54 protein-coding genes, 3 tRNA genes and 2 pseudogenes (1 of these 59 running past the window's edge) are annotated in these 57,671 nt (G+C 41.9%); 42 read left to right on the top strand and 17 right to left on the bottom strand.

Annotated elements, in window-relative coordinates; all coding sequences use genetic code 11:
- From OS173_RS04515 to OS173_RS04495, 5 genes and pseudogenes are all read left to right on the top strand, one after another.
- Nucleotides 1–1,409 (top strand): annotated as a pseudogene (locus tag OS173_RS04515) (acetyl/propionyl/methylcrotonyl-CoA carboxylase subunit alpha); its annotated part reaches 412 nt to the left of the window's first position; the annotation flags it as partial.
- Nucleotides 1,410–1,477: 68 nt separating this feature from the next.
- Nucleotides 1,478–2,377 carry a hydroxymethylglutaryl-CoA lyase gene (locus OS173_RS04510; RefSeq protein ID WP_267183196.1) on the top strand — a complete coding sequence of 300 codons (900 nt, stop codon included), beginning with the start codon at nt 1,478–1,480 and terminating at the stop codon, nt 2,375–2,377.
- Nucleotides 2,374–2,712 carry a tRNA-binding protein gene (locus OS173_RS04505; protein WP_267183085.1) on the top strand — a complete coding sequence of 113 codons (339 nt, stop codon included), beginning with the start codon at nt 2,374–2,376 and terminating at the stop codon, nt 2,710–2,712. Before OS173_RS04510 ends, OS173_RS04505 begins: the two co-directional genes overlap by 4 nt.
- Nucleotides 2,713–2,751: 39 nt before the next feature.
- Entirely contained in the window at nt 2,752–3,018 is a 267-nt protein-coding gene (locus OS173_RS04500; protein WP_267183084.1) for a DksA/TraR family C4-type zinc finger protein, read from the top strand.
- Nucleotides 3,019–3,033: 15 nt separating this feature from the next.
- Nucleotides 3,034–3,804, top strand: a complete 771-nt coding sequence (locus OS173_RS04495) for an endonuclease/exonuclease/phosphatase family protein (protein ID WP_267183083.1) — start codon at nt 3,034–3,036, stop codon at nt 3,802–3,804.
- Between the two features lie 221 nt (nt 3,805–4,025).
- On the opposite strand, the gene OS173_RS04490 is transcribed toward OS173_RS04495, so the two are convergent.
- The 4 genes from OS173_RS04490 to OS173_RS04475 all read right to left on the bottom strand — a co-directional run bounded on the left by OS173_RS04490 (nt 4,026) and on the right by OS173_RS04475 (nt 11,103).
- Entirely contained in the window at nt 4,026–6,065 is a 2,040-nt protein-coding gene (locus OS173_RS04490) for a M13 family metallopeptidase (RefSeq protein WP_267183082.1), read from the bottom strand.
- A gap of 96 nt (nt 6,066–6,161) precedes the next feature.
- Complete coding sequence (locus tag OS173_RS04485) at nt 6,162–8,915, bottom strand: DUF349 domain-containing protein (protein ID WP_267183081.1); 2,754 nt, start codon at nt 8,913–8,915, stop codon at nt 6,162–6,164.
- Complete coding sequence (dusB, locus tag OS173_RS04480; RefSeq protein ID WP_267183080.1) at nt 8,915–9,886, bottom strand: tRNA dihydrouridine synthase DusB; 972 nt, start codon at nt 9,884–9,886, stop codon at nt 8,915–8,917. Before dusB ends, OS173_RS04485 begins: the two co-directional genes overlap by 1 nt.
- 8 nt (nt 9,887–9,894) lie before the next feature.
- A complete protein-coding gene (locus OS173_RS04475; protein WP_267183079.1) occupies nt 9,895–11,103 on the bottom strand; it encodes a TraB/GumN family protein in 1,209 nt (402 codons plus the stop codon).
- Nucleotides 11,104–11,257: 154 nt separating this feature from the next.
- On the opposite strand from OS173_RS04475, the gene OS173_RS04470 reads away from it, so the two are divergent.
- The 4 genes from OS173_RS04470 (at nt 11,258) to OS173_RS04455 (ending at nt 16,618) form a co-directional block, all read left to right on the top strand.
- Nucleotides 11,258–13,009, top strand: a complete 1,752-nt coding sequence (locus tag OS173_RS04470; protein ID WP_267183078.1) for a cation:proton antiporter domain-containing protein — start codon at nt 11,258–11,260, stop codon at nt 13,007–13,009.
- A 204-nt stretch (nt 13,010–13,213) separates the two neighbouring features.
- The gene (locus OS173_RS04465; protein ID WP_267183077.1) at nt 13,214–14,410 is read left to right on the top strand and encodes a pyridoxal phosphate-dependent aminotransferase; all 1,197 of its coding nucleotides are present in this window, start codon (nt 13,214–13,216) and stop codon (nt 14,408–14,410) included.
- Nucleotides 14,411–14,412: 2 nt separating this feature from the next.
- Complete coding sequence (gene thiI / locus OS173_RS04460; RefSeq protein ID WP_267183076.1) at nt 14,413–15,684, top strand: tRNA uracil 4-sulfurtransferase ThiI; 1,272 nt, start codon at nt 14,413–14,415, stop codon at nt 15,682–15,684.
- Entirely contained in the window at nt 15,671–16,618 is a 948-nt protein-coding gene (locus OS173_RS04455; protein WP_267183075.1) for an SdiA-regulated domain-containing protein, read from the top strand. The genes thiI and OS173_RS04455 overlap by 14 nt, the downstream gene beginning before the upstream one ends.
- Here OS173_RS04455 and OS173_RS04450 read toward each other — a convergent pair.
- Genes OS173_RS04450 through OS173_RS04440 form a run of 3 tightly spaced genes read right to left on the bottom strand, consistent with a single transcriptional unit; the run spans nt 16,577 to nt 20,390 of the window.
- A complete protein-coding gene (locus OS173_RS04450; RefSeq protein WP_267183074.1) occupies nt 16,577–18,868 on the bottom strand; it encodes a M20/M25/M40 family metallo-hydrolase in 2,292 nt (763 codons plus the stop codon). The two genes, OS173_RS04455 and OS173_RS04450, sit on opposite strands and share 42 nt — an antisense overlap.
- A 26-nt stretch (nt 18,869–18,894) precedes the next feature.
- Entirely contained in the window at nt 18,895–20,151 is a 1,257-nt protein-coding gene (gene murA, locus OS173_RS04445; RefSeq protein ID WP_267183073.1) for a UDP-N-acetylglucosamine 1-carboxyvinyltransferase, read from the bottom strand.
- Nucleotides 20,148–20,390 (bottom strand): BolA family protein, encoded by a 243-nt coding sequence (locus OS173_RS04440; protein ID WP_267183072.1) that lies wholly within the window; start codon nt 20,388–20,390, stop codon nt 20,148–20,150. Before OS173_RS04440 ends, murA begins: the two co-directional genes overlap by 4 nt.
- A gap of 180 nt (nt 20,391–20,570) precedes the next feature.
- Between OS173_RS04440 and OS173_RS04435 the strand changes: the two genes are divergently transcribed.
- The 9 genes from OS173_RS04435 to rapZ all read left to right on the top strand — a co-directional run bounded on the left by OS173_RS04435 (nt 20,571) and on the right by rapZ (nt 27,032).
- The gene (locus OS173_RS04435) at nt 20,571–21,539 is read left to right on the top strand and encodes a calcium/sodium antiporter (protein WP_267183071.1); all 969 of its coding nucleotides are present in this window, start codon (nt 20,571–20,573) and stop codon (nt 21,537–21,539) included.
- A complete protein-coding gene (locus OS173_RS04430) occupies nt 21,536–22,519 on the top strand; it encodes a KpsF/GutQ family sugar-phosphate isomerase (protein WP_267183070.1) in 984 nt (327 codons plus the stop codon). Before OS173_RS04435 ends, OS173_RS04430 begins: the two co-directional genes overlap by 4 nt.
- Nucleotides 22,519–23,061, top strand: coding sequence for a 3-deoxy-manno-octulosonate-8-phosphatase KdsC (gene kdsC / locus OS173_RS04425; RefSeq protein ID WP_267183069.1), 543 nt, complete (start codon nt 22,519–22,521; stop codon nt 23,059–23,061). The genes OS173_RS04430 and kdsC overlap by 1 nt, the downstream gene beginning before the upstream one ends.
- Nucleotides 23,061–23,606 carry an LPS export ABC transporter periplasmic protein LptC gene (gene lptC, locus OS173_RS04420; protein ID WP_267183068.1) on the top strand — a complete coding sequence of 182 codons (546 nt, stop codon included), beginning with the start codon at nt 23,061–23,063 and terminating at the stop codon, nt 23,604–23,606. Before kdsC ends, lptC begins: the two co-directional genes overlap by 1 nt.
- Nucleotides 23,584–24,084: a lipopolysaccharide transport periplasmic protein LptA gene (gene lptA / locus OS173_RS04415; protein WP_267183067.1), complete on the top strand. Its 501-nt coding sequence runs from the start codon at nt 23,584–23,586 to the stop codon at nt 24,082–24,084. The genes lptC and lptA overlap by 23 nt, the downstream gene beginning before the upstream one ends.
- Nucleotides 24,077–24,796 carry an LPS export ABC transporter ATP-binding protein gene (gene lptB, locus OS173_RS04410; RefSeq protein ID WP_267183066.1) on the top strand — a complete coding sequence of 240 codons (720 nt, stop codon included), beginning with the start codon at nt 24,077–24,079 and terminating at the stop codon, nt 24,794–24,796. Before lptA ends, lptB begins: the two co-directional genes overlap by 8 nt.
- A gap of 314 nt (nt 24,797–25,110) precedes the next feature.
- Nucleotides 25,111–25,437: a ribosome hibernation-promoting factor, HPF/YfiA family gene (hpf, locus tag OS173_RS04405; protein ID WP_267183065.1), complete on the top strand. Its 327-nt coding sequence runs from the start codon at nt 25,111–25,113 to the stop codon at nt 25,435–25,437.
- Nucleotides 25,438–25,716: 279 nt separating this feature from the next.
- Nucleotides 25,717–26,178: a PTS sugar transporter subunit IIA gene (locus tag OS173_RS04400; RefSeq protein ID WP_267183064.1), complete on the top strand. Its 462-nt coding sequence runs from the start codon at nt 25,717–25,719 to the stop codon at nt 26,176–26,178.
- Nucleotides 26,166–27,032 (top strand): RNase adapter RapZ, encoded by an 867-nt coding sequence (gene rapZ, locus OS173_RS04395; RefSeq protein ID WP_267183063.1) that lies wholly within the window; start codon nt 26,166–26,168, stop codon nt 27,030–27,032. Before OS173_RS04400 ends, rapZ begins: the two co-directional genes overlap by 13 nt.
- Here the strand turns inward: rapZ and OS173_RS04390 are convergent, their stop codons facing one another.
- From OS173_RS04390 to rpsT, 4 genes are all read right to left on the bottom strand, one after another.
- The gene (locus OS173_RS04390) at nt 27,033–27,509 is read right to left on the bottom strand and encodes a dihydrofolate reductase (protein WP_267183062.1); all 477 of its coding nucleotides are present in this window, start codon (nt 27,507–27,509) and stop codon (nt 27,033–27,035) included. It abuts the gene before it with no gap.
- Nucleotides 27,506–28,300, bottom strand: coding sequence for a thymidylate synthase (locus OS173_RS04385; protein WP_267183061.1), 795 nt, complete (start codon nt 28,298–28,300; stop codon nt 27,506–27,508). The genes OS173_RS04390 and OS173_RS04385 overlap by 4 nt, the downstream gene beginning before the upstream one ends.
- Before the next feature lie 80 nt (nt 28,301–28,380).
- Complete coding sequence (locus OS173_RS04380; RefSeq protein WP_267183060.1) at nt 28,381–29,679, bottom strand: HD-GYP domain-containing protein; 1,299 nt, start codon at nt 29,677–29,679, stop codon at nt 28,381–28,383.
- 262 nt (nt 29,680–29,941) lie between these two features.
- A complete protein-coding gene (gene rpsT / locus OS173_RS04375) occupies nt 29,942–30,205 on the bottom strand; it encodes a 30S ribosomal protein S20 (protein ID WP_267183059.1) in 264 nt (87 codons plus the stop codon).
- Between the two features lie 89 nt (nt 30,206–30,294).
- Here rpsT and murJ point away from each other — a divergent pair, with 89 nt between their 5' ends.
- The 12 genes from murJ to OS173_RS04310 all read left to right on the top strand — a co-directional run bounded on the left by murJ (nt 30,295) and on the right by OS173_RS04310 (nt 44,336).
- Nucleotides 30,295–31,842 (top strand): murein biosynthesis integral membrane protein MurJ, encoded by a 1,548-nt coding sequence (gene murJ / locus OS173_RS04370; protein ID WP_267183058.1) that lies wholly within the window; start codon nt 30,295–30,297, stop codon nt 31,840–31,842.
- Nucleotides 31,839–32,789, top strand: coding sequence for a bifunctional riboflavin kinase/FAD synthetase (locus OS173_RS04365; protein ID WP_267183057.1), 951 nt, complete (start codon nt 31,839–31,841; stop codon nt 32,787–32,789). Before murJ ends, OS173_RS04365 begins: the two co-directional genes overlap by 4 nt.
- A complete protein-coding gene (gene ileS, locus OS173_RS04360; RefSeq protein WP_323373168.1) occupies nt 32,773–35,571 on the top strand; it encodes an isoleucine--tRNA ligase in 2,799 nt (932 codons plus the stop codon). The genes OS173_RS04365 and ileS overlap by 17 nt, the downstream gene beginning before the upstream one ends.
- Nucleotides 35,571–36,077, top strand: coding sequence for a signal peptidase II (gene lspA / locus OS173_RS04355; protein ID WP_267183056.1), 507 nt, complete (start codon nt 35,571–35,573; stop codon nt 36,075–36,077). Before ileS ends, lspA begins: the two co-directional genes overlap by 1 nt.
- The gene (gene ispH / locus OS173_RS04350) at nt 36,058–37,011 is read left to right on the top strand and encodes a 4-hydroxy-3-methylbut-2-enyl diphosphate reductase (RefSeq protein WP_267183055.1); all 954 of its coding nucleotides are present in this window, start codon (nt 36,058–36,060) and stop codon (nt 37,009–37,011) included. Before lspA ends, ispH begins: the two co-directional genes overlap by 20 nt.
- Nucleotides 37,012–37,132: 121 nt before the next feature.
- The gene (locus tag OS173_RS04345; protein ID WP_267183054.1) at nt 37,133–37,597 is read left to right on the top strand and encodes a GspH/FimT family pseudopilin; all 465 of its coding nucleotides are present in this window, start codon (nt 37,133–37,135) and stop codon (nt 37,595–37,597) included.
- Complete coding sequence (gene pilV / locus OS173_RS04340) at nt 37,594–38,118, top strand: type IV pilus modification protein PilV (RefSeq protein WP_267183053.1); 525 nt, start codon at nt 37,594–37,596, stop codon at nt 38,116–38,118. Before OS173_RS04345 ends, pilV begins: the two co-directional genes overlap by 4 nt.
- Nucleotides 38,115–39,446, top strand: coding sequence for a PilW family protein (locus OS173_RS04335; protein ID WP_267183052.1), 1,332 nt, complete (start codon nt 38,115–38,117; stop codon nt 39,444–39,446). Before pilV ends, OS173_RS04335 begins: the two co-directional genes overlap by 4 nt.
- The gene (locus OS173_RS04330) at nt 39,443–40,060 is read left to right on the top strand and encodes a pilus assembly PilX family protein (protein WP_267183051.1); all 618 of its coding nucleotides are present in this window, start codon (nt 39,443–39,445) and stop codon (nt 40,058–40,060) included. Before OS173_RS04335 ends, OS173_RS04330 begins: the two co-directional genes overlap by 4 nt.
- A gap of 15 nt (nt 40,061–40,075) precedes the next feature.
- Nucleotides 40,076–43,594 (top strand): pilus assembly protein, encoded by a 3,519-nt coding sequence (locus OS173_RS04325; protein WP_267183050.1) that lies wholly within the window; start codon nt 40,076–40,078, stop codon nt 43,592–43,594.
- Nucleotides 43,595–43,605: 11 nt separating this feature from the next.
- A complete protein-coding gene (locus tag OS173_RS04320) occupies nt 43,606–43,935 on the top strand; it encodes a hypothetical protein (protein WP_267183049.1) in 330 nt (109 codons plus the stop codon).
- 2 nt (nt 43,936–43,937) lie between these two features.
- On the top strand, nt 43,938–44,336 hold the full coding sequence (locus tag OS173_RS04310; RefSeq protein ID WP_323373167.1) for a type IV pilin protein: 399 nt from the start codon (nt 43,938–43,940) through the stop codon (nt 44,334–44,336).
- A gap of 33 nt (nt 44,337–44,369) precedes the next feature.
- On the opposite strand, the gene smpB is transcribed toward OS173_RS04310, so the two are convergent.
- Nucleotides 44,370–44,843 carry an SsrA-binding protein SmpB gene (gene smpB / locus OS173_RS04305; protein ID WP_267183048.1) on the bottom strand — a complete coding sequence of 158 codons (474 nt, stop codon included), beginning with the start codon at nt 44,841–44,843 and terminating at the stop codon, nt 44,370–44,372.
- Between the two features lie 99 nt (nt 44,844–44,942).
- Between smpB and OS173_RS04300 the strand changes: the two genes are divergently transcribed.
- Entirely contained in the window at nt 44,943–45,383 is a 441-nt protein-coding gene (locus OS173_RS04300) for a type II toxin-antitoxin system RatA family toxin (RefSeq protein WP_267183047.1), read from the top strand.
- The gene (locus tag OS173_RS04295; RefSeq protein ID WP_267183046.1) at nt 45,376–45,666 is read left to right on the top strand and encodes an RnfH family protein; all 291 of its coding nucleotides are present in this window, start codon (nt 45,376–45,378) and stop codon (nt 45,664–45,666) included. The genes OS173_RS04300 and OS173_RS04295 overlap by 8 nt, the downstream gene beginning before the upstream one ends.
- Here the strand turns inward: OS173_RS04295 and OS173_RS04290 are convergent.
- Nucleotides 45,663–45,995 carry an outer membrane protein assembly factor BamE gene (locus OS173_RS04290; protein ID WP_267183045.1) on the bottom strand — a complete coding sequence of 111 codons (333 nt, stop codon included), beginning with the start codon at nt 45,993–45,995 and terminating at the stop codon, nt 45,663–45,665. The genes OS173_RS04295 and OS173_RS04290 overlap by 4 nt on opposite strands.
- A 70-nt stretch (nt 45,996–46,065) precedes the next feature.
- Here OS173_RS04290 and fur point away from each other — a divergent pair, with 70 nt between their 5' ends.
- The 5 genes from fur to OS173_RS04265 all read left to right on the top strand — a co-directional run bounded on the left by fur (nt 46,066) and on the right by OS173_RS04265 (nt 47,224).
- Nucleotides 46,066–46,467, top strand: coding sequence for a ferric iron uptake transcriptional regulator (gene fur / locus OS173_RS04285; protein ID WP_267183044.1), 402 nt, complete (start codon nt 46,066–46,068; stop codon nt 46,465–46,467).
- Entirely contained in the window at nt 46,468–46,824 is a 357-nt protein-coding gene (gene queD / locus OS173_RS04280; protein ID WP_267183043.1) for a 6-carboxytetrahydropterin synthase QueD, read from the top strand.
- Between the two features lie 73 nt (nt 46,825–46,897).
- Nucleotides 46,898–46,973: transfer RNA gene (locus OS173_RS04275), tRNA-Ala, on the top strand.
- 41 nt (nt 46,974–47,014) lie between these two features.
- Nucleotides 47,015–47,090, top strand: a tRNA-Glu gene (locus OS173_RS04270).
- A 58-nt stretch (nt 47,091–47,148) separates the two neighbouring features.
- Nucleotides 47,149–47,224, top strand: a tRNA-Glu gene (locus OS173_RS04265).
- A gap of 947 nt (nt 47,225–48,171) precedes the next feature.
- Here the strand turns inward: OS173_RS04265 and OS173_RS04260 are convergent.
- On the bottom strand, nt 48,172–49,155 hold the full coding sequence (locus OS173_RS04260; protein WP_267183042.1) for a polyprenyl synthetase family protein: 984 nt from the start codon (nt 49,153–49,155) through the stop codon (nt 48,172–48,174).
- Between the two features lie 211 nt (nt 49,156–49,366).
- Here OS173_RS04260 and OS173_RS04255 point away from each other — a divergent pair, with 211 nt between their 5' ends.
- The gene (locus OS173_RS04255; protein ID WP_267183041.1) at nt 49,367–50,545 is read left to right on the top strand and encodes an MFS transporter; all 1,179 of its coding nucleotides are present in this window, start codon (nt 49,367–49,369) and stop codon (nt 50,543–50,545) included.
- Between the two features lies 1 nt (nt 50,546).
- Here the strand turns inward: OS173_RS04255 and OS173_RS04250 are convergent, their stop codons facing one another.
- Together OS173_RS04250 and OS173_RS04245 are read right to left on the bottom strand one after the other, a co-directional pair.
- Nucleotides 50,547–51,818 carry an HlyC/CorC family transporter gene (locus tag OS173_RS04250; protein ID WP_267183040.1) on the bottom strand — a complete coding sequence of 424 codons (1,272 nt, stop codon included), beginning with the start codon at nt 51,816–51,818 and terminating at the stop codon, nt 50,547–50,549.
- Nucleotides 51,818–52,570, bottom strand: a complete 753-nt coding sequence (locus tag OS173_RS04245) for a cytochrome C assembly family protein (RefSeq protein WP_267183039.1) — start codon at nt 52,568–52,570, stop codon at nt 51,818–51,820. Before OS173_RS04245 ends, OS173_RS04250 begins: the two co-directional genes overlap by 1 nt.
- 98 nt (nt 52,571–52,668) lie before the next feature.
- Here OS173_RS04245 and ffh point away from each other — a divergent pair, with 98 nt between their 5' ends.
- Nucleotides 52,669–54,033, top strand: coding sequence for a signal recognition particle protein (ffh, locus tag OS173_RS04240; RefSeq protein ID WP_267183038.1), 1,365 nt, complete (start codon nt 52,669–52,671; stop codon nt 54,031–54,033).
- Between the two features lies 1 nt (nt 54,034).
- Nucleotides 54,035–54,739, top strand: coding sequence for a hypothetical protein (locus OS173_RS04235; protein WP_267183037.1), 705 nt, complete (start codon nt 54,035–54,037; stop codon nt 54,737–54,739).
- Between the two features lie 313 nt (nt 54,740–55,052).
- Here OS173_RS04235 and OS173_RS04230 read toward each other — a convergent pair whose 3' ends face one another.
- Nucleotides 55,053–55,352, bottom strand: a complete 300-nt coding sequence (locus tag OS173_RS04230; protein WP_267183036.1) for a hypothetical protein — start codon at nt 55,350–55,352, stop codon at nt 55,053–55,055.
- Between the two features lie 87 nt (nt 55,353–55,439).
- On the opposite strand from OS173_RS04230, the pseudogene OS173_RS04225 reads away from it, so the two are divergent.
- Together OS173_RS04225 and OS173_RS04220 are read left to right on the top strand one after the other, a co-directional pair.
- Nucleotides 55,440–56,438, top strand: a pseudogene (locus OS173_RS04225) (tryptophan--tRNA ligase); the annotation flags it as partial.
- Nucleotides 56,439–56,507: 69 nt separating this feature from the next.
- Nucleotides 56,508–57,500, top strand: coding sequence for a hypothetical protein (locus OS173_RS04220; protein ID WP_267183034.1), 993 nt, complete (start codon nt 56,508–56,510; stop codon nt 57,498–57,500).
- Nucleotides 57,501–57,671: the final 171 nt, after the last annotated feature.

The following is a 57,671-nucleotide window of genomic DNA, read 5'->3' as shown; positions in this document are numbered from 1 at the left end:
ATAACCAAGATGCTGATTTGTTGTTAAAAGAAGCGATAAACATTGGTTTCCCGGTGCTGATAAAGGCGGTGTCCGGAGGCGGCGGAAAAGGCATGAAAATCGTTGAACATGCTGATGATTTTGAGAAACAACTCAGTTCGGCGCAACGAGAAGCGCGTAACGCCTTTGGCGATGATCGGGTGATTCTAGAAAAGTACATCACGCGACCAAAACACATCGAAGTACAAGTGTTTGCCGATAGCCAGGGACAAGTGGTCCATTTGTACGAGCGAGATTGCTCGACTCAGCGACGCTACCAAAAAATTATTGAAGAAGCACCAGCAGCCGGTTTGGGTGATGAATTACGTCAAGCCATGCAACAAGCTGCGGTGAAGGCCACCCAAGCCATTGACTACCGTGGTGCCGGTACCATTGAGTTTATCTTGGACGATGATCAACATTTTTATTTCATGGAAATGAATACTCGATTACAAGTGGAGCACCGCGTGACTGAAATGGTGACGGGAGTTGATTTGGTGGCTTGGCAAATCGCCGTGGCTGAGGGTAAACCTTTACCGTTGTCACAGGCTGAAATTCATTGTGAAGGACACGCCATTCAAGTCCGTGTTTATGCTGAAGATACAGCCAACGATTATCTGCCATCAACCGGTTTGATTGAGGAATTGCAGCTTTCTACTGATGCATACGGTTTAGTCGATTCCGGAGTACGTTCTCAAGACACAGTGAGTATTCATTATGATCCGATGATTGCTAAATTAGTTGCTTGGGGTGTGGATCGCTCGCAATGTATTGCACGCATGCAATCAATGCTCAATCACAGTGTCGTGTTTGGGGTGACCACTAACTTGGCGTTCTTGTCGGCCATCATTGATAGTGAGGTATTTCGAGAACACCAAATTTATACCAATAGCTTAGACAATAAAGCCATCAATTTACAACAAGCCATTCCACCTGAGGTAATGGCTATATTAGCTGATGATTTATTAAAACAAAATAGTCATGCCAGTATTTGGCAAAAAGCCGCTGGTTGGCGATTACAAGGCACACAATCACTCACCATGACCATGATAACAGCTGATCTGAGTCGCACGTTTCAGGTTGAAAAAAATAACGAGGGTTATTTAGTGAATGGTCAACATCATTATCAGCCCACACAAAATGATTATTGTTATCGACACCGTCATCACGTTCAGGTTATTCATCATAATCAACGCTATACATTTCAGTTACCAAACCATGATGTGCAAGCCGTGGCATCAGATGCCAATGCCATGTATGCACCGATGCCGGGTAAAATTATTGCCATCAAAGTAGCTGAAGGAGAACAAGTCGTCCAGGGCGATACGTTACTTATCATGGAGGCCATGAAAATGGAATTAGCGATAAAGGCAGAACGCGATGGTGAAATTAAATCCCTGGCTGTGGTCGTTGATGAGCAGGTCAAAGCAGATGATGTATTGGTGGAGTTAGTGCCATGATGAGTTTACCGCAAAGTGTAAAAATCGTAGAAGTTTCGCCAAGAGACGGTCTTCAGAATGAACAGCAAGTGATTGCTGTTGAAAACAAAGTCCAGTTAATTAATGATTTACGAGACGCTGGTGTTAAACACATCGAAGTCACCGGTTTTGTTAGCCCCAAATGGGTGCCGCAATTAGCAGATGCCACGCAAGTTGCCACCGCGTTAAGCCACGATGAAACAGTGTCTTATTCAGCGCTAGCACCCAATATGAAAGGCTTTGAAGCCGCCATGGATGCCGGTTTTAAAGAAGTGGCGGTATTTACTGCTGCCTCGGAAACCTTTAACCAAAAAAACATTAATTGTAGTATTGCTGAGTCTTTTGAACGCTTTGCACCTATTCTTGAACAAGCCAAGAAACAAGGTATCAGAGTTCGTGGCTATGTGTCATGTGTTTTGGGTTGCCCTTTTGAAGGTGATATCGAAGCCGAGCAGGTGGCAGAAGTCAGTGAAAAGCTATTTACCATGGGTTGTTACGAAGTTTCCTTGGGCGATACCATTGGCGTTGGCACACCGTTAAAAGCGCAGCGAATGTTCACACAAGTGGCAAAACGAATCCCCACAAATTCTCTGGCTGTTCATTTTCATGACACCTATGGTCAGGCCTTGGCCAACATTTTGGCATGTATTCAAGAGGGTGCCCGTATTGTCGATGCGTCTGTGGCTGGCTTAGGTGGTTGTCCTTATGCGCCCGGTGCCAGCGGCAATGTCAGCACTGAAGACGTGGTTTATATGTTACACGGCATGGGTATAAATACCGGCATTGACTTGGACAAGTTAATTGCCGCCGGCGTTAATATCAGTCAGGTGTTGAATCGCCCCGTTAAAAGTCAGGTGGCTAATGCCTTGCATTCAAAATGAATCGCATTACTTGGTCTGAATTCGAACAAGTTGAACTGCGGGTAGGCACCATCGTGTCTGCAGAAGTTTTTAAAGAAGCCCGACAACCGGCTTATTTATTACAGGTTGATTTTGGTCAGTCCATTGGCCTAAAGAAATCCAGCGCCCAGATAACTGCTTTATACCAGATAGATGATTTAATAGGTAAGCAAGTCATCGCCGTAATTAATTTCCCGCCGAAACAAATTGGTCCAATCATGTCGGAATGTCTGGTGACGGGTTTCTATCAAGATGATGGTTCAGTGGTTTTGGCTGTGCCTGATAAAGCATGTAAAAACGGTGTTAAATTAGCTTAATCAGGCTATGGTATCATTATTTTTTTGACAGGAAAAATTATGGCTGGTGGATGGTATAAAGACGGTGCGGTTCAGGAGCAAATTGATGCGGATGTGGCCGATGCGGTTGCGCAATTAAAACAGCGACAAACGTCAGGCCCTAGTCTGAGTCACTGTGAAGAGTGTGATGCGCCGATTCCGAAAGCAAGGCAAGAAGCCATTAAAGGTGTGCGCTTGTGTGTTGCTTGTCAGGAAGAGCATGACAAAACCATGAATAACCGTGCGGGATTTAATCGTCGCGGTTCAAAAGACAGCCAATTACGGTGAGAGCCATAAATAATAATGATTTTTAAACTAGTTAGTTACAACATCCACCGTGCCATTGGTTTAGATCGTCGTTTCAGCCCACAACGTATAGCCGATATACTTAACACCTTAAATGCTGATATTGTGCTGCTTCAAGAGGTGGATTATGGCGTACCGCGGTCAAATGAGTTGGACTTGGCAGCCACTTTAGCGGATATGTGTGACTACCCATATCAGGCAACCGGCTATAATGTCAGTCTTAAAAAGGGTTATTACGGGAATGCCACATTGAGTCGATTCCCAATCGTGGGTGAATCAAATATTGATTTAACCATTGATAATAAGAAAAAACGTGGTTGTCAGCATACCTTGATTGATTTAGACGAATCTCGGAATGACCGCTTAATGCTGGACGTTTTTAATTTACATCTGGGTTTGTCCGCTAAAGAACGTCAGAAGCAGGCTGGTATTTTGTTTCAATCCAGAGAATTTTCTAATATTAATCCGGATTACCCTTGCATAGTCGGTGGTGATTTTAATGATTGGCGTTCTTTGTTACGCGCTTTGTTTATTATCGGCCGTGATTTTCAATGTGCCACTGACCGGACCACCATTCGTGGAAATGAAAAAGCCATTAAAACCTATCCCTCCTTTTCACCACGCGGCGGCTTAGATCGCATTTATTATCGCGGCGGTTTAAAAGTGTTGAATGCACATCGCTCGAAAATTAAAACAGCTAAAATTGCCAGTGATCATTTGCCGATAGTGGTGACCTTTGAATTATTAAAAAACAACGAGAAACACTAATCATCAGTCAAGTGACTGGTCCTCTCAATGTTTTAAAAAAGCGGCATATTAGCTTCTGTGGTGGTTTTTTAAACACAAAGAAATAAAGGTCGCAAAGTGTTTCAATGTATTGTTTTGTACTTTGTGGATAAAGATATTACCCAAATCCGAGGTATACAAGAATTATTGACAATAAAAAAGGCGGCTTGATGGCCGCCCTTATGTGTCTCACAATTATGTGATTACCAGATTTTAACGCGATCTTCCGGTGCTAAATACATACCGTCGCCAGGTTTTACGTCGAAGGCCTGGTAGAATTCCGGCATGTTTCTTAATATGCCATTGGTGCGAAACTCAGAAGGAGAGTGAGGATCTGTTTCAATGCGCTTACGCAATTCTTCATCACGGTACTGGCGCATCCAGACTTGGGCCCAGCCTAAGAAAAACCGTTGATCAGGTGTATAACCATCGATGACTCGATTATCTGTGTAATTTTCTTTGAAGGCTTTATAAGCAATGGCCATACCACTTAAATCACCGATGTTTTCACCCTGGGTGAATTCACCTTTAACGTGAACATCACCCAACACTGTAAATGCGTCATATTGTTTAATTAATTGCGCTGTACGCTGCTCAAAGTTCTTCCGGTCTTCCTCAGTCCACCAATTTTTTAAGTTGCCGTCACCGTCATATTTTGAACCTTGATCATCAAACCCATGTCCCATTTCATGACCAATAACAGCACCTATACCACCATAATTTACGGCTTCATCGGCTTCCAAATTAAAGAAAGGAGGTTGTAATATAGCCGCAGGAAATACGATTTCATTCTTAGTGGGATTGTAATAAGCATTGACCGTTTGCGGATTCATGCCCCATTCGTGGCGATCAATCGGCTGGCCTAATTTACTGCGATTACGCTGTGTCAGAAAACGATTGGCCTCCATCAAGTTAGCCACCAGATCATCCCCTTGTATGGACATAGCGCTGTAATCGCGCCATTGATCGGGATAACCTACCTTGGGGTTGAATTTTTCCAGCTTAACCAAGGCTTTTTCTTTAGTGGTATCACTCATCCAATCCAGTTGTTTAATACTGTCTCCATAGGCATCACGCAAGTTTTCAATCATGACATTCATGCGTTGCTTGGCTTCTGGTGGAAAATGTTTTTCAACATAAATTTTGCCCACTAACTCACCAATTAAGCCATTCACCAAATTAACGCCTCGCTGCCATCGAGGTTCTTGTTCAGGCGTACCTGTCAGCACTGTGCCGTAGAAGTCAAAACTGGCTTGTTCAAAATCTTTGCTTAGATAAGGGGCTGCAGAACGCAGCAGCTGCCAGCGGAAGTAATTTTTCCATTGACTGATATCAAATTCTTCTATGGCTTGGTTAAAGGTGGTTAAATAATCAGGTTGGGTAACAATTAATTGATCAGGTTGCTCTATCATGCTCTCACTTAACCAAGCATTCCAATCAATGTTGGGCAATAAAGCCGTTAATTCACTGAAAGCCAGTTTGTTGTAGGTTTTATCACGGTCACGGTTTTCAATTCGCGTCCAATGACCTTCAGCCAGAAACTCTTCCAGTTGATAGACATTTGCTGCAATGTCTTGACTGTCTTCGAATTCCGCTAAATTAAAAATATCTGCGATATGTTGTAAATATTGGTCACGAATATATTGAGACTGCTCGCCTTCTTTAAAGTAATAATCACGATCTGGTAATCCCAGCCCGCTTTGACCCATATAAACAATGTAGGTATCTGATTGTTTTTGGTCGATGTAAACATACATACTCAATGGTGCGGTGCTATAGATATCTGCATACGCCATATAAGCACTTAAATCAGCGTTGGATTCAATGGCATCAATACGTGCCAGTTGTTGCTCGAGTGGTTGCATGCCCAATTCTTGTAAACGATCAGTATTCATCCAAGAGGCATAGATATCAGCAATTTTTTGTTCCGTACTGCCAACCGCATTGTCTTGCTTTGAAACATCTAAAATAATGTCTTTCACATACTGACGACTTTCATCACTCAGCTTAGTAAAAGAACCGTAATTGGATTTATCGGCAGGCATTTCAAAGGTTGTTAACCAATGACCGTTAACATGGCGATAGAAGTCATCCTGCGGTCGAATGTTCTTGTCCATGTTATCTAAGGTAATGCCTGAGGATACTGGGGCTGTATTCATTGTGCTGTCAGACTGTTTAGTCGGCGTGTTTTGGCATGCCATCAGCGGTAAACAAATAGCAGCTGTTATTAATATCTTTTTCATGGGTGTTATTGAGATTTTAAAATCGCATTATCATAACCTGATTCAACAGCAAAATGTATGTGTCTATGGTCATGGTATCATCGGACTGTCTTTGTTCTAACGGTTAACAGCCAAATCTGTGACCGCTTTGCACACTTTGGTAATACGCTTGTGGGATTTTTTCATAAATCCATCATCAGCTTTGGCTTGTTGGTACCATTGTTGTAGCCAGTTTTGTGCCTGATCATAGACAGTTTTGTTACTATCTGCACCGGACATACGATCAGCTAACACATTGACTTGGTATGCCATGCGTTGATCCAGGTATTGCTTGGGTGTTTCTAAACCGGTGAGGTATTCGCCGGCAATCAACAAATCCAGAAGCGCATCAGTTTGTGTTTCTTGTTCCTGACGTTTGGCAAACGGTTCACGAGCGGCTTGCGGAAATTCACTCAACGCTTGATCAAGTGCTGCGGCTGTTAATTCGCCGTTTTCAAATTGACTGTAAAGCTTATCAATGTTTTGCCATTGATTGATTTCTTTGACAATGGTATGTGACATGATATGTTGTCGCTGCTGGTCAAAGTTTTCAAGCATACTTTGTCGTTCAGTATTGGCTAAATGGCCTTTTTGTGCCAACTGTTGCCATTCACTATTAAAACGGGTGTGTAATTGATCCAAAGATGCAAGGTCCTGACATTGCTTTAATTCAGCGCGAATGGATTTAATTAACTGCTGGCTTTCTTTATTGTGAGCGGTCATTTCAGCTTGCTTGGCTTTTTGCTGTGCTTCGCGCCGGTTAAAAACACGGTCGTTAGCGCGCCGAAATTTTTTCCATAAATTACGTTCTGTTTTGGGGCTGACATAACCCGCTTTGGGCCATTGTTTTTGTAGTTGTTTAGCCGCTTCAATGGCTTCATGCAAATCTTCCACATCAATGAGGGCTTGCGCTTGTTCAATCAGTTGTTGTTTGTTGGTTTCCGCTTTCTTATAGCCAACAGTTAAATGGTTATTGATGCGGTTCATTTCATGCCGTAAGGATTTAGCGCTTTTACCACGGTCTTTTGGTGATAACTTATCTAGGTTTTTCAGGTATTTAACTGCGGTTTTAACCAGTTGTGTTAAATCCGGAGGTGCGGTTTCTTCCAGATCAACTTGGCGCATGGTGTTGATGTGTTGCTCAATGGTACTTAAATAATCGGATTGTTGCTCACTGCGCTTTTCAAAAAAAGGTTGAGCCGGTTCAAACAAAGCTTGTGAGACGGCACGAAACGCTTGCCATTGCTTTTGGTTACGGGGAGAGTAGCGGTCACCGGGTAATTTTTCCATGTCTTCCAAGTCAGACCATTGTTGGTTCGCCTGCTGAAGTTTTTGTAACACTGCATCAGGGTGCATGCCTGAGCCAATTGTTTTGTTGAGGTCTTCGATTATTTCTTGTCTGACTTTATCATGGCTCCATTGTTGCCATTGTCTGAGTTCTTTCAGTTGCTGCCACAGTTGGTCGATGGCGAATTTATGTTTTTTTATCGTCGGGTGGTTAAAACCGGCTTCTTTTTGTAGGTTATTTAGTTGATTGATTTGATTTTTTGCATCGCTTAATTGGCCATCTTTAATTTTCTCGGCGATGGGCTCTAACAATGTGATGGCTTGCTGTGCAGCTTGATCACGGCGTTCAGCAGAGGCGGTAATTTTATCGGCCAATCGAGCCATATCGCTGGTGAATTGTTGTTGTAAAACGGCCATGTCAGCAGTATCAGATGCATTGGCTGTGGCATGTTGCCATTTTTTGTTTAACTGTGTGATTTTTTGTGGTTGCACAGTCGTTTTTTTAAGGCTGTTTTCCAACTCGTTGAGAATATCATGACAAGCAGAAGGCACTTGAGCAGCTTGCTGTGCCGAATTGAGGTGGTTGTTAAGTGTTTCTAACAATTGCTGCCATTGCGCTTGTTGCGCGGTATCTAATAAATCGATGTCTGCTGATTGGTATTGGTTAGCGACTTGTTGTAACTGGGCAAGTGACAGTTGCTCAGCGTTGTCTAATTGGCTTTTAAGTTGGCTTAGGGATTGCTGTTGGCGTTGTTGTTTTTGTTGTTGCAAAAAAGCATCGCGGTAATCGCTGTCCAGCGTCATTTTTGCCGTGTTTAATGCACCTTGATAGCGAACCTTCAGATTTTTCGGTAATTTATCTTGTGGTAACTGGTGCCATTGTTGTTCGATAAGCTCTAAATCAATGGATTGTTTTTTTAGCACCACCTCTTCTAATTGTTTACATAAATTATGAGCGGTTTCTTCTGGAATTTCAGGGTTTTGTTGTTGTAGCTTATCTTCAATGGCGTTTTTTAATACGTTATTTTGATCACCGAGCCGGGTCTTAATTCGGTTGAGTGTTGATGGTTGGTTAATTTTTGTCAGGATGTGTTGTTGCAAATTGCTGTTATTAATGGAGAGCAGCAAGTCTCCCAATAAACCTTGTCGACTTAACCCATCGACAGCAGCTTGCTGTAGCAGCAAAGATTGACCTTGTTCAATTAAATGAATTTTGGCTTCGTTGCTATAAAGTTGTTTAGCCGCTTGTAAATGCGTTTGGGTTTGACCACCTTCTTCAACCAGTGCTAAGGATTGGCTTATTTTTTTGTCAGCCAAGTGTCGCATGTCGGTGTTGGGATGTTCTTTAACAACCTGTTGTAAAACGCTCAAATCGTTGATGCGACTGAGTGCTGCTTTTTGAATCTTCGTGCTGCTGTCCTTAAATACAATTTCTGCTAAGTGTGCACGTAAATTTGCATCTGTACTGTGCTGTACCGCGGCTAAACGGACTTGTTCATTATTGCTCTGCCACTTTGGTTTGTTAAACCAATTTAGAATGCTCATCAGGCCACCTTGGATAATAAATTTTGTTCAATAAATCGTAATTGTTCCACACCGTCGTCAATAACCAGTAATTGACGAGATTGTAATTCTGCCGGTAAATTGGCTGAGAACCATTTGATGTGTTTTTTGGCCATACGACATCCGCGTTGAAGGCCATAGAATGTTTGTAAATTTAACACATGTTGATATAAGGTTGTCATAATTTCTGAGGCCGTTGGCGACATAATTGTTTGCTCATTTCTGAGGTGGGCTAAAATTTGTTTAAAAATCCACGGATTTCCCTGGGCTGCACGACCAATCATTAAACCATCACAACCGGTATAATTGATGACCCATCGTGCTTTTTCTGGGCTATCGATGTCACCATTGGCAATGACCGGTATGCTGAGTTGCTGTTTGACGGCTTTAATTAATGCATAATCTGCCTGACCTGTGTATTTTTGTTGTTGTGTTCGGCCATGAACAAACAGCGCGGATATACCGGCAGCTTCCGCGTCTTCAGCAATTCGTTCAATATTCAAATGGTCACTATCAGTGCCTAATCTGGTTTTTAGGGTGACCGGCACAGTGACTGCATCCACCACCGCTTCACAAATGGCCCTAATCTGTTCCGGATAGGCCATTAAAGCTGAGCCACAACGCTTTTTCGCCACCTTTTTTTGTGGACAGCCCATATTAATATCAATAATTTGCGCACCATTGTTGACGTTGTGTATGGCGGCTTCAGCCATGGCTTTGGGGTCTGAACCGGCGATTTGTACTGCAATGGGACCCGGTTCGCCGTCATGATTCATGCGAAATCGGGTTTTGGCGGTTTTTAATAAAGACAAATCACAACTGAGCATTTCGCCCACTGCATAGCTGGCACCCAGCTCTTTACACAATTGACGATAAGGTCGATCGGTGACACCGGCCATCGGTGCCAGCATCACCGGATGTTCAATGGGATAGGGGCCAATGTGAAAGGACATGGTTCGACTTACACCAATTGACTAAAGATTTTATAACCCGACACCCAAGTAGCCACTGCGGAACCGACATTGGTGAGAATAAACACCAATAAGACCCGTGTCACCGGATTTTTCCACCAACCGGTTAATTTCATGGCATCCGTTTGCAGGGATTCAAAATCCTGAACTTTGGGTTTGCGCACCATGGTTTCTACTAAAGCCGCGACCATGCCGGCCGCAATGGTTGGATTTAAAGATGTAAAAGGTGCTGCTAACATGGCTGCTAAAATGGTCAGCGGATGGCCTCCTGCAATGGCGGCACCGATACCGGATAATAGTCCGTTGTAAATCAGCCAGATTTTAATCAGAGACCAGCCAAGGGCTTCTTCGGTGGCAAAACCCCAAACAAAACCACTGATAATAACGAAAGTAATCAACCAAGGCAGTAGTTTGAACCACTTCTTTTTGGGTGGTATTTTTTCTAATTCGTTGATGGTGTTTTGGTTTTTGTCTTCCTGCGTGGTGTAATCGCTTAATCCTTTTAAATGCCCGGCACCAATAACCACCAGTACTTGGGGTTTGTCCTTATCGGTTTTTAATTGTTGCCCATGAAGGTGTAATTTGGCCGCCATGAACTGATCGCGTTCATCAATTAATGAATGGTAAATCCCGGCGGAATTTTGTGATAGTTCGCTAAATGTACTTTCCAGCATGTCGCCGGTTTTGAGTTTTTCTATTTCTTCATTGCTGATTTCAGACTGTTCAAAAAAACCGCCAAAACCAAAGATCAAATTGGCCTTTTCAAAAAAAGACAAAGATCGCCAGGTGCGTTTCATGGTGATGCCGACATTGCGGTCAATGTTCCACACCGGTAAGTCTTTGGCTTTGGCTGATTCAATGGCCTGTTTCATTTCTGCACCCGGCTCAATGCCCAATTGATTGGCCAGTCTTTTTTGGTAGGCACTCATGGCCAGGTTTGTGGCAATGACACCGGTTTGTTTTTGTTTGATAATGCTGATTAAATCAAGGTTTCGATAACGGTTGCTATCGGTGAGTGCCTGGTAACGCAAATCATCCAATTCAATGGCAACGGCATCATAATCACCTTGTTCAATGAGTGCTTTCACCACATCGGCACTTTTTTGAGAAATATGGGCGGTTCCAAGCAAGGTATATTCAATGCCTTGATGCGAGACAATTTTATGTGGCTGATCAGCCAGAAGAGAAGATAATTCCACGTTTGTGCCAAAAAAAAGCGCTTATTTTATCACCTTTTCAAGGTCATTGTCTGGTTAGCCTCAAAGTCAAAATTAAGCCTTCGTCTGGATTTTTTATTTGTAGTCAAAGATTAAAGGCTATATGATAATTATTATATGAAAAAACAATCTTATCATGCCTGAAACCGGTTCATCAGATCTGCTATTTTGGAATGCTTTGGCATTGATTGTGGCGGCCAGTATTTTTGTGCCGGTATTTGTCAAAATCAAATTTGGTGCGGTTTTAGGTTATCTGGTGGCCGGGATTACCGTTAATTTGTTTTTTTCCGGTGGCTTTTCTGAACATCCGGAAGAATTACTGCATTTTTCTGAATTTGGGGTGGTGCTGTTTTTATTTGTGATTGGCTTAGAGCTTAATCCCGCCACATTATGGGATATGCGTAAAGATATTTTTGGTCTGGGTGCCGCACAGGTTATTTTTAGTGCCTTGGTGATTGGCTTGTTGGCCTATTTGATTGGGGTGCATTGGATCGGTTCGGTGGTGATTGGCAGCGGTATGGCCTTAAGTTCCACCGCCATTGTCATGAGTCAACTCAGTGAAAAGGGCGAGCGCCGCACCTTACATGGTCGAAAAACGTTTGGCATTTTACTGTTCCAGGATATTGCCATTGTGCCTTTATTACTGATTGTGACTTTACTGGCACCGACCGGTGAAGATGTTACTTTGGTCGAAAGTCTCATCGACATTGGTTTAGCAGTTGCAGCCATTGTGGCCCTGATATTAATCGGTTATTACGTGTTGGACCACATTTTTCGGTTATTGGCCTCTACCGGTTTGCATGAAATTATGACCGCCAGTGCGCTTGGTTTGGTGATTGCCGCGGCTTTATTGATGGATATGGTGGGCATGTCCAACGCCATGGGGGCTTTTTTAGCCGGTGTCATGTTATCAGAATCATCCTATCGACATGAGGTTAAAGCTAATATTGAACCGTTTCGAGGGCTGTTCTTAGGGTTGTTTTTTATGGCGGTGGGACTGGCCTTAAATTTACGGGTGGTCATGGAAAACTGGCTACTGATTATTACCATTGCACCGGGTGTCATGCTGCTGAAAATTCTTTTACTGTATGTCATTAGTCGATTTTTTAAGCACGATCATAACACCTCAATTCGCTTGTCTTTTGCCTTGCCGCAATTAGGGGAGTTTGGTTTTGTGTTGTTTTCAGCGGCTGCTGCGGTGGGTATTTTTTCAGGTAATATGTCTTCGATTTTAATTGCCATTGTTTCGGTGACCATGATGCTGTCGCCGGTACCTTTATTGTTTCAAAACTGGTTTATTAATAAAGAGCTACAAGATGTTTTGGATGAAACCTTTGAAGATACCCGTGGCAATGTTTTGATTATTGGCTTTGGTCGATTTGGACAGATGGTGTCACAACCGCTGTTTGCTGATGGTTATGATGTCACCATTTTGGATAACGATGCCAGGCGCATTCGGGAGGCCCGTGGTTTTGGCTTTAAAGTTAATTTTGGTGACGGAACCCGCCGTGATATTTTACGGGCAGCCGGTGCTGACACCAGTGAAGTGGTGATTTTTTGTACCAATAATCCGGAAGTGACCAATCGCAGCATTCGTGCCCTGCAGGCCATCAACCCACAAGCGAAAATTTTTGTGCGTTCTTATAACCGCCGCCATTCCATCGATTTGCATGACATGAATGTCACTTTTTCTGTTCGTGAAACCTTCGAAAGTGCCTTGATTTTGGGTAAGCAAGTATTAATTGAATTAGGTGTCAGTGAAGAACAGGCCAGTGATTATATTGAAGATATTAGGCTGCGTGATTTAGAGCGTTTGCAGGAACAAGCAGAAGGCGATATGGAGTCCGGTATGCATAAAGTGTTGCGTAAACCGGTGACACCTGATTGATATGTCTGGCCCAAATATTTCTTCAATAAGACATTCAGGTACAAACAGGAATCCCCCTTAATTTTTTTAAGTTTTGATGTGTCTTCTCATTTTGGCTATTTTGTGCCGCTTATTTTTGTCGCTGAGGTGAATTATTTGGGTTAAACAGTTGAGTCTTGGCTGATATGCCTTAAGATAAGTGTTTTTAGTTTTTTAAGCATCACTATGAATGAGTTTATTGCTGATTTAGTCAAAAAAGTTAAACCTTCAGCCACCATCGCAGTATCCATGAAAGCCGCAGAATTAAAAGCAGCGGGTCAAGATGTCATTGGTTTGGGTGCCGGAGAACCTGATTTTGATACCCCCGGTCATATTAAGCAAGCGGCTATAGATGCCATCAATAAGGGTCAAACCAAGTACACGGCGGTTGATGGCACGGCTGAACTAAAACAGGCGATTATCGATAAATTAAAACGAGATAATCAGGTGGATTACCATGCCAATGAGCTGTTGGTTTCTTGTGGTGCCAAGCACAGTATTTTTAACTTATTGAATGCGGTGATTAATCCAGGTGATGAGGTTATTATTCCGGCACCGTATTGGGTGTCGTATCCGGATATGACTTTATTGGCTGGGGGTGAATCGGTGATTGTTCAAACCACCGCAGACAATGCCTTTAAAATGACCGCTGCACAATTATCTGCAACCATTACAGATAAAACCAAATTAATTATTCTAAACTCCCCGAGTAATCCCACCGGTCAAGTGTATTCCCAGGCAGAATTAGTTGCCATTTGTGAAGTGGTACAAGCCAACCCCCATGTGCTTATAATGACCGATGATATTTATGAGCATATTTATTGGGGTGATGAACCGCTCACCAATTTAGTGGCCTTGTTTCCGGCACTCAAAGATCGGGTTATTCTCGTCAATGGTGTTTCTAAGGGTTACGCCATGACCGGCTGGCGCATTGGTTTTGCCGCAGCCAATAAGGATATTATTACCGCCATGCGAAAACTGCAGTCGCAAAGCACCTCCAATCCCTGTTCAATTTCACAAGCCGCTGCCGCTGCTGCCTTCAGTGGACCGCAAGATTGTCTACAAACCATGACCGATGCCCTTAAAGAGCGCCATGATTTTGTGGTGCAGGCGCTTAATGAGATAGACGGTATCAACTGTTTATCCGGTGATGGTGCTTTTTATGCATTTGCAGATGTAACTGCGTTGATAGATTTACATAAGGGTTGTGACAATGATGTTGAACTGGCTACCTGGCTATTAGAATCAGCCGGGGTGGCGGTGGTGCCTGGAACGCCTTTTGGCGCACCTGGCTACATACGAATTTCTTTTGCCACCGGCATGGATGTATTAGAAGCTGCCATGGTACGAATCAAAAAAGCAGTTAATGATTTAAAGGACTAAATATGCAGTACAGAATTATTGTGCAGTTTGCAGAACTGGCGCTTAAAGGTAAAAATCGTCACCGTTTTATTAAAAGATTGCGTAAAAATATTAAGGATCGGCTTAAATCATTGAATCATGAATGGCCGGTTAAAGCCATTCATGACCGGATTTATGTTAATTTGCCCAATGATGATTCAATTGATGAACTGACAGCAAAGCAAGCGGTACAAGAATTGGCACGATTACCCGGCATTGCTTGGTTGAGTTTTGTATATTGGTTGAGTGAACAAAAATATCAATTTTTATCATCACAACCCGATTTGGCAGTTATTCATGATTTAATTAAAAGACTGGCCAATGACAAGTATAAATCAGGTCTTAGTTTTGCAGTTCGGGTTAAACGCCGTGATAAACAATTTTCAATGACATCCCAAAAGTTTGAACAGCAAATTGCCACCACTATTTTACAACATAGTGATTGGCAGAAGGTTAACCTTAGCCAGCCTGACCAATGTTTTTATGTGGATATAGCTTCTGATGGCGTATCTGTTCATTGTGATAAAACACTGGGTATCGGTGGTTTGCCGGTGGGTTCAACCGGCCAGGTACTCACGTTATTATCCGGCGGTTTTGATTCTCCGGTGGCAGCGTGGTTAATGGCCAAGCGCGGTTGTCAAACTGATTTCATTCACTTTACCGCCAGTCACCATCCACTTGATGGTATTGAACAAGATAAAATAGTACGTACAGCACAGATTGTCAGTGAAAGCAGTGGTTTTGTGCGGCTTTATATGGTGCCTTATACTTACTTCGATATGGCGTTATTGGAGCTGGATTTGGATTATGATTTAATTCTATTTCGACGGTTTATGGCTCGGGTGGCCTCGGCTTTAATGCCATCAGTGGAAGCCCAGGCTTTGGTAACCGGTGATAATTTGGGTCAGGTGGCATCGCAAACCATGGAAAATATGGAGTCCATGAATAAAAGTACTGATGCCATGATTTTAAGACCCTTATTGAGTTATAACAAACAAGAAATTATCGCGTTATCCACCGATTTAGGTTTATTTGAAGTGGGCCGCGAACCGCATAAGGATTGCTGCGCACTGATTTCAAAAAATCCACGAACAACATCACGCAGTTATGTTTTACACAACTTGGAAAAAGCGCATCTATCAAACTACCAAGAGCTTATCGATGAAACCCTGGCTGATGCCATTGAGTTGACCTTTTATTTTGGACAATTGGTGAATAAGAAAAAAATGGATAATCAATCGCATGAGCACGCATAAAATTTGCCGGTGGTTTATTGGACTGTTTCTGCTGAGCATGATCAGCACCGTTTCGGCCCAGCCTTTTAATTATATTGAACCCATTAAGTTAACAGATTTTCGGGTCTATCCCATTAATGGCGTTGACCACATTGAACCGTCTGGTTTGACGCTGAGGGATGGCATACTTTATACCGTTGGTGATAAGCACCGAGGCATTTATCGCCTTGATATTGCGAAGCAGGAAGCCTGGTTAACAAAAGCTGTGACCTTAGACACTGAGCATGATTTGGGCGTAACGGTGTTGGATTTAGAAGGCATTACCACGGTTGATGGTGATTTCGTTGTGGTTTCTGAAGCCCACCATCGCCTTATTTATGTGCAAGAGAATGGACTACGTTGGCTACCAGAACAGGGCAATGAGCTCTATCAATCTGCTTATCAGTCGGGTTTATTGCAATTACATAATGCTGGATTGGAAGCATTGACCTACTTGGGCGAACAGCGGTTTTTAGTGGCGGCTGAGCGACAACCTCGTGGCTTAATCGAATTAACGTTTAACCCGGATTTCTCAAAAATTGAACATCAAAGAAATCAAATCATGGTCAATAGCCGTCAAAAGTTACATAACCGCCACCCTGATTTAACTGGTTTATATGTTCATAATGAGCAGGTTTTTGGTTTACAACGCAATGCTTATGTTGTGCATGAGCTTAATCGGTCAGCCAATGGCCACTATATCGAAGGTCAGGCCTGGTCTTATGAGCACATCGTTCGCGATCCCAAATACGTCTATAGTGACATGCAGTTTGGACATGCAGAGGGTTTGGCTGTGGATGATGATCATTTTTATTTGGTATTGGACAATAACCGCATTGCCAATGCCAAAAAACCCAATGATAAACGACCATTATTAATCGTCGCCAAACGTCCAGTTTTGCACGGTGGTGATTAAATCTGATTTAATAAAAGCTTTCTGCATTTGATTGTCAGGTCGCTGATCAAATTTAAATTCTTGCAATAAATCATCGCGGTGACTTTGTATTTGCCAGTCGATTTGTGTGTCATGAGACAATACCAGTTGCAGTGTGATTTCAGGGTTGTCGGTAACATGGTATTCCAACAATTTATAGCCGGCAGCAAAATGTTTCGGCTGATCAAATCGATGTATACGGCCACCCACGGCTAAACTATGAACTGACATTGGACGTTGCGTATAAATTGAAATGATGTCAGTTTCCGGATGGGTGCTGATGGTGATGTTTAGACGCTGATAATCTGCTTGATTTAATGGTTTTATGACATTTATTTTGGCCGGATAGGCTTTCTTTATTTCGCTTGATGATAAAACCGTGAGCGGCTTTTTATAGCGTTTTTGAAATTCTTCACTGTCTGTTTCTGGCAGTGGCTGAGCAAATAAATCTGCTAGCCATTGGCCGCGGCGTTTATCGGCATGAAAGAAGAAAGCATGTTCGTTATCCACATCATAAAGATAGTTGATTGATGTCGGCAATGGTTGTTGCGGGGTGAAATTTTTGCCATCAATAATAATCCATATCCCATATAACAAGGGAATTAATAACAGCCATGACGTTTTATCACGTGATGAACCGGTTTCTACCCAGGCATTGAAGGGCGCCAACATCAAAACCAATATTAACATGGCAGCCGGTGTCATCCAGATACCCATGGCCACCGGCAAATTAATGATAAAGGTGCCAAATGCCATTAACATAATTAACAATAAAAAAGGTGCCAATTGCGGTGACCAATGGGGTCTGTATAACGTCAAAAACCCCAAAGGTAGGGCCAGAAGAGCGGGTATGATAAAAAAGCCTGCGCCTGGTAAAGTGTTTGTTAGTAGGGTAACAATGGCCAGCCACAAACCCGAGCTAAATAAGAAGTCACCGATTCGTTGATTAACGAAACGGTGGCGATAAATTAGTACATAAATAATCAGTGTTAAAATGATTTGTGCGTTGATGAGGGCGTGACCACCATAAGGAAAGCCCTGCAGAATGTCTTTCCAGCCTGGAATAAAGGTGTAAACCGCAGCGATTAAAATGTAATTGGCTATAAAAGCAAAAAAGCAAACCAAGGCCAGTGGTTTGATTCCCCTTAGAAAAGTCTTGATATCATGTTGTTTATGGATCAGGGTTAAGATTAGCAGCATTATCCACATAGTCCAGGCAATAATAATCAGCCAACCCGAAGTGGCCTGACTATAAGAAACAAGTCCTTGGCCGGGAATGCTAAAATATACAACTGACTGATTTGATTTAAGTGAACCTAAGTCACTCATGGCTAAATAATTAAACAGGCTTTTACTCTGGATTAAGTGATGAGCAACAGAATTTAATGACAAATGCGCTAAATCATCGTTTTGGCTGTGGTAATTAAAATGATCATCGATAAAAGCCAAATTAAAGGCGTTGATGCCGGATTCTTTAAAAGGCGTGACATCGGTGTCATTGGGCATTTTTGCATAGATTTCAGCATCCAATGAACTGCTTACCGGCATGGGTACACCGGCTTCATGATAAGCGGCAATTAATCCATGGTTGCCTTCTACGGATTCAGGTAAAAAAATCGCCGGGCCACTGCTACCGCGGGCTTCTAAATTGATGATGGCGCCGATATCATAATAACGTAATTGGTCGTCAATAAAGGCTTTAGCGCCTAATAATCCTAATTCTTCACCGTCAGTAATGAGCAGCATCAAATTGTTTTTTGGGCTGGGATTTTGTTGGATATAGGTTTTAAATATTTCCAATGCCACAGCCACACCAACGGCATCATCAGCGGCACCGTTTCCTGAAAAACGTGCCGCATCATAATGCGCCATTAACATCACAGCCTGAGCATTTGCTTGTTGACCGGGATACTGAACAATATAATTGGTAACCGCAGCTGACTTGCGATTATTGACATTATAATAGTGGGCGTTGTGGCGATTAATCTGGATTTTTGGGTTATTAAGCTGTTGGATATGACGCTCAATATAACGACCGGCTAACTTGTGTGTGTCCTGACCCACTGCGTGTGGGTACTCGGTTATCTTAGCAACGTGTTTAAGAACAGACTCTAAAAGCACACCATCATAGACTAAATCCGGTGCTGTTTTTGAGGGGTAACTTAATTCATAGCCACCACGTAACACCACAAAAATAAGTGTTAATATTAAGGTGTTTTTTATTAAGCTCATTTGTAATTCCCTAAAACAGCAGGGCATTATTGTCTGACAATACGTGCCCCCAGTTGATTGAGTTTTTCTTCAATGGCTTCGTAGCCACGATCAATATAATGAATATCATGTACTTCTGTTTGGCCTTCTGCGGCTAAACCGGCTATCACCAGAGAGGCAGAAGCCCGTAGATCTGTGGCTGTGACCGGTGCGCCGCTGAGTTTTTCGACGCCGGTGATAATGGCTTGGTTGCCCTCTACTGTGATTTTTGCACCCATGCGGTTTAATTCGTCGACATGCATAAAACGGTTTTCAAATAAAGTTTCAGTGATTACACTGGTACCGTCAGCAATGGCATTTAATGCACAAAATTGTGCTTGCATATCCGTAGGAAAAGCGGGGTGAGGCGCGGTTCTAATATCCACAGGCTGTGGCCTTTTACCATGCATATTTAGGTAAATGGAGTCTGTCGTTGTGCTTATCTCAGCGCCGGCTTCAGTGAGCTTTAATAACACCGCATCTAAGTCATCTGGTTGTGTGTGAGTAATGGTAATGTCGCCCCCGGTCATTGCTGCGGCCACTAAAAAGCTACCGATTTCAATCCGGTCTGGCAACACATGATGTGCCACACCACGCAGTTTATCAACACCCTGTACGCGGATTTTAGAACTTCCAAGTCCTTCTATTTTTGCACCCATTGCAATTAGATATTTACCTAAATCCACAACTTCAGGCTCAATGGCGGCATTTTCAATTAAAGAATCGCCCTGAGCCAAGCAGGCGGCCATGAGGATGTTTTCAGTGCCTGTCACCGTCACCTTGTCCAATATTATTCGCGCACCCTGAAGCCGCTGACAGTGGGCGTTAATGTAACCATCGCTGACATCAATGGAAGCACCCATGGCCTTTAAACCTTTCAGATGCAGATCCACAGGACGGGCGCCAATCTGGCAGCCACCAGGTAATGATACTTTGGCTTGTCCATAGCGAGCCAACAACGGCCCCAAGGCCAAAATACTGGCACGCATGGTACGTACAATCTCAAAAGGTGCGGTGTGATTTTGTAAATGATCAGTGTTAATATGAATATCGGAATGAGCACCAACAGTTAATTGAGCCCCCATATGTGCCAGTAATTCATTCATGGTGGTGACATCATGCAAATGAGGTACATTTTGAATGTGGGAGTTGCCTTCGGCCAATAAAGTAGCGGCTAAAATCGGCAATACAGCATTTTTAGCGCCGGATGCTTTTATTTGGCCGGATAGTTGACGGCCACCATTTATGATAATTTTATTGCTCATGATTGTGTTTGCTGGTATTCATCGGGTGTCATGGCCTGAATACTCATGGCATGAATTTCATTGCCCATCACTGAACCCAGGGCTTGATGGATGTGTCGGTGTCGCTTTATTTTATTTTGACCTTCAAATATCGGTGACACAATAATGGCTGCATAGTGGCGTAAGTCATCGCTGTGGACATGAATATAGTCACAGTCAATGTGCGCTTTAATTTTATCTTCGATTGTTTTTGGTTCCATCTTAATCAATTGTTTGTTTCTACACAGCGCATTATCTTTTATAATGACGGGTTTATAAAGACATCATGCGCATTTAACACGAATATTTCATGGATTACTGAAATTTTGTGTCGCTTCAGACCTGACTTGTGATTAATTCAATCTGATTCAGATTAATGTGCCTATCGAGACGTTTAATTTATGTTAATACCTTCAGGATATCTGGTTATTGGACTGATACTGCTTATTTTTGCAGCCGATAAATTTATTATTGGCGCCGCTGCATTGGCTAAACACCTGGGTGTGTCTACCATGCTGGTGGGCTTAATTGTCGTGGGTTTTGGTACCTCAGCACCGGAAATGGTGGTGTCAGCCATTGCATCATTTAAAGGTAATTCCGGATTAGCCATGGGAAATGCAGTTGGTTCCAATATCACCAATATTGCTTTGGTGTTAGGCGTGGGGTTATTGATTACACCAATGCAGGTTAAATCTAAAATCATAAAGCGCGAGATGCCGATTTTATTGATGGTGTGTTTACTGGCTTTATTCTTACTGTTGGACTTGTCATTAACTTTTGTCGATGGTGTTATTCTGTTGATATCGATGTTGGCAGTGACTTTGCTGTTGGGTTTTTTAGGGGTGACGGAAAGTAAGGACAGTTACAGTGATGAGGTTGAAAGCGAATATGACCTCAGTATTAAAATGTCACATGCGGTACTTTTTCTGCTTTTTGGCATCATTGTTTTACCGCTGGCATCACAGTTGATGGTAGTTGGTGCCACCGATATTGCACAATATTTTGGGGTTTCTGATTTAGTTATTGGTTTAACTGTGGTGGCCTTGGGCACATCTTTGCCGGAACTGGCGGCCATTATTGCCAGTGCCGCTAAAAAAGAGCATGATTTAGCCATTGGTAATATTGTTGGTTCAAATATTTTTAATTTACTTGGCGTCATAGGCATTTCAGGTGTTATTAACGATTATGAATTTTCCCGTCGGTTTTTGATGTTTGATTACCTGTATATGGTGATTTTGACGGTATTTTTGTTTATTGTGTCCATTTATTTCGTGCTTAAAGACCGGTTTGTTTCACGTCTTATTGGGGTGATTTTGGTGTTATTATATGTGTCCTATATGATTTGGTTATTTGTCAGTAAAGCCTCATGAATAAAACAGTTAATGCCAATGCCGCCATTAAACAAGCGCAGAAAGTGTTTGCCATTGAGCATCAGGCAATCTACGACTTACAACAACGTATTGGCGCAGATTTTGTAGCTGCTGTGGAGATGATACTTAATGGTAAAGGTCATGTTGTGGTGATTGGTATGGGGAAATCCGGACATATTGCTGATAAAGTGTCCGCCACTTTAGCGTCCACAGGTACTCCGGCTTTTTTTGTTCATCCCGGTGAAGCCAGCCATGGTGATTTGGGTATGATAACTGCCAACGATATTGTTCTTGCCATGTCTAATTCAGGTGAGACAGAAGAAGTATTGGCGATCTTGCCGGTTCTGAAACGAATGGGTGTGCCATTGATTTCCATGACCGGTAAACCTGGTTCGCGATTGGCTAAAAACTCTGATATTCATATAGATGTTTCCGTTAACGCGGAAGCCTGTCCATTGGGCTTAGCACCCACTGCCAGCACCACCGCCACTTTAGTGATGGGTGATGCATTGGCCATTACGCTGCTAGAATCACGCGGATTTACTAAAGAAGATTTTGCCCGTTCTCATCCGGCCGGATCCTTAGGAAAACGATTATTACTGGGCATTAGTGATGTCATGAACAGTGGTGATGATGTTCCGAAAGTGAATACCGATACTAAGTTCAGCGAAGCCCTGTTGGTCATGACCGAAAAGGCTCTGGGTATGGTGGCGGTGGTGGATGATGATGATAGGGTGTGCGGGGTCTTTACCGATGGTGACTTACGTCGCTCTTTACCAACCATAGAACATTTCAAAGACCATGAAATTGGTGAATTTATGACGCACAACCCCATCACCATTAAAGCCGATAAAATGGCTGTTGAGGCGGCTCAAATTATGGAAAAACACAAGATACATTCACTTTTAGTGGTAGATGTCGATGGCCGGTTAACCGGCGCTTTAAACATTCACAATTTATTAAGAGCCGGGGTGATTTAATGACCAGTCAGCTGACAGATGAGATAATTGCAAAGGCCAAGAATATCCAGTTGGTTATTTTTGATGTTGATGGTGTTTTAACAGATGGTGGTTTATATTTTACTGATGACGGCCGTGAAATGAAAAAATTTAATGTTAAAGACGGACTGGGTATTTCTTTATTGATTAAACACAATATAGAAGTGGCGGTGATTACCGGACGTAATTCTGTGATTGTGGCCGACCGTATGCGCTCATTGGGTGTTAACCACGTTTACCAAGGCCGATTAAACAAACTGGAAACCTATGAAAACCTTAAAGCAGCCTTGCGCATCGAAGATCAACATGTGGCTTTTGTGGGTGATGACGTTATCGATATTCCCATTATGGATCGTTGTGGTTTGCCGGTGGCGGTGGCAGATGCCCATGACTCAGTGCTTGATAAGGCCTGTTGGGTGACGAGTAAAAAAGGAGGGGAAGGCGCAGCCCGTCAGGTTTGCGACGTTCTGTTGTGTAGTCATGATATTAAAGTTAATGGCTATGAATTCAGTGGCCAACAATAATGTCGTTCAAGAGCAAACAACTGATTTTATTGCTGTTGTTTGCATTGTCTTCTGTGGCTGTATATCAAGGCTTTTATGCCGATAGCTCCGACTCAGAATATGAACCTTTCACCAAAGGTTATGCGTTGACAGATGTGGTGATGCAGTCCACTGATGACAATGGTCAAATTGTTACCAGCATGCAAGCACCGAGCATGGTCCATTATTTAGATAATGAACAAACCATTATTGAACAGCCTGTTGTTCGTTTGTTTACTGATGAGAATACCTGGTTGTTAAATTCACCCAAGGCCATTTATCAGAGAAATAAACAAAATTTGTTTTTTCCTGACCAGGTTAAAGTAAGCTCTGAGCAAGCGCCTAAAGTGACCATTGAGTCATCGCAATTGACGGTTGATTTAACCAGCAAGAAAGGCTCCACACCGGCCATGATAGCCATGCAACAGCCGGGCGGTTCATTGCGGGGTGTTGGTGCGCTGATTTTATTTACGACAAAACAAATAGAGATATTAAATAATGTGTATGCGGAATTTGAACCTTACTAGTCATCGTAAAATAGTCATTTTGGGATTGCTGTTTTTAAGTTTTTCGGTGCTTTCATTAGAAAGCGATCGTCAGCAAAAAATCACCTTAGAAGGAGATGGTTGTATCAGTAAACTCAACATTGGACAAACGGAGTGCCCAAAAGGCATGGTTATAAAGCAGGGTAGCTTGATGATTTCATCAGATTACGGCTTAATCACCCATAAAGACAATCAAATTGCTACGGTATTAATGACCGGCTCGCCGGTTCGTATGGAGCAACAAATGGATGACGGTAGTCAGATGTATGTGCAAGCAAAAAAAATTGATTTTGATTATCAGGCACAAAAAGCTTTTCTGAATGGTGATGTTAGAATAGAAAATAACATCGGTATCAGTACCGGTGATGCCATGGAGTTTAACCTTGAAACCCAAGAAATCAAAGCCATTGGTGATCAAAGTCAACGATTCCATTTAGAAATCGATCCTAATAATGATTAAAGCCGACAATATTGTTAAAAGTTATCATAAACGACGCATAATCGATTCAGTTTCATTGACTTTAAATGAAGGTGAAGTGGTGGGTCTATTAGGGCCTAATGGCGCCGGTAAAACCACTTGTTTTTATATGGTGGTGGGTCTAGTCAATGCCGATAGTGGTACCATTTCTATTGATGGGGTAGACGCCACCCATTATGGTATGCATCAAAGAGCACGATTAGGGGTTGGTTATTTACCCCAAGAGGCGTCTATATTTCGCAAATTATCGGTCGAAGATAATATCATGGCGGTGTTACAACTGCGTAAAGATTTAAACCGTGACCAACGTGAAAACCGTTGTATTGAATTACTTGAAGAACTTAATGTTGAGCATGTCAAAAACCAACTGGGTATTAGTTTATCCGGTGGTGAGCGACGTCGTGTAGAAATTGCACGTTCTTTGGCGATGGAGCCGAAGTACATTCTTTTGGATGAGCCTTTTGCCGGTGTTGATCCGGTGTCAGTGATAGATATTCAAAAGATTGTTTATCACCTGAAAAGCAAAGGAATTGGGGTGTTAATCACTGACCATAATGTCCGTGAAACATTGGGTATCTGTGACCGTGCTTATATTTTAAATGCCGGTCGTATGCTGACGGAGGGTAAGCCCGAACAAATTATTTCAAACCAAGATGTTCGGAAAGTTTATTTGGGTCAGGACTTTTCAATGTGATGTTGAGACATTAACCTCTACTTTCTAAAAGCCGTGAATACGATTGAAATTCTGCCGTATTTTAGGTATATTGAAAGCAGTGTAGTTTTTAATGCTACATTCAGGAGGTTACGATAATTAAAACCAATTTTGCGTTGATAATTCAACAACTAACACAGTCACAGATTGTTTTTGCCTGTGTAAAAAAACCTCCCGCATTTCACGATTTTCCTTTTAAAAATTTTCCTTTTTGTATAGATATGCCGTATTTTGGCGCGTATTTATCATGGTTAGTCGTGTTCTATCAAAACCCAAAACATAATGAGGTATAAGATATGCAATTAGACATAACGGGTCACCAACTCGAAGTGACCGAGCCCATCAAAGACTACATTGACACTAAGTTTGAACGCATTAAAAGACATTTCGACCAGGTATTGAGCGTTCATGTTATTTTAAGTGTCGAAAAAATCAGACATAAATCGGAAGCCACCATGCACATTGGCGGCAAAGACTTTTTTGCTGAATCGACTGAAGACCATCTTTATAAATCCATTGATGCCATGATCGACAAGCTGGATAAGCAAATCAGGCGCCATAAAAGCAAATTGAAGAATCACAACAACAAAGAGGCCCTGGCCATTAATCGAACACAGTATTAAGGCATTGTTTACAAAGAGACTTTTGTGTGAATCTTTTAAATTAAAATGTGCCAATCAACGCAGTAAACGTAGTTAATCAACCCGGTTTGTTTCGCAGGCGGTTTTCCTGAGACAAGAAGACTGTGAATATAAAGAGAATAAGTGGTGGTGCTATTGATAAGCTGAGTAACGTCAAATAACGCATTCTAAAGCATTTTAATATGCTATAAGATTTATGCATAGGTCGCAATATATGAGAAAATGGTCTAACATTCCGTTGGACCATTTTTTATTGACCGTATGAAATTTATAGATTTACTGGAAGAAGAAAACATTTTGCTGAATTACCACTTTATCAGCAAAAAAAGACTGTTTGAACAGGTGGGACAAATGTTAGGTCATTCGCGGTCACAGGGTTTATACATCTATCACAGTTTATTGGATCGCGAGAAGCTGGGCAATACATCTTTAGGTACAGGCGTGGCTTTACCACATGGGCGTTGCTTAGAGACGGATGAAATTCGTGCTTGTTTAATAAAATTATCGCATCCTGCAGATTACGAATCGGTTGATAACCAAATGGTGCAAATTGTCGTTGGTTTGGTGTTTCCTTTAAAAGTGAAACCAGAACACCGGCGGTTTCTTAAAGAGACCGCACAATTATTCAGACAACATGTGTTGTATGAGAAACTCATTCATATCGATGACAAACACACCATGATAGACACAATTTTAGAGGCTTTTGAACAATGCAACAGTTAGTCATTATTACCGGTTTATCCGGTTCCGGTAAAACCATTGTTTTGCGATCATTGGAAGACATGGAATATTATTGTGTTGATAATTTACCGGTTAATATGTTGTCCGATTTTGCAGATCACATCAATGAAGATGTGGCATTTTACCCTAAGGTTGGCGTTGGTATTGATATACGCAGTCAGCATCAGGAACTGGTGAACTTTCCGGATACTGTTAAAGCACTCAGAAAGCAATTGCATATTCGGGTGGTGTTCTTATCAGCCACTGAAAAAACTTTATTAAGCCGTTATAGCGAAACCCGAAGACGTCATCCGTTATCAACCGCACAACAAAAACATTCTTTAACTGAAGCCATTCGTTTAGAAGCGCGGCTCATGGAGCCGGTAAAACAAGCTGCAGATTTGATTATTGACACCAGTCAATTAAAAGTGCAGCAATTAAAACAACAGATTTGGCAGATTATGAATCAGTCGAATCAGCGGGTTACGGTGATTATTAAATCTTTTGCCTTTAAGCGTGGCGTGCCTTTTGATGCGGATTTTGTGTTTGATGCCAGATGTTTGCCGAACCCATATTGGGAGAAGGACTTAAGACCTTTTACGGGGCAAGATAAAGCCATTGTAGAGTTCTTTAGTAAACAGCCTTTGGTTGATGAGTATTTAAAAGATTTATGTAGCTTTAGCCATAAATGGATTGATAAATTTGAAGTCAATGATCGCAGCTATATCACAGTGGCCATAGGCTGTACCGGTGGTCGTCATCGTTCAGTGTACCTGTCGGAAGCCCTTCACTCTTATTTAGCTAAAAATAATATCAACAATATGCTGCTGCACCGAGAGTTGGATCAACAGGATTAATTACACCCGGCTGTAGGTTACCACTGAAAAGGCAAAATGTGGATTTTCATCACTGATGGGGTGATGCTCTTTTTTTATGACACGCCAATTGGACCAATTGACCTCAGGAAAATATGTGTCTCCAGTAAAGCTGGCGTCTATGTGGGTAATAATCATTTTATCGGCTTCAGGCAATAACAATTTAAAAATTTTGGCACCCCCAATTACCATGACTTCTTGGTTACTTTCAAGTTGTTGCCAATCAGTGATCATGTTAAAACCTGGTCGCTGATAGTTTTGTTGACGCGTCATCACCCAGTTTGCCCGTTTTGGCAGTGGATTCTTCAGTGATTCGCAAGTTTTGCGGCCCATTAAGATGGGTTTGTTTAACGTATTTTTTTTAAATATTTTTAAGTCTGCAGGTAGGTACCACGGCAAATCATTATTGGCACCAATTAATTGGTTTTTATCAATGGCGGCAACTAAAGTAAAACTCATACCGCCACCTGACCTTTAATGTGAGGGTGAGCCTGATAGTTATTGATGCTAAAATCATCAAATTGGAATGAAAAAATATCCTTAACTTCCGGATTTATGTTTAACTGTGGTAATGGATAGGGTGTACGGTTTAATTGTTCTTGAATCTGATTCCTGTGATTCAGGTAGATGTGGGCATCACCAAATGTATGAATAAACTCACCCACTTCTAAATTACATACTTGTGCCACCATGTGTGTCAATAAAGCATAGGAAGCAATGTTAAAGGGGACCCCCAGAAACACATCGGCACTGCGCTGGTATAATTGGCAGGATAGCTTGCCTTCATTGACATAAAATTGAAATAAACAATGGCATGGTGGTAGGGCCATGTCATTAACATCAGCGACATTCCATGCGCTGACAATATGTCTGCGGGATCCCGGGTTAGATTTTATTTGCTCAATAAGTTGACTAATCTGATCAATATGTCCACCGCTTCCATTCGGCCATGATCGCCACTGATGGCCATATACCGGCCCTAAGTTACCATCATCATCTGCCCATTCATTCCAGATTTTGACGCCATTGTCATTTAGAAATTGGATGTTAGTGTCACCTTTTAAAAACCACAATAGTTCATAAATGATGGACTTAATGTGTAATTTTTTGGTGGTGATTAACGGGAAACCTTCGGCTAAGTTAAACCGCATTTGGTAACCGAAAACGCTTAATGTACCGGTACCGGTGCGATCATCTTTGAGGTGACCATTGTTGAGAATGTGGCGGGCAAAATCCAAATAAGCGCGCATAAAAAAACCTTGCTGTAAAAATTAACAATTATAGCAAGGTTTTAAATTAAGTTGCGGTCTAAAGGCGTGAAATATAAACCTTATGCAAACATCCGTTGTACCACATTGGGCGCATTGAAATTATCTAAAACATGATCTAAATCAATACCTAAGTCAGTCATGCTTAAAGCGCCTGTTATACAGGGACGTTCTTTGTTTGAAAAGGGTGGTTTTTTGGATAAATCAATAAATCGTGGCTTTTCAAGTACTTTATTTTGAGCGTTACGAATCAAAAGAATTTCAGGCTTTAATCGTTTCTGCTTATTGTGTGATAATACCAGGCCGATTGAACCATCTGATAATTGCACAGGAGAACCGGCAGGATATAAGCCGATGGCCTGAATAAATTCATCCACCAATTGTGCGCTAAATAATTTATTCTTTTGTTTAAACAGCCATTCCATGGCTTGGGATGATGAGTAAACTTTTCCATAGGGTTTCTTACTGGTCATGGCATCAAAGGTATCAACAATGCCTGCAATCTGACCCATTGCCGGAATCTCATCACCGACCAAACCGTACGGATACCCACTGCCATCAAATCGTTCATGATGGGTTTCGGCGATGGTTAAGATTTCATGTGGCAGGCTGCTGTCTTTGGCTAATATTTCAACGCCAAGTTCAACATGAGATTCAAAAATCTTACGCTCATTCTCTGTGTAACTGTCTTTTTTGTTGAGTAATTTACGGCTGATTTTAGTTTTGCCGATATCGGCCAGTAAGACGCCGGTGACTAAGATTTCAAGTTTTTCTTCAGCAATACCTAAATGACGACCAAACACGGCTGACAATATGGCTGATCTTAAAGAGTGACCATAAACATATTGTCCTTTTTCTTTCAATTGCGTTAACCACACCAAAGTGTTTGGGTTACGGATAACGGAATTCACAACTTGTGAGGCAATCTGTTTGGTTTTTTTAATATCTAAACGTTTGCCGACCCGTAAATTAAAACTGGTTTCCTCAACTGCACTGTTTAAGTCAATCATCAAGGAATGAGCCCGACTAAATTCACGCTTAATGGGCTTTAGCTGCGTTGAATAATAATCATGTTTAATAATCAGTGGTTGCGTTCGTGTTTTATATTTATGGCTTTTTTCTTGTTTGCGTAACAATGGTGATGGTTTGGATATGGCGGTTTCCGCCACCAAAGATTTACCTTTAACGACGTCAATGTAAACGTGTTCGCAAAAAGCCTTCAGGTCATTAATTTCGCTATTGCTGCGGATGTAGAAACCTTGAAACGGAAAAGGTGTATCTAACCATGATCGGTCTAATTTACAGACGTACATGCCAATTTTAAGATATTTAACTGATATTTTTTCTTTTTCTATGCCCATAATGCTACCTTTTAAAGGTTATACCTAAGACGATTTTAGCATAAAAAAAAGCCAACATAGTGACGTAATTCACAAAAAACATTAAAAAGTGACAAAAATTGTCAGCCACTGAAAAAAACTGTTAATTATCCAGTTGCCTGAGTGTGTGTTTTTTTTAAAAAATATGAGTTGAGAATATGATTCTCGGTTCGCTGAATTTAAATCAAAAAAAACCCGCCGCACGAGATGTGCGTCGGGTTTATGGTGTGCTATTTTTAAGCCATTAAGCCATGGCTTTAATTTTTGCGTTCAAGCGACTTTTGTGACGTGCAATTTTGTTTTTGTGAAATAGGCCTTTGCGAGCGACACTGTCAACCACAGGTACCATTTCATTAAATAAATTTTGCGCTTTTTCTTTGTCACCGGCTTCAATGGCAGACACCACATTTTTAATTTTGGTGCGTGCTTTGGAACGCAGGCTCATGTTATGCTGTCGGCTTTTTGTAGCTTGACGGATGCGTTTTCTTGCAGATGCTGAATTGGCCAAAACGGGTCTCCTTATTAATAAGAATATTAAAAAACGGCGCATTTTCCCATTTATTCCATGAATAGTCAACGCCTGCTGAGGTTAATTGGATGAATTTAGCAAAATCAACGGCTGTTGTCAGCTTTTTTACGCTATTATCACGGTTTTCCGGTTTTTTTCGTGATGTCTTAGTTGCTCGCTTCTTTGGTGCCAATATCTGGACAGATGCCTTTATCGTGGCGTTTAGAATCCCTAACTTTATGCGGCGATTGTTCGCTGAAGGTTCGTTTTCACTGGCATTTATCCCGGTTCTGAATGAAATAAAAGAACAGCAAAGCGAGGCATATTTAAAAGCTTATGTTAACCATGTTTTGGGCGCTTTGCTGGCGGCCTTACTGGTGGTGTTGGCTTTGATGGAGCTGCTGGCGCCTGGTGTTCTTATTGTTTTTGCTCCCGGGTTTTTAGATGAGCCAGATGCCGTGTTTGATAACACTGTTACCATGTTGCGCATTACCTTGCCTTATTTGTTGTTAATTTCTCTGGTGGCTTTTTCAGCGGGTATTTTAAATAGCTTCAATCGTTTTGCTTTGCCGGCTGCGACACCGATTTTATTGAACGCCTCACTTATTGTTGCCGCTATTTTCTTCCGTGGTTATTTTGAAGTTGAAGTTATGGTGCTGGCTTGGGGAGTTTTGGCTGCGGGATTTTTGCAGTTATTGGTGCAAATACCGGCCCTCATTCGGCTTGGCATTGTGCCCATTCCGGTCTTGAAAATACATGACCCGGAAGTCAAGAAAGTGATGAGGTTGATGTTACCGACTTTATTTGCTTCATCTGTGGCGCAAATTAATTTATTAATTGACACTTTGATTGCGACTTTATTGCCGCTGGTGGGTAGTGTTACATTTTTATATTTTTCCGATCGATTGCTAGAGTTTCCTTTGGGCTTATTTGGCATAGCCATTTCAACGGTGATTTTGCCCAAATTGTCACGTGCGTTTGCTGCTCATGATAATGATGATTATCAAAAAACCATGCAATGGGCAATGTCGGTGGCCATGTTAGTGGCGATTCCTTCGGCTGTGGGTTTATTTATTTTGGCGCAACCGGTGATATTGTCTTTGTTTGCATATCATGAGTTTACTATACAAGATGCAACATATACCTCATACAGCCTGATGGCCTATATGGTTGGTTTGCCGGCATTTATCGCCAATAAAATTTTATTACCGGCTTTCTATGCCCGCAAAGATCCCAAAACACCGGTTAGAATTGCCATTAAAGCCATGGTTGTTAATGTGATTTTGAATCTGTTGTTTGTGTGGTTGTTGTTTCTGATGGGTGTGGTTTCCTTGCATATGGGCTTGGCCATGGCGGGTGTTGGTTCTGCTTGGTTACAAGGTTACTGGCTCTACCAACGGCTAAAGCAAGATGGTATCATCACCGGCTCGCTGTTACCGCGTGATTTATTTTTAAAACTCATATTAAGTGTTTTAATGATGGCGCTGACTTTGTTTGTGTTAAAAATGTATATTAATGATTGGATGCAATGGGTTTGGTATCAGCGACTGGGTTATCTTATGGCGTTAATTGTGGCTGGTGCGACTGTTTATTTCGGTGTTTTGTGGCTGTTAAAGGCACATAAAAGGGTGTTATGAAAATCGTTCGTTATCCTCATCACAACCCACTTTCTAAACCCGCAGCCATTACCATAGGTAATTTTGATGGTGTTCATAAAGGTCATCAGACCTTATTAAAAAATACCATTGAGGTTGCCCAACAGCGGTCATTGTTGTCGGTGGCTGTTATTATGGAGCCTTTGCCCCAACAATACTTTAAAGGTCGATTTGCGATTGACTTAATCACTCCTTTTAAGCAGAAAGCTCAATTGATTGCGCATCTAGGTATTGATGTTTTGTGTGTATTAAATTTTAACCAGCGATTGGCCGCTTTATCGGCTCGAAAGTTTTGTGATGATATTCTAAAGCAAGGGCTATTGGCACAATATATACTGGTTGGTCATGATTTTCGATTTGGCGCCAATCGTGTCGGTCATACAGACTTTTTAGCATCTTGGGGAGAAGACAATGCGGTTGACGTGGTGGTCATGCCACCTGTTAAAAACAAAGTAGGGCGAATCAGCTCCACCATTATTCGATCACAATTAGCAAATGGTGATTTTCAGCAAGCGCAACAAGCACTGGGTCGTTGTTATGCCATTACTGGCCGTGTGGCGCATGGTCGAAAGCTCGGGCGTAGTCTGGGTTATCCCACCTTGAATATTGAATTGAACAAAGGTGGTAATCCCTTACACGGGGTTTATGTGGTGATGATTGATATTGCCGGACAAAGTTTCCAAGGGGTGGCCTCGGTGGGCTACAACCCAACGGTGGGTGGTAATGCCAAGCGTTTAGAAGTGTATGTTTTAGATTTCAATCAACAAGTTTACGGCCAATCTGTTGAAGTTTTGTTTTATAAAAAGTTGCGAAATGAAGTAGAATTTGACAGTCTATGTGCCTTGCGCGCTGCCATCGAAGATGATGTGCAACAAACCAAAGAATATTTTGCTGAACACAAAGGAGACATCTGTGAGCCAAGATTATAAAAACACGCTCAATCTGCCTAAAACCAATTTTAAAATGAAGGCGTCATTAGCCACAAAAGAACCGCAATGGCTAAAACAATGGGATAAAGAAAGCCTTTATGAGGCTTTGCAAGCGCACTGTAAAGACCGACCGTTGTTCGTATTGCATGATGGACCACCCTACGCCAATGGTGCCATTCATATGGGGCATGCGGTTAATAAAGTACTTAAAGATGTGGTGGTGAAATCGAAAACCATGGCCGGATTCAAAGCGCCGTATGTGCCCGGTTGGGATTGTCATGGCTTGCCGATTGAAGTTCAAGTGGAGAAGAAAGTCGGCAAAGTCGGCCAAAAAGTGGATGCCAAAACCTTTCGACAAAAATGTCGTGATTATGCCGAGAATCAAATTAATATTCAGAAAAAGGATTTTAAACGATTAGGGGTTATGGGTGAATGGGACAATCCCTATATGACCAAGTCATTTAAGTACGAAGCCAATATGGTACGGGCTTTAGCTGAAATCGTCGCCCATGGCCATGTGGAAAAGGGCGTGAAACCAGTTAATTGGTGCTTTGATTGCGGTTCTGCTTTAGCGGAAGCGGAAATCGAATACCAGGATAAGACTTCACCGGCCATTGATGTGGCTTTTGAGGTCATCGATAAACGTATCAATGATGTCATTAATTTGCCCGATTCTGATTTGCCGCTGGCGGTTCCGATTTGGACCACCACACCCTGGACCATTCCGGCCAACCGTGCGGTGTCGTTACATCCTGATTTAGCCTATGCAGTGGTCACCGGACATAAAGACTATATTCTGCTAATTGCCGAAGACATGATGTCTGAGGTGATGGCTCGCTATGGCGTGGAAGAATTCCATGTGGCTGCCACAGTATCCGGAAAAGAGTTAGAAAATATACAGTTACAACATCCTTTATTTGATATTCAGGTACCGGTTACCCTGGGTGAGCATGTCACCACCGATGCCGGTACCGGTGCCGTGCATACCGCGCCGGGACATGGTGCTGATGACTTTTTGATTGGTCAGCAATATGGTCTGGAAATTTACAATCCGGTGGATGCCCAAGGTTACTATCTAGACGATACGCCGATGTTCGACGGTCAACATGTTTGGGAAGCCAATAAAACCATTGTTACGGCATTGTCTGATAACGGTCACTTATTACACCATGAAACCATTCAACACAGTTACCCGCATTGCTGGCGCCATAAGAGCCCCACGGCATTTCGCACCACACCGCAGTGGTTTATCAGCATGGATAAACAGCAGCTGCGCAAGCGGGCTCTGAGTGAAATTGAACAAGTAAAATGGATTCCTGATTGGGGTAAAGAACGGATTTACGGCATGATTGAAAATCGTCCGGAATGGTGTATTTCAAGGCAACGTACCTGGGGCGTGCCGATTCCTTTTTATGTGCACAAGCAAACCGGCCGGTTGCATCCTGAGACACAAACAATCATGGCACAAGTGGCCGATCTGTTTGAACAAAAAGGTATGGATGTCTGGTTTGATTTAGATGATGCCCAATTATTGGGTGATGCGGTCAATGACTATGAAAAAGTCACTGATGTCTTAGATGTTTGGTTTGATTCCGGCGTGACCCATTATTGTGTGTTAAAGGCCCGCGATAACCTGCGTGAGCCGGCTGATCTCTATTTAGAAGGCTCCGATCAGCACCGTGGTTGGTTTCATTCGTCTTTATTAACCGGTGTCGCCATTAATGACCGTGCGCCTTATAAAGAGGTGTTAACACACGGCTTTGTGGTTGATAAAAACGGTAAGAAAATGTCGAAATCACTGGGCAATGTGGTGTCGCCGGTGGATGTCATGAACAAATATGGCGCTGACATTCTGCGTTTGTGGGTGTCATCGGCGGATTATCGCGGCGAGATGACCATTTCCGATGAGATTTTAGACCGGGCTGCTGATGGCTATCGCCGTATTCGTAACACCGCGCGTTTTATGTTGGGTAACCTCAATGATTTTAGCAGCGATGATGCCTTGGATTTAAGTGATTGTCTGGCCATTGATTTATGGGCTTTACAACGGATGCAGGATTTACAAGCCCAGGTCCTGGCACATTATAACGACTATCAGTTACACCATGTTTTTCAAAAAATACATCATTTTTGCTCACAAGACATGGGTGCGTTTTATTTGGATGTCATTAAAGATCGCCTCTACACCGCACAAACGGACGGTCACGCCCGACGATCTGCACAAACGGTTATGCACCATATATTGCATTCATTGGTGCGATTATTGGCGCCGATTGTGACCTTTACGGCCAATGAGATTTGGCAAGCCATGGGGCATGAACGTCATATTTTATTTGAGCAGTGGTATGATTTTCCGAAATCAACCACCCACAGCCCAATCAGTGCTGAACAATGGCAGCTTATGAGCGAAGTCCGTAAGTTGGTATCCAAAGAATTAGAACAACTGCGGGTTGCAGGAGACATTGGCGGCTCTTTGGATGCCGATGTCACCATTTATCTGGATGAAGAATTACAACAACAATTGGCACCCTTTGCCGATGAGTTGCGTTTTGTGTTAATTACTTCTCAGGCCCAATTTTCGCCCATGGACAAAACCACCGAAGCGGCTGTTGAACTGGATGGTCATCGTTTATTGATCAGAGCCGTCCAGGCACAGGGCGATAAATGTGCACGGTGCTGGCATATTCAGGACAGCGTGGGACAAGACAATAATCACCCAAGCCTGTGTCATCGTTGTGTTATCAATATCGAAGGCAGCGGCGAGAAGAGGCGGGTGGCATAATGCAATTACGTGAGCGCGGGTTGGTTTGGTTGTGGTTATCTGTGGTGGTTTTAATTGCTGACCAGATAACAAAATTTTGGGCCTCGCAAACACTGACCTTGTATGTGCCTGAAAAAGTCACTGGTTTTTTTAATTTAACCTTGCTTCATAACAAAGGCATCGCTTTTAGTCTGCTGGCCGATCAGCCCGGTTGGCAGCGTTGGTTTATTTTGATTATGGCTTCAGTGATTGTGGTTTGGTTGCTGGTTTGGTTATTTAACAGTCCTCGTAAATTAAAATTACACAATATTTCACTGGCTTTAGTGATTGGTGGTGCTTTGGGTAATATTTATGATCGGGCTGTGTTAGGCTATGTGGTGGATTTTATTCAGCTGCATTATAACGACTATTATTGGCCGGCTTTTAATATCGCCGATTCCGCCATTTCCGTGGGTGCAGTGTTACTCATTATTGATACGCTCTTTAGTAAGCAGGATAAACAACAAAATGAAAGTACTTCTGGCTAATCCGCGCGGATTCTGTGCCGGTGTAGACCGGGCTATTGATATTGTTAACCGTGCTCTGGACTCGTTTGGTGCTCCCATCTACGTGCGTCACGAAGTGGTGCATAACCAATATGTGGTGGAAAAGCTGCGCGACCGCGGCGCCATTTTTGTGGATGAGTTAGATGAAATCCCGGCCAATCAAATTGTGATTTTTTCCGCACACGGTGTTTCCAAAGCGGTGCGTGAAGAAGCCAATCGTAGACAATTGAAAGTTTTCGATGCCACCTGTCCATTGGTCACCAAAGTTCACATTGAAGTGTTTCGATATTGTAAACAAGGTTATGACCTGGTGCTGATTGGCCATCACGGCCATCCGGAAGTTGAAGGCACTTTGGGCCAATGGGATAAGCATAAAGGCAAAGGCACGGTTTATCTGGTGGATTCAGTGGATGAGGTCAAAGATCTTGAAATTGATAATCCCGATAAAGTCGCCTTTGTCACTCAAACCACCTTATCTGTAGATGACACCAAGGATATTATCGAAGCCCTGCAAAACAAATTTCCGGCCATCGAAGGCCCAAAGCATGATGATATTTGCTACGCCACCCAAAACCGCCAGAACGCAGTGAAAGAACTCACCGAATTCTGTGATCTTGTCCTGGTCGTCGGCAGTATTAACAGCTCCAATTCCAATCGCCTTAAAGAATTGGCTGAACGAAAAGGCGTTCAATCCTATTTAATTGATGACGCCAGCCACATAAATCCTGAGTGGTTAAATGGCGTTGAAACCATCGGTCTCACCGCCGGCGCTTCAGCCCCTGAAAAGTTGGTTAAAGATGTCATCGCCTGGCTCAAAAACCATGACAGAGAACTTGAGGTTGAGTCGCTGGATGGTGAACCTGAGAACATGGTGTTTGCGCTACCCAAAGAACTGAGATTAGTGCAAACCACTTAACCGCAAACCGTTTATCGCTACTTTTCTTCCACTGGTCGGAAGCCGACTTCAATTTCTTGCGTTTTGACAAAACTTTAGACATGATTACCCTGTACTTAAGTCAAAACAGCGAGCAAACACAATGAAAGTAAGAGGGTTTACCTTAATTGAATTGATTATCACCTTGCTAATCGGTTCCTTATTACTGGCTTGGGGCGTGCCCAATTACCGGGATTTTAAAATACGTCGTGAAGTGGTTGATAACACCAATGAATTTGTTTATAGCATGAACCTTGCCAGAGCCGAAGCCGTTCGATATGGAACCACAGTGACAGTGGCGCCTGTTAACAATGATTGGAGTGAGGGTTGGATCACAATGGCCACCGGTTTGGATGGAAATCCGGACTTTAAAATTGAAGAGCATGACCCGGTCAATAACATTGTCGTGACCTTTACCACCAACCCGGGTGGAAGTCTTTCGTTCACACGCATAGGTGGACTAAGTGGTTCTTCAGAAGCCGTTTTTAGCTTAACACACGCTAATGCCACCGCATCACGTAATGTTCGCATCGGAATGTCCGGTTCTGTGAGGGTGGAGCAGCCATGATTAGACGGCACAGTGAAGAGGGTTTTACCTTGTTAGAAGTGCTCATTGCCATTGTTGTGTTCTCCTTCGGGCTATTGGGAATCGCCGGCATGATGACCATTTCAGTACGTAATAACCATAATGGCTATCTGCGGTCACAAGCTAACTTTTTAGCCGAAAATATGCTGGATCGAATGCGCGCTAATCCGGCGGCCTTGTGGGATGGTGATTATAACGGCACCGCCGCCACTGGCACACAAAGTTGTGATTTGAATTCCCCGTGTGTATTTAGTGATTTAGCGCAATATGATATGGAACAATGGGCACGCTCAATTGAATTAGCGCTACCAAACGGTGTAGGTACCATTAGTTGTGTAAATAATAATTCTATTCCCGCGACTGTCGGAGTACCGACACCACCAGCTATCTGGACCGCATCACCACCTTATCGGGGTGTGTGTACCATTATTGTGACTTGGGATGAATCTAATCGTAACTCAGATGTTGAATCTCAAACTATGCAACTGGTGGCTCAACCATGAATAAAATAAATAAACCAAATAATATGCGAAAATACAGTTACGGATTTTCATTGATTGAGTTAATGGTCGCCATGGTCATTGGCATTATCGTGCTTCTGGGGCTTGTGTCATTATTCACCAACTCCAGCATTCTAAACCGTGCTCAAACTGGTCTGGCTGTCTTACAAGAAAATGGCCGCTATGCCATCACCCGAGTCAAAGATGATATCGAGCAAGCAGGTCGTAAACACTGCGCCACCGTTGCGATGCCGTCTGATTTAATCACCAATTGGAACCAGGGCTATGTAATGAGATCCTGGATGGTTGACGAGAATGTTGATTTTTCTAATCATTCATCCACCAATGGTTTGCCACTTGTAAATCAGATAGAACTTAATTACCAAAGTGATCCTAATCAATTACCCAATGCGACTGCCAGCGTAGCTGGTCAGCCTGCATATCCGCTGGATCCTCGCTATTTTATTCAAGGGCACACGTGTGGAGCGAGCACTTGTCAGCCGGGGTTAACCACTGTAGGTTCTGATCAAGCCACTAATTTTAGAAACATTGGAACCGGTGATGGTGATCGAGCTGCTAATACGGATATTTTAACAGTGCGTTATTTGGATGGTGGTAATCGAATTATTAATGATCCTACAGCCAATAGCTTTACTTTAGACAATATGGTTATATCAGCTGGGACTAACCCTACTTTGGTTTCAGACTGCAACACAGCTTATGTTTCTAATGGTAACTGGGCTGGAAATTCATTAACAATGAATGGTACCAATGTGCCTAATTTTAATTTAAAAACAGACACCCGTGCTTTTGATTTAACAAATGATTTTCATACAGTCAGTTATTTTGTGGGCATTGACAGTGATCCAAACCGATCCGGTCGTATGATTAGCTCGTTATATCGTTCTGAAAATGGCAATGTCCAACAATTGGTGCAGGGTGTTGAGCGCTTTAATGTGTTTTATCTGGCACAATTACAAACCGGGCATGTGGCACGCTTAACTGCAGATCAGGTCCAGGCCATTCAAGATGGTGGTAATGCCACTATCGATGGTTGCATTATTCCTCCCAATTCTGAGGCTTTACCCGGTGGCGTTAGGTTAGCAAATGGTCAGGGCTGTTTATGGCGTTCAATTTACGCTATGGAAGTTCACATGTTGCTCAATACAGTGAATGACAGCAGCATGAAACAAGATGAAACTTACATTTATTCCCCGGATTCCGATGCAAGACAAACACCTGCAAGCACATTGCCTTCAGGCTTATCCAGAGATCGCATGTATCGCCGTGAATTTACCGCCATCATTCCTATTCGGAGTTATACATTATGATTAGAACATCCAAAAATAAACAACAAGGTGCGGCCTTAGTCGTTGGTTTAATTTTACTGTTAATTATTACATTAATGGGTTATGCCAGTATGAAAGGTACTATGCTGCAGGAAAAAATGGCTGCGGGATTACACAACCGTTCGTTGGCTTATGCTGGAGCCAATTCTGCGGTGAGAGCGGGGGAAGAATTTATTTTTAATCTGGTTCAACAAACTAATGGTGTCAACATTAAAGGCACCCCAGGAGGCATGTTTTACGGAATTTATTCCTATTTAGATACCCTTGATTCCGATCCAACCCAAGGCTTAAACACCACAGTTGAAGCGTTTAAAAAGAGGAACTGGACAAGCAGTGCCGGAACGGATCACCTCCATGACTTTACCAATGCGTCTTTTAATGGTGCTTTAGAAAGACGTCCTCAGTTCATTGTGGAAGAAATTGTTGGGGCAGGCGCACAAACCATGGATTCTCAAGAATTTGGTGCAGCAAGTGGTGATGGTAATGTTCAAAAAGCATTTTTAATTACCGGAAAAGGTCCCAGTGGGGATGGCAACAGTATTGCGCTAACACAATCCATGTATACCGTGGTGGTCAGCAGTTCATCGTCGAACTAATTTTGAGAGGTTATAATGAATAAACTAAAATCATTCGCAATTTTTACAGTTTTTATGGTGTCAATGGGTGCCGGCATCACACCGGCTAAATCAGCATTATTACAACTATCACATGATCCGCTGTTTCTTAATCAAACAGTTCCCCCCGCTATTGCTGTAACCTTAGATGATTCAGGCAGTATGGCATGGGGCTATCTCTATGTAGCTAACCGCAGTGATTGGAATCAACACGCCGATCCTAATTTCAATCGTTTATATTACAATCCGAATATAACTTATTCACCACCGATTAAGGCTGATGGGAGTCAAATGCCCAATATCGATTACACGGCGGCTCCAACCAATGGGTATTCTGATTATGGAACTTATGGCACGGGTGCCGTTAAAAATTTAACCAATAATTACACTCCATATAGTCAATTAACGTATAACTCAAATGGTACTTTTGGCGCAAGTTGGGCCGGAGAAATGGATGCTGCATCCAATGATGGTAGAGAAACTCGTGCTTTCTATTTAAAGCTCAAGACAGATGGTACCTATGAGGAAGTTCAATTAACTGCTGTTGATGATCTAAATAATTTCGCCAATTGGTATTCTTATTATAATACTCGAATGAAATTAGCCAGAGCCTCCATAAGTCGGGCGTTTGCAGGATTTGGCCCAAGTTTTAAAATTGATTGGCAGAATTTACATGAAGACACTACGTTAAATAACTTAACCAAATTTGAAAATACCCATCGTGAAAATTTTTATGACTGGCTTTTTTCATCACCCACCAGTGGTGGCACACCGCTTAGAAGTTCTTTTCGGCGTGCCGGTGAATTATTTAAAGATGAAGATAGTTATGATTCAGATGATTACAACACCGAATTATCTTGTCAGCAAAACTTCCACATTGCCATTTCAGACGGTGAGTGGAATGGAGGAGTATCTAATCCTGCAGAATTTTTTAACGACAACTCAGGTACCGCATCGTCTCTACCGGGTGACAGTGAATCTAAGTATGGAAACTATGATGGTGCCAATGAACAAACCATTTATCCTTACAATGGGGACAGTAATAACTTAGCAGATGTAGCTTTTCATTACTGGGCCACTGATTTGGTTCCCGATCTTGATAATAATGTCAAACGCTACAAAAAAAGCTTTACAGATGCCAGTGGTACAAATATTACGGTACCCAATGGTGGAGATGAATGGGATGTGCCGGCATTTGTCTGGAACCCTAAAAACAACCCGGCTTACTGGCAACATTTGGTGACTTATAATGTTGGTATGGGACTTGAAACTCCAAAGGTCTTGGCACAAATGGCCGGTGGTGCAGCATGCGTTACTAATTCCTTATCAGACCCTAAAGAAGCGGTTTACCGTGCCTTACGCACTGGTGACTGCTCATGGAGTTCTAATAAAATTGAAGATGTATGGCATTCCTCTATTAATAGTCGTGGTGATTTTTTTAGTGCGAATGATCCAGAAGAATTGATCACCGCTCTAAATGATGTGGTTAATGATATTTTGGAGCGCTTATCGCGTGGGAGCACCTCGACTGTTTCATCCGGCGTTATTACCAACGACACACTGGCTTTTAGTCCACGATTTGATTCATCGATTTGGGCTGGAAATATTTTAGCTCGACAAGTTAACCCAGATGGTACTTTTAGTGATCCTCTGTGGGATGCGGCTTGTATACTGACCGGTGGCTTATGTTCAGCGACTGGAGAGCATGTGTCTAAGCAATTAACCCGGAATATTTTTACCTATGATAAGAATACTGGAACCGTACCTTTTAACACATCATTGAATGCCGGTTTGAAGTCTCAACTTCAGACCAATGCAACTGATCTTATAAATCGCACCGGTGTCAGCGTCAACGATATTATTGAATATGTTACAGGTAACCAAGATAAAGAAATTTCTAACGGTGGTGTGTTACGTAATCGCAGTAGTGTTTTAGCGGATGTTATTCATGGTAGTCCATCTGTTGTGACCGGCCCCAGCGGGTTATACGATGACAATATGTGGCCAGCAGGAACACCCGAAGCATCCGCATTTGCTAACGATGAAGGTTATTTGCACTATCAAGAAGACCAATTGAATCGTCACAATGTCATGTATGTGGGCTCTAACAGCGGTATGTTGCATGCCTTTGATGCCGAAGACCCAACTACGACAGAGGAATATTGGGGGTATATTCCCAGTAAAGCTTTTGACAACATTCATCGTTTAGCGGATCCACAATTTAAACATTGGTCTTATGTTGATAACACACCGGTTGTGGCGGATGCCTATTTTAATACAAAATGGCGGACCACGTTAGTCGGTAGTATGCGGTACGGAGGTCAAGCTTATTTTGCGCTTGATGTGACAAACGCACCTTCATCAGCTCCAGAGGTATTGTGGGAATTTACCGATGAAGATGATCCTGATTTAGGTTATTCATATGGGCATGCCACGATTGTACGAATCGGAAGTACCGGAGATTGGGTGGCCTTGATACCCAATGGTTATAATAACACCCAGACTTATACTGAAGATTTGTCAGACCCTAACGATAACCATGTGTCAGCAACAGGACATGCTGTTTTATTTGTGGTTCGCATGAGTGATGGTCAGTTATTGGCTAAATTGGATACAGGCGTGGGTACGGAAGATACCCCAAATGGTTTATCACCTGCCATTGCCGTGGATTCTGAATTTTCATTCATTACCGGAAGCACGACAGAGCGAGGTGTTGATGTTGGTGCAGATTATGCTTATGCCGGGGATTTATATGGTAATTTATGGCGTTTTGATTTCAGCAGTGATAATTATTCAGACTGGTCTTCGAATATTACACGGGTTGTTGAAGCTGATAATATTATGGAGCAACCCATTACCATACAACCCCGAGTGGTGAAAATACCCAACGCATACCAGACAGATGCAATTGATGTGATGGTCATGTTTGGTACCGGTAAATATATTGAAGTACCCGATCGCTCCATTAACTTACCGGATGATCAGTATTTAGTGGGTGTTATTGACGGTTTGGGCTCATCACGTACAGATATGAAAATTGATGACAGTGAATTTATAGACCAAACTTTAATGCCTGATGGTCCAGTAGCAAGAGATTTAACGGCGAACACGGTTGATTTAACGACGGATTATGGCTGGAAAGTAAAATTACCTGATGAAGGTGAACGGCTCGCAAACCCCATGACTCTTTTAGGTAATAAAGTATTGTTAGCGGCAACCACCGTTACCGCGGGTATTGATCCCTGTCAGGCCGGTGGTCGTAGTTGGTTAAATGCGCTTAATCCTTATACCGGCGGTATTCCTGAAATTGGTCGAGTTTTTAATAATCCTTTAGGTACATACTTAGGCGGTGACGACAGTATTTTTATGAATGACTTAATTATCGGTAAACCACCCATACTTGAAATGCCTGGGTTACAGAAAATTATTATTGAGGGAGCAGAAGGTACTGAAATTGTGACTATTCAAAGTTATACCTGGCGTCGCCGAAACTGGACAAATTTGTTAACTGAATAAGTGAGGATGAAATGATTAAAATGATGATGAAATTTTTAACTGTTATATTTTTTATGCTTTGTTCAAATATGAGTATGGCTGAGTTTGTGTCTGAGATTAAGTACGCTGAACTTCAAGATATAAACATTTCAGATGGAACAGTCACTTTTGAAAATACAGTGTATAAATACAAAGTTAATAAAACGCATACCCAATACAGTGACTCTGAAATTAAGCCACTGACTTTGAGATCTTTATTTAAAAATAAGAAATACTATTTTGAAATTGAACAAATAGACTCGTTAAGCTCTAAAAATAAATTGAATGTCTTATTTATTGCTGAAGAAAAACTACCGGAGTAATTATGAGAAAAGTTACCATAGGTTTTACTTTAATTGAATTATTGGTGGTCATTGCCATTGTGGCGATGTTGGCGGCTTATGCCATTCCAAACTATCGTCAATATGTGATCGAAAGTAAGCGAACGGAAGCACAGAATCGCTTGCTGGAAATTGCCGGTATGTTCGAAAAACATTACGCTAATACCAACAGTTACCCTGATGGTTTAACCGGTGCTGGTGCGACTAAATTGGGCTTATCAAATGATTTTCTCAGTTGGGAAAATTATCAGGTTAGTGCTGATTTTTCCGGAGGATGGACTTTAACAGCCACTGCAATTGGTGGCCAGGCGCAGGATACCGAATGTCCGACCATAAATTACAATAATTTAGGCCAAAAAACGCCGCTTAACTGCTGGCAGTGAATGAGATAGTCAATGTGACTTAAACGGGGCGGTTTAATACCGCCCTTCTTTTAAGATGCGTTGTTTTTGGCGGTTCCAATCTTTTTCTTTGCTGGCGGCACGTTTGTCATGTAACTTTTTCCCTTGTGCCAGTATGAGTTTTAATTTCACTTTACCTTTTTTCCAATAGAGGCTTCTGGCCACTAAGGTTAAACCTTTGCGTTCCACAGCACCAATCAAATGATCAATTTCATTTTTATGTAACAGTAACTTTTTGAGTCGGTTACTGTCCGGTTCAATATGTGTGGAGGCTGTTGATAGCGGTGTGATGTGGCAGTTTGTTAGAAAAACCTCGCCTTGTTTAATGTACACATAGCTTTCAGCTAAGTTGACTTTGCCGGCACGCAGGGCTTTGACTTCCCAGCCCTGTAATTCTATTCCGGCCTCAAATTCCTCAATAAAGTGAAATTCGTGAGAGGCTTTTTTGTTGACAATAATGGTGTTACTGCTTTTCTTTGCTTTAGCCATAAATTAAATTGAGACACAGATACCGTAGTCTCTTGTTCCTGTTAAAATAGCGCCTTTATTTTACCTAAATAATGATTCCATAAGGTGATTTCAAGCAAAATGACTGAGATTATAAAATCTGCCATTGTACCGTACACAGCCCATGATATGCGGCAATTGGTTAATAATGTGCCCGCTTATCCTGAATTTTTAAAATGGTGTGAGCATGGCTATATTTTAAACTCATTTGCCAGTGGCTATGAAGCGGGTATGCAGGTCAATATTAAGGGTGTGCGCGTGGACTTTAGCACCATTAATACCCTGATTGATGAAGCCGAGTTTTTGGCAGTGGCCATGACTTTGTCAAAAGGGCCTTTTAAAAACTTACAAGGCCATTGGCGATTTATGCAATTGTCTGAATTAGGTTCTAAGGTTCAATTACAGCTGTCTTATGAAATCAAATCTAAATTTATTGGTCGTTTGTTTTCCAGAGGTTTTGATCAAGTGGCTTCACAGTTGGTGAGTGACTTTGTTAAACGAGCAGGAGATGTCTATGCTTAATATTGAGCTGATTTATGCAACACCTGAACAACAAGAGTTGATTACACTGTCGATCGAATCTGGTGCCACCATAGAGCAAGCAATTAATCAATCCGGCGTATTAATTCAATTCCCCGACATTGACTTATCAAAAAACAAAGTGGGCATCTTTAGCCAAGTTAAGCCCTTGGACTATGTATTAAAAAATGGTGATCGCATTGAAATTTACCGACCTTTAATTGCAGATCCTAAAGCAAAAAGACGGGAAAAAGCCTTAAAAAATCAGGAACAAAAAAATAATTAACCGTCTTCTTCAGTTTCTGGAAAATAGTTGCCTTCTGTTCTGATCAATTCATCATCTTCAAAATACAAAGTGAGTTTTTTTAGTTTTTTAAACTTGCCTTTTACTTTAGAGGTGTTGATATAATCCCAGCGGTCTTGATTGAAAGGATCAGCAATTGCCGGAGTTCCCAATATGATGGCGACTTGCTTTTTGGTCATGCCGGGTTTAACTTCGTTGATTTCTTCTTGTTTTAGAATATTTCCTTGCTGAATTGGTGTTTTATAACAAGCGGATAAAGCTAAACTAAGAAGAATGGCAGATAAAATAATTTTTACGGTTGTCATTTTCATGGGTATTAATGTCCAAAATTGTGTGGCAAATGATACAATAAATTCAATTAAATAACAGTTAATAATTATCATGGCTAAAAACGAAATTAAAGAAGCTGGTTTGAAAGTGACTTTACCGAGGCTTCAAATTTTAGAGTTCTTGACCGCAAATAAGGGTAAGCACTACACGGCAGAAGATTTGTTTACTGAGATGAGATTGGCTGATCAGGATTTGGGTTTGGCCACCATATACCGGGTGTTAAATCAGTTTGAAACAGCCGGTTTAGTGATTAAGCATCAGTTTGAAGAAAATCAGGCTGTCTTTGAAATTGACACCGGTGAACACCATGATCACATGATTGATATTGATACCGGTAAAGTGGTGGAGTTCTATGACGCTCAGTTGGAAAAACGCCAAGAAAAAATTGCCGATGACCACGGTTATGAATTAATTGATCACAAAATGGTGTTATACGTTAAGAAGAAAAAATAAATGGATATCTATAAAGAATTTTATTTGGAGTCCGCGCACTGGTTACCCAACGTTCCAGATGGGCATAAGTGTGGGCGTTTACATGGTCATTCATTTAAGGTCATTATTACAGTGACAGGAGAGCCTGGAGCGAACAGCGGCTGGATTGTTGACTTTGCCGATATTAAAGCCGCTTATAAGCCATTGTTTGATGAACTTGATCATCAGTGCTTAAATCATGTTGAAGGTCTTGAGAATCCAACCAGTGAGCATCTGGTGCAATGGATTTGGCAGAAGTTAAAACCACAGTTACCTCAACTGTCGCAAGTTGAAGTATGTGAAACATGTACCTCCGGCTGCATCTACCGCGGTGAATAATAAAAACCAAAAAAACCTGTTAATTTTGATTGACTATCATTTGATAAATGATGATAATACGCAACCTCTTTGTGGGGCTATAGCTCAGCTGGGAGAGCGCAACGCTGGCAGCGTTGAGGTCTGCGGTTCGATCCCGCATAGCTCCACCAACAAAGAGTTTTAACGCATTTTATCTGATGAAATGTCCGTGGTCCCCTTCGTCTAGTGGCCTAGGACTCCGCCCTTTCACGGCGGCAACAGGGGTTCGAGTCCCCTAGGGGACGCCATTTTTCTAATCTTGCCGATGGGTTAGTTAAATACAGTATAAATCGGAAATGTTCTTGTGTCCCCTTCGTCTAGTGGCCTAGGACTCCGCCCTTTCACGGCGGCAACAGGGGTTCGAGTCCCCTAGGGGACGCCACTGAGGAAATATTTGAGGGCAAAATCCTGCGTTGCAGAGTCATTCTGAGACGCTCACGGACTATTCGTCCGCTCACGCCTTCATAATCCCTCTGCGCCTTGGCTTTTACCCCCAAATCTTCCCTCAGCTCCAGATTTGAGTATTAATCTCTGCGTTGCAGATGAATTTTGAGACGGTCACGGACTGATCGTCCGCTCCCGCCTTCAAAATCCTTCTGCGTCTTAATCTCCACCTCCAAATTTGCTCTCAGCTCCAATTGTGAGTGTAATCAGAAGTTCTAAAAAGAAACATTACTACCAAGTGCGTTGCAGAGTCATTCTGAGACGCTTACGGACTATTCGTCCGATCACCCCTTCATAATTCCTCTGCGCCTTGGCAACTTCCGCGTCCTGCTCACGTTGCACACTTACGTCCATGCAAGCGTCTTTTACCCCCAAATCTTCCCTCAGCTCCAGATTTGAGTATTAATCTCTGCGTTGCAGATGAATTTTGAGACGCTTACGGACTATTCGTCTGCTCACGCCTTCAAAATCCTTCTGCGCCTTGGGGCCACTACCGAGTCCAATCTAACGTCGCACACCGACGTCCTCTAGGCGTCTTCACCTCCGAATTTGCCCTAAGCCCTTGGTTTTATGGGCACTCAGTGTGTACTGGATTATAATTTTAAACTTAGGGATATTTGCATTGCAGATGAATTTTGAGACGGTCACAGGTTCAGAGTACTGATGACTGAGCTCAGGATACAGATTTTATGAGTTCGTTTTTCAGTATTTTTCAAGCACTGTTAAATTTTAAAGCTGTTATATTTGTTATTAAGGCATGGAAAAGCCATATCCTTAACTTCAGTTATCTGCCACTTGTCCTTTGATATCTTTATAAGTCGATACAGCGCCTTCGACGGGCTCACGCTACTTGGTTCGTTTTAAAAATACGGTTGATGACGAGATTCATATGTTACGCTGCCAGGTATAATCGCAGAGAAATTGTAGGGCTTGTTTTGCTTTGCTATCAGGTAGAGCAGATAAGCATGTTTTGGCTTGTTCAGCTTTTAATTTCGCCTGCTGCAAGGTGTATTCAATCGCACCTGAGTTATTGACTAATTGCCGCAGTGACATAAAGTCTGTTTCTGACGGGTTATTTAAGGCATCTGATACACTTTGTTTGTGCTGTTCTGGGCCTTTATTTAGAATATATATCAGTGGTAAGGTCAACTTGCCTTCATTAAAATCATCACCAATATTTTTCCCCAAAGCATCGTCGTCGGCGGTGTAATCTAAAACGTCATCGGCAATCTGAAATGCTGTACCTAATAATAATCCATACTGGGCCAGTTTCTGTCGATGATTGCTATTGACTTCGCTAATGATGGCCACTAATTCACAGGCAGCTTCGAATAATTTGGCGGTTTTATTGGCAATGATTTGATAGTAATCTTTTTCAGTGAGCGACTGGTTACCAATATTTAACAGTTGTTGCACTTCACCTTCGGAAATTGTGTTGGTGGCTTTTGACATGACGGCCATCACTTCCATGCTGTCAGCAGTTACCATCATTCTAAATGATTTTGAATATAAAAAATCACCCACTAAAACACTGGCTGCATTGCCCCAGATCTCATGAGAAGTTTTTTCACCACGTCGCATATCTGATTCGTCCACCACATCATCATGCAACAAGGTGGCTGTGTGAATCATTTCCACCACCGCTGCTAAATTGATGTGTTGTTTGCCTTTATAGTCGAGGGCTTTGGCCAGAAGCATCATTATGACCGGACGGAGTCGCTTACCGCCATTATTAATAATGTAATGAGCGATTTGATTGATTAAAACCACTTGTGAATTAAGTTGGCTTGTTAAATGTTGATTAACTTGCTGCATGTCAGCATTGGTTAAATGTAAGACATCCTCAATTCTCATCACTTCTTCATTCATTGTGGGTTAATTTTAATAAAAGAAGCGTTATTATAATCAACCGGTAGTCTGATAAACAGCTGATTTGGGCTTCAGTTTAAAAATCATGGAATTATCATCGTATTGAGAAATTTGGCTTAAATGAATGGTATTGGTTTACATCAAATTTAGCGGGTTCATTAGCGATTTAAGATGTGGTCAATTTAAACCTTAACAGGTAAAATGCACAGCCATGACTAAATCCCCTCAAAATAACCAATTGCGCATTACCTTTGCAATTGCATTTATGATTGCTTTACGCATGTATGGCTTGTTTCTTATCTTACCGGTATTTTCTGTTTATGCCCAAGACATCAGCGGGTCGACGCCATTTTTAATGGGTTTGGCGATTGGTGTTTATGGTTTGACTCAGGCATTCTTGCAAATACCGATGGGGTTTTTGTCTGATATTTGGGGTCGAAAAAATGTCATTGCTTTGGGTTTGAGTTTATTCTTAATTGGTTCGGTGATTGCGGCTTTGGCTACAGATATCACCACCATCATTATAGGCCGTGCGGTACAAGGAATGGGCGCCATTGCCGCTACAGGAATGGCGCTAATTGCTGATGTTTCGAAACCGGAACAGCGCAGTAAGATGATGGCCATTGTCGGTGTTGGTATTGGCTTTTCTTTTATGCTGGCTTTTATTACCGGGCCTTTATTAGCAAGTATGTATGGTTTGAGTGGTTTGTTTTGGATGACAGCCATTTTAGCCGGTATGGCATTAGTGGTGCTTGTTTTTATGGTGCATGAACCCGAGAAGCGTATTGAGCGGGATTATCGATTCATAGAGGTATTGCAAAGTATCCGTGAAAAGCAATTGTTGCTGTTAGATATGGGTGTGTTTGCCATTCACGCCAGTATGTCTGCTTTGTTTTTAGTGTTACCGGTGGTTTTGGTTAATTATTTTGATTGGCCGGTAACCAATCATTGGCAGTTATATCTACCGGTGATGGTGGCATCTTTATTTATTATGATACCGTTAATTTTTTGGCAAGAAAAACGCAAGAATCATGTGCGTTTAATGTTACTGACATTTTTATTATTGGCTATTAACTTTTTACTTTTACAACTGGGTTTGAAAACCTGGTTAGTGATTGTGTTGAGTTTGACTGTTTATTTTGGTTTATTTAATTACTTAGAGGCCTCGATGCCGGCATTGCTCTCTAAAATAGCCACTGAAAAATACCGAGGTGCTGCCATGGGTGCTTATTCGACCGCTCAGTTTATGGGGGCGTTTGTGGGTGGTGCCGTGGGTGGTTATTTGATGTCCTATTCTGTGAATTTAGTGTTATTGGCTTTATTTGCGCTGTTACTATTTCTGGCTCTGGTTGGTTTTGTTGTTTTTGGTGGGCAACGCTCAGTATCCTGATTCAATCAGGCGAGTGATCGATGATGCGTTCGATCAAAACGGTGTTAATGATATTATCTTCACTGACCTCCAAGATGGTCATGCGATATTGATCGATGGTTAGTTCTAAATTTGGCGTTGGTAAATCTTTAATGGTTTCGGTAATAAGTCCATTAATTGTGGTGGCATCATCAGTGGGTAAGTCCCAGTGTAAGCGGCGGTTTAAAAAGCGAATAGCTATGCGTCCTTTGACCACGTATTGATGCTCACTTTTTTGAATAATTTGTATGCCGCGATCACCGAATTGAGACGTGAATCGACCAACAATCTGCTCTAAAATATCATCTAGGGTGATGAGTCCCACTAAATCGCCATATTCATCGACCACTAAACCCATTCTGCGTTCTTTGCTTTGAAATTCACGTAACTGTCCTGAGAGGTGCGCTGTTTCGGGTACAAAGTAGGGTTTTCGCAATACACTTTTTAATTTGGATTTGTTTAAACTGCTGTTTTTCAGCATGGTTAAAATTGTGCGGATATGTAAAATGCCAATGACATGATCGATACTGCCTTGATACACAGGCATTCGTGTTAAATACGTACCGACAATTTTACGTTCAATGATATCCCAGTCATCGTTGATATTGATGGCTTGGATTTCGTTACGAGGTACCATCACGTCTTCATTTTTTATGTGCTCCAGATTCATGACGTTTATCATCATTTTTTGATGCACATCGGGATTTAGCATGTCATTTTCAATCACCAAAGTTTTCAGCTCTTCCCGGGATAAGGCCTTTTCGGCCACTTCTGCGGGCACCCCCAATAACCGTAAAATACTGTTGGTGAATAGATTTATCAGCCAAACCAAAGGCCAGAAAATTTTCAGTAAAGGTGTTAATACATAAGCCGCCGGATAGCCGATGCGTTCAGGATGAATGGCGGCATAAGTTTTGGGTGTTATTTCCGCAAATATTAAAATGGCAACCGTTAATATCGCTGTACCAATAACGATGCCTTGTTCGCCGGCCACTTTTATCGCCAACAATGTGGTTAATGCCGTGGCCAAAATATTGATAAAATTATTGCCGATTAAAATTATGCCAATTAAGCGATCGGGCTTTTGAAGTAAACGGTGTGCTAATAAGGCACCTTTGTTATGTTTGGCATCATTTTTGAGCTTGATTCTATTTAAAGCCATGAGGCCGGTTTCGGCACTGGAAAAGAAAGCCGATAACAACAATAAACCGACAATAATACCAATCAATTGGCCTGTGGTGAGCGCTGCCAGCATTACAGTATGTAGTCGATGACTAAATAACTACCTAAAAAGCCAATCATTAATAAGGCCATCGCTATTAAATTTAGTTTTATGGCTTTTTTTCCACGCCAGCCTTTGAGCATGCGACCGGCAATCAAAACCGAAAACATAATCCATGCCAAAATTGAAAAAACAATTTTGTGGCCCATTTGATTGCCAAAAAAGTTATCAATAAAAATGGCACCTGATAATAAAGATAAACCTAAAAACAGCCAGCCAATAACAATTAAAATAAATAGTTTTTCTTCATTTTTTAATAAGCTGTTTAAACTTAAATCCGGGCTCACAAATGCATTTTTCTTTAAACGCCGAATTTGTAAAGCTAAATTGATGGCCACCAAAGATGACACAAATAAAAAACTATAAGCCAGTATGGATAAAGTAATGTGTAGGTCAATGAATAGGGCATAGGGTTTCGAGAAATCCGGCAATGGCATCAGATAGATCCAGAGCGTAACCACAATGGCGATAAGGTGTAATAACACACGCAATGTTTTTAGTCTAAATCGACCGACAAGAACAATGATATTAGCCAACCAACTGACCACCAGGCAGGCATTTTGCGCATTGAATGTCCAACCGGTTTCGTTGAGCAATAAGTAGCCTGTAAGCACAGTCTGAAAAAGACTGGCCAATAGTAAAAGCAGTATGGATACACGGTAGTTTTTGACAGTCAGCAAAGCAATCAAATGGGCTGCTGCGGTGGCAATAAAAAGACTTGTCATGGTATTGGGAGACGATATTTGTTGATGGTCTCATTTATCTTTGGAGATGAAGCCATTATAATAGCATGTTCATTATTTACCAACAGGATAATCAGTTCATGTTTGACAATCTTACAGATCGGCTGACACTAAGCATTAAGAAAATTCGAGGCCAGGCAAGCCTTACTGAAGATAATATTAAGGATATTTTACGCGAAATTCGGGTGGCTTTACTGGAAGCAGATGTCGCGCTGCCTGTGGTTAAGTCATTTATCGATGACGTCAAACAGCGGGCTCTGGGTCAAGAAGTTTTAAGCAGTGTTAAACCGGCCCAGATGATGGTTAAGGTAGTTCAAGAAGAACTTGAGCGGGTTTTGGGTGAAGAAACCCAGGGTATTAATTTCAATGCCCAACCTCCGGTTGTCATATTAATGGCAGGTTTACAAGGTGCCGGTAAAACCACCACCTCCGGAAAACTGGCAAAATACCTGACTGAACGTCAACAAAAGAAAGTCATGATGGTCTCTGCTGACGTTTATCGACCCGCTGCGATTGAGCAATTACAGACGGTTGGAGAGCAAATTGGCGTCAGTGTGCATCCCTCATCGGTGATTGATGACCCTGTTAGCATTGGTCAGAGTGCTTTGGACGCGGCTAAAAAAGGATTTTTTGATGTGTTAATTGTTGATACTGCCGGACGATTGGCAGTCGATGAGTCCATGATGCAAGAGATTAAAGCCTTGCAGGACAGTTTAAAACCAACAGAAACACTGTTTGTGGTTGATGCCATGACCGGTCAAGATGCCGCCAATACTGCCAAGGCCTTTTCTGATGTATTGGACTTAACCGGTGTGATTCTGACCAAGGTGGATGGGGACGCCAGAGGCGGTGCGGCACTGTCAGTTAAAACCATCACCGGAAAACCCATCAAATTCCAAGGTGTGGGTGAAAAAATGGAGGCCTTAGAGCCTTTTCATCCGGATCGGATTGCCTCAAGTATTTTGGGCATGGGTGATGTACTGTCTCTGGTCGAAGAAGCTGAACGAAAGATTGATAAGAAAAAAGCTGAAAAATTCGCAAAAAAAGTACAAACCGGAAATAAATTCACCTTAGAGGATTTTCAGGAACAGTTATTACAAATGCAAAACATGGGCGGTATGAGTTCCATGTTAGATAAACTGCCTGGCATGGGACAATTACCCGATGCAGTTAAAAACCAAGCCAGCGACAAACACACCAATCAAATGTTGGCTGTTATGAATTCTATGACAATCAAGGAAAAGCGTTATCCACAGTTGATTAAAGGTTCACGTAAACGCCGTATTGCTAACGGTTCCGGTACACAAATTCAAGATGTCTCGAAGCTTTTGAAACAATACAATCAAATGCAAAAAATGATGCGTAAATTTAAGGGTAAAGGCATGATGAAAATGATGCAAAAGTTAGGTGGTAAATTACCCGGTGGCGGTGGCTTACCGTTTTAACGTGAATACTCAGCCATCAGCAATACTGTTATCTCTCGTTATACTGATGGCTTTGAACCCAATTCATGTTATTGCCAAAAAACTTTACCATTGTCAGTCAAGCGATGGCACTGTGGTTATTCAAGATCGTTCTTGTGCCGCCACGCGGTTAGTTATTGCAAAAACCGATAATAAACCCGTTCAAAAGCAGACAACCCAACCAAAGCCTCTCCATACGCAGCCCCGGCCGCAAAGTTTTTCTCAAGCCAAGCATCATCCGAGTGACGCCATTTCACCTCAAGCATTTATTGAGGTTGTTCAATCACATAAGGTTTCTTCAGAATTAATTCCAAATAATCACGGCTGGCAATTGAAAATCAATATGTCAGGACAAGAAAAGGCCCCGAATTTTAAACAGCCGACATCACGAATTTCAGTGACTTATTTTCGAGATACTGTAGCCACATTAAATAAGGATGCTTTTTCTTATGCCCTTAATCTTTATCACAATATACGCCACCGTTACCGTTTAAGCGACAGTCAATTTAAATCTCATTCAGACTATAAGATTTTTAATGTGGTTTACCAAAAAGATTCTTTGCTGGCATACAGTGAATATTATATGGGTAAATTGGATGGTTCTTTGTGGGTATTTAGTTATGAAACAACGGCCGATAAAATGATACCAACTCAGCAATTATTGGCCAGATTGCAGTCATTGATTTAACCAATGGGTGACCACTGTTTTTCTGATTAAAGTACTTTAGTCGGTTATCCACAAAAGCTGTGGATAAGGTTGTGCATAACCGTTAAATTTTGTCATCTCATCTCCTTGTCATAAGACTTTGAACAGAATGGTTAAAAACAGCCCAAATAAAAATTAATATATTTATCAGTATCTTACTTAGTCTTTGTAATCAGAAGTCTAATGATAGTTGATTAAATTCTTGTTTTTACATCGACACCACAAATTGTGTATAAGTTTATGATGATGGCTGTCACAAAGGCCACTATTTATGGTGAATTTGACTCGCTATTTCTCAGTTTAGAGACGGTGTTGTGGTGCGTTTTTGGTAACTGACAAAGAACCCTTCTAAATCACCATTTTCGGTATAGACATTAACAGCCAGCAAAGCATATCCAAACTGCGCAAATTCCCGATGTAGCTTTGTCATTTTCTTTGCCGCGCGGTTTTTTCGGCTAAATCGAGAAATATCCACAAAAATCGTCACTGCTTGTAAGCCATCTTTGGCAGCTTGTTCGGCCTCGTTATCTGCTAAAGCTTTGGATGAAAAAGACAATGTAGAAAAAATTAATATTAATAAAACAGTTTTAATCATAAGTAATTCTATGAAATAAAGGCTTGTTATTGTATTTAGTCAATACAGTTGAATACAATAGACTTTTTATAAAGAATTGAATTATCCATGACCACTGTATTAACTGGTATCACCACAACCGGTACGCCACATTTAGGCAATTATGTTGGTGCCATTAAGCCTGCCATTCGTCGCAGCCAAGATCAAGACATCACCAGTTTTTTCTTTCTGGCAGATTTGCATGCCCTTATCAAGTGTTGGGAACCGGAGCGGATTGCCCAATCAACACGTGAAATTGCTGCCACTTGGTTGGCATTGGGGTTAGATACCGATAAGGCGGTTTTCTACCGTCAATCTGACATACCTGAAATTTCTGAATTGACATGGTTGCTGACGTGTATGACGGCCAAAGGTTTAATGAATCGTGCCCATGCCTATAAAGCGCAAGTCGCGGAAAATATGGAACAAGATAGCGATGATCCGGATAAAGGTATTACCATGGGTTTGTTCAGCTATCCGATATTGATGGCCGCGGATATCTTGATGTTTAATGCTGATGAAGTGCCGGTGGGAAAAGACCAAATTCAGCATTTGGAAATGGCACGGGATATTGGTGCCCGTTTTAACCATCATTTTGGTGAGCATTTTGTTATGCCCAAGGCGATGGTACAAGACAATGTTTCGGTTTTGCCTGGACTCGATGGTCGCAAAATGAGTAAAAGTTATAACAACACCATTCCACTGTGGTTGCCGGAGAAAAAGCTCCGTAAACACATTATGAAAATTAAGACCAATTCTTTGGAGCCGGGTGAACCCAAAGACCCCGATGACTCAGCCTTAATGGATATTTACAAAGCCTTTGCTAACGAACAACAGGTGTCTGAAATGCGTCAAGCTTATCGAGATGGTATTGCTTGGGGAACAGCAAAACAAATTATTTTTGAGACTTTGAACACAGAATTGCAACAAGCTCGGCAAAATTATGAGGATTTGATGGCCAATCCTGCTAAGATTGAACAAGAATTACAAAAAGGGGCGGCCAAAGCCAGACAGTCTGCCAAACAACTGTTGGCAACTTTAAAAAACGCTGTAGGGATAAGGCCAATCGTTTAATTTTAAATGACCGTCGGTGCAATCAATCTTGCCAGGTCTTTAAGTGTTGTTAATGAGGTTTTTATGATTGATTTTAAATTTGGACAGGTGATGTCCACTTTATTTAAAACCAAAGAATTTGTTTTATTTCGTTTTTTGATCTATATGGGCATTACCGTTGCTTATATTGCGGTCACTGGTACAGGTGGTGGCATTGGATATTTAGTCGGTAAAGTCGGTGACAGCCCCGAAACTGGTGTTTTTTATGGGATGTTCGGTGGTTTTGCTTTGGTTAGTGGCGTCTTGTATTTTTTTCGTGAATACTTGCTGTATTTAGTGAAAGCCGGTCATATCGCTGTGATTGTTAAACACTTAGACAATCAACCAATGCCCGAAGGACAGAGTCAGGTTAAATACGCGCAACAAGTGGTTAAAGACCGATTTACAGAGTCTTCGGTATTGTTTGGTGTGGATCAGTTGATCAAAGGTGTGCTGAAAACCTTTACCCGAATTTTTTCCGGGGTCATGATGTTTTTGCCGTTTATCCCTCAGCCTTTGGTGAAATTTGTTAATGCCGTGGTAACCATGTCGTTAACTTATGTGGACGAAGTGATTTTGGCTTATTACATCCGCAACAATTCGACCAACCCATGGGAAGACTCTCGTAAAGCGTTGGTTTTGTATGCGCAAAACTACAAAACCTTTTTGAAAAACGCCTTATTTCTCACTGTTATGACATGGATTATGGCGTTACTGGTATTGATTGTGGTATTTGCACCATTGGCGGCTTTAATGAGCTTTGGTGGCTATGAAGGTGGTTTTTGGCCGTTTGCTTTGGCTGTGGTCACGGCTTGGGGCTTGAAAGCCGCGTTAATTGATCCTTTTGCCATGACCGCTTTAATGCAGGTGTTTTTTAAAGTGACAGAAGGTCAGGAGCCGAACCCTGAATGGGAGGCCAAGTTAGAACGAGGTTCTAAAAAGTTTGTGAAGTTAAAAGAAAAAGCCTTTAATTGGGTTCAAGGTGACCGAGGCAAAACGGATGACAATACCGCTGCTAAAATCACCCAAACCGAGTAATATGTATTTGTCAAGAGCCCGGTATAACCGGGCTCAGGCTAATGACAAACCCCTGTTTTTTTCAGGGGTTTGTTGCTTTTAGGCTTTTTTATTAATAATTGGCTGTTAGTAACCTGAACTTTTAACCGATACTTAAGTAGGCTTAAAAGTTTTTGATATGGCAGTTATTGT

The organism is Marinicella gelatinilytica (assembly GCF_026410405.1).
GTDB classification, from domain to species: Bacteria; Pseudomonadota; Gammaproteobacteria; order Xanthomonadales; family Marinicellaceae; genus Marinicella; species Marinicella gelatinilytica.
This window is presented reverse-complemented; position numbering and strand designations above follow the sequence as displayed.

Excerpts from the sequence above, each read along its gene's own strand:
- OS173_RS04510 (WP_267183196.1), top strand. The coding sequence starts at position 1,478 with ATGAGTTTACCGCAAAGTGTAAAAATCGTAGAAGTTTCGCCAAGAGAC.
- OS173_RS04505 (WP_267183085.1), top strand. The coding sequence starts at position 2,374 with ATGAATCGCATTACTTGGTCTGAATTCGAACAAGTTGAACTGCGGGTA.
- OS173_RS04500 (WP_267183084.1), top strand. The coding sequence starts at position 2,752 with ATGGCTGGTGGATGGTATAAAGACGGTGCGGTTCAGGAGCAAATTGAT.
- OS173_RS04495 (WP_267183083.1), top strand. The coding sequence starts at position 3,034 with ATGATTTTTAAACTAGTTAGTTACAACATCCACCGTGCCATTGGTTTA.
- OS173_RS04490 (WP_267183082.1), bottom strand. The coding sequence starts at position 6,065 with ATGAAAAAGATATTAATAACAGCTGCTATTTGTTTACCGCTGATGGCA.
- OS173_RS04485 (WP_267183081.1), bottom strand. The coding sequence starts at position 8,915 with ATGAGCATTCTAAATTGGTTTAACAAACCAAAGTGGCAGAGCAATAAT.
- dusB (WP_267183080.1), bottom strand. The coding sequence starts at position 9,886 with ATGTCCTTTCACATTGGCCCCTATCCCATTGAACATCCGGTGATGCTG.
- OS173_RS04470 (WP_267183078.1), top strand. The coding sequence starts at position 11,258 with ATGCCTGAAACCGGTTCATCAGATCTGCTATTTTGGAATGCTTTGGCA.
- OS173_RS04465 (WP_267183077.1), top strand. The coding sequence starts at position 13,214 with ATGAATGAGTTTATTGCTGATTTAGTCAAAAAAGTTAAACCTTCAGCC.
- thiI (WP_267183076.1), top strand. The coding sequence starts at position 14,413 with ATGCAGTACAGAATTATTGTGCAGTTTGCAGAACTGGCGCTTAAAGGT.
- OS173_RS04455 (WP_267183075.1), top strand. The coding sequence starts at position 15,671 with ATGAGCACGCATAAAATTTGCCGGTGGTTTATTGGACTGTTTCTGCTG.
- OS173_RS04450 (WP_267183074.1), bottom strand. The coding sequence starts at position 18,868 with ATGAGCTTAATAAAAAACACCTTAATATTAACACTTATTTTTGTGGTG.
- murA (WP_267183073.1), bottom strand. The coding sequence starts at position 20,151 with ATGAGCAATAAAATTATCATAAATGGTGGCCGTCAACTATCCGGCCAA.
- OS173_RS04440 (WP_267183072.1), bottom strand. The coding sequence starts at position 20,390 with ATGGAACCAAAAACAATCGAAGATAAAATTAAAGCGCACATTGACTGT.
- OS173_RS04435 (WP_267183071.1), top strand. The coding sequence starts at position 20,571 with ATGTTAATACCTTCAGGATATCTGGTTATTGGACTGATACTGCTTATT.
- OS173_RS04430 (WP_267183070.1), top strand. The coding sequence starts at position 21,536 with ATGAATAAAACAGTTAATGCCAATGCCGCCATTAAACAAGCGCAGAAA.
- kdsC (WP_267183069.1), top strand. The coding sequence starts at position 22,519 with ATGACCAGTCAGCTGACAGATGAGATAATTGCAAAGGCCAAGAATATC.
- lptC (WP_267183068.1), top strand. The coding sequence starts at position 23,061 with ATGTCGTTCAAGAGCAAACAACTGATTTTATTGCTGTTGTTTGCATTG.
- lptA (WP_267183067.1), top strand. The coding sequence starts at position 23,584 with ATGCGGAATTTGAACCTTACTAGTCATCGTAAAATAGTCATTTTGGGA.
- lptB (WP_267183066.1), top strand. The coding sequence starts at position 24,077 with ATGATTAAAGCCGACAATATTGTTAAAAGTTATCATAAACGACGCATA.
- hpf (WP_267183065.1), top strand. The coding sequence starts at position 25,111 with ATGCAATTAGACATAACGGGTCACCAACTCGAAGTGACCGAGCCCATC.
- OS173_RS04400 (WP_267183064.1), top strand. The coding sequence starts at position 25,717 with ATGAAATTTATAGATTTACTGGAAGAAGAAAACATTTTGCTGAATTAC.
- rapZ (WP_267183063.1), top strand. The coding sequence starts at position 26,166 with ATGCAACAGTTAGTCATTATTACCGGTTTATCCGGTTCCGGTAAAACC.
- OS173_RS04390 (WP_267183062.1), bottom strand. The coding sequence starts at position 27,509 with ATGAGTTTTACTTTAGTTGCCGCCATTGATAAAAACCAATTAATTGGT.
- OS173_RS04385 (WP_267183061.1), bottom strand. The coding sequence starts at position 28,300 with ATGCGCGCTTATTTGGATTTTGCCCGCCACATTCTCAACAATGGTCAC.
- OS173_RS04380 (WP_267183060.1), bottom strand. The coding sequence starts at position 29,679 with ATGGGCATAGAAAAAGAAAAAATATCAGTTAAATATCTTAAAATTGGC.
- murJ (WP_267183058.1), top strand. The coding sequence starts at position 30,295 with ATGAATTTAGCAAAATCAACGGCTGTTGTCAGCTTTTTTACGCTATTA.
- OS173_RS04365 (WP_267183057.1), top strand. The coding sequence starts at position 31,839 with ATGAAAATCGTTCGTTATCCTCATCACAACCCACTTTCTAAACCCGCA.
- lspA (WP_267183056.1), top strand. The coding sequence starts at position 35,571 with ATGCAATTACGTGAGCGCGGGTTGGTTTGGTTGTGGTTATCTGTGGTG.
- ispH (WP_267183055.1), top strand. The coding sequence starts at position 36,058 with ATGAAAGTACTTCTGGCTAATCCGCGCGGATTCTGTGCCGGTGTAGAC.
- OS173_RS04345 (WP_267183054.1), top strand. The coding sequence starts at position 37,133 with ATGAAAGTAAGAGGGTTTACCTTAATTGAATTGATTATCACCTTGCTA.
- pilV (WP_267183053.1), top strand. The coding sequence starts at position 37,594 with ATGATTAGACGGCACAGTGAAGAGGGTTTTACCTTGTTAGAAGTGCTC.
- OS173_RS04335 (WP_267183052.1), top strand. The coding sequence starts at position 38,115 with ATGAATAAAATAAATAAACCAAATAATATGCGAAAATACAGTTACGGA.
- OS173_RS04330 (WP_267183051.1), top strand. The coding sequence starts at position 39,443 with ATGATTAGAACATCCAAAAATAAACAACAAGGTGCGGCCTTAGTCGTT.
- OS173_RS04325 (WP_267183050.1), top strand. The coding sequence starts at position 40,076 with ATGAATAAACTAAAATCATTCGCAATTTTTACAGTTTTTATGGTGTCA.
- OS173_RS04320 (WP_267183049.1), top strand. The coding sequence starts at position 43,606 with ATGATTAAAATGATGATGAAATTTTTAACTGTTATATTTTTTATGCTT.
- OS173_RS04310 (WP_323373167.1), top strand. The coding sequence starts at position 43,938 with ATGAGAAAAGTTACCATAGGTTTTACTTTAATTGAATTATTGGTGGTC.
- smpB (WP_267183048.1), bottom strand. The coding sequence starts at position 44,843 with ATGGCTAAAGCAAAGAAAAGCAGTAACACCATTATTGTCAACAAAAAA.
- OS173_RS04300 (WP_267183047.1), top strand. The coding sequence starts at position 44,943 with ATGACTGAGATTATAAAATCTGCCATTGTACCGTACACAGCCCATGAT.
- OS173_RS04295 (WP_267183046.1), top strand. The coding sequence starts at position 45,376 with ATGCTTAATATTGAGCTGATTTATGCAACACCTGAACAACAAGAGTTG.
- OS173_RS04290 (WP_267183045.1), bottom strand. The coding sequence starts at position 45,995 with ATGAAAATGACAACCGTAAAAATTATTTTATCTGCCATTCTTCTTAGT.
- fur (WP_267183044.1), top strand. The coding sequence starts at position 46,066 with ATGGCTAAAAACGAAATTAAAGAAGCTGGTTTGAAAGTGACTTTACCG.
- queD (WP_267183043.1), top strand. The coding sequence starts at position 46,468 with ATGGATATCTATAAAGAATTTTATTTGGAGTCCGCGCACTGGTTACCC.
- OS173_RS04260 (WP_267183042.1), bottom strand. The coding sequence starts at position 49,155 with ATGAATGAAGAAGTGATGAGAATTGAGGATGTCTTACATTTAACCAAT.
- OS173_RS04255 (WP_267183041.1), top strand. The coding sequence starts at position 49,367 with ATGACTAAATCCCCTCAAAATAACCAATTGCGCATTACCTTTGCAATT.
- OS173_RS04250 (WP_267183040.1), bottom strand. The coding sequence starts at position 51,818 with ATGCTGGCAGCGCTCACCACAGGCCAATTGATTGGTATTATTGTCGGT.
- OS173_RS04245 (WP_267183039.1), bottom strand. The coding sequence starts at position 52,570 with ATGACAAGTCTTTTTATTGCCACCGCAGCAGCCCATTTGATTGCTTTG.
- ffh (WP_267183038.1), top strand. The coding sequence starts at position 52,669 with ATGTTTGACAATCTTACAGATCGGCTGACACTAAGCATTAAGAAAATT.
- OS173_RS04230 (WP_267183036.1), bottom strand. The coding sequence starts at position 55,352 with ATGATTAAAACTGTTTTATTAATATTAATTTTTTCTACATTGTCTTTT.
- OS173_RS04220 (WP_267183034.1), top strand. The coding sequence starts at position 56,508 with ATGATTGATTTTAAATTTGGACAGGTGATGTCCACTTTATTTAAAACC.